Source organism: Ectobacillus ponti (genome assembly GCF_024294785.1).
In the GTDB taxonomy this organism is placed as follows: Bacteria; Bacillota; Bacilli; order Bacillales; family Bacillaceae_G; genus Ectobacillus; species Ectobacillus ponti.
Genome location: NZ_JANCLT010000009.1, coordinates 113370 through 166262 on the forward strand (window position 1 = coordinate 113370; position 52893 = coordinate 166262).

56 protein-coding genes, 1 tRNA gene and 4 pseudogenes are annotated in these 52893 nt (G+C 50.0%); 42 read left to right on the top strand and 19 right to left on the bottom strand.

What is annotated here, in order from left to right; genetic code table 11:
- The first annotated feature begins 573 nt into the window (after positions 1-573).
- The 9 genes and pseudogenes from NK662_RS16360 to NK662_RS16400 form a co-directional block, all read left to right on the top strand.
- Entirely contained in the window at positions 574-2070 is a 1497-nt protein-coding gene (locus NK662_RS16360) for a DASH family cryptochrome (RefSeq protein WP_254760017.1), read from the top strand.
- Positions 2071-2624: 554 nt separating this feature from the next.
- Positions 2625-3062 (top strand): GNAT family N-acetyltransferase, encoded by a 438-nt coding sequence (locus NK662_RS16365; RefSeq protein ID WP_254760018.1) that lies wholly within the window; start codon positions 2625-2627, stop codon positions 3060-3062.
- A 272-nt stretch (positions 3063-3334) separates the two neighbouring features.
- Positions 3335-4246: a 1,4-dihydroxy-2-naphthoate polyprenyltransferase gene (locus NK662_RS16370; protein ID WP_254760071.1), complete on the top strand. Its 912-nt coding sequence runs from the start codon at positions 3335-3337 to the stop codon at positions 4244-4246.
- A 199-nt stretch (positions 4247-4445) separates the two neighbouring features.
- Positions 4446-5222 (top strand): Cof-type HAD-IIB family hydrolase, encoded by a 777-nt coding sequence (locus NK662_RS16375; protein WP_254760019.1) that lies wholly within the window; start codon positions 4446-4448, stop codon positions 5220-5222.
- Between the two features lie 72 nt (positions 5223-5294).
- The gene (locus NK662_RS16380; RefSeq protein WP_254760020.1) at positions 5295-6161 is read left to right on the top strand and encodes a YitT family protein; all 867 of its coding nucleotides are present in this window, start codon (positions 5295-5297) and stop codon (positions 6159-6161) included.
- 52 nt (positions 6162-6213) lie between these two features.
- Positions 6214-6453 carry a hypothetical protein gene (locus NK662_RS16385; protein ID WP_254760021.1) on the top strand — a complete coding sequence of 80 codons (240 nt, stop codon included), beginning with the start codon at positions 6214-6216 and terminating at the stop codon, positions 6451-6453.
- 117 nt (positions 6454-6570) lie between these two features.
- Entirely contained in the window at positions 6571-6744 is a 174-nt protein-coding gene (locus NK662_RS16390; RefSeq protein ID WP_438503633.1) for a glycine zipper domain-containing protein, read from the top strand.
- Between the two features lie 87 nt (positions 6745-6831).
- A complete protein-coding gene (locus NK662_RS16395) occupies positions 6832-7221 on the top strand; it encodes a GNAT family N-acetyltransferase (RefSeq protein ID WP_438503636.1) in 390 nt (129 codons plus the stop codon).
- 21 nt (positions 7222-7242) lie between these two features.
- Positions 7243-7767 (top strand): annotated as a pseudogene (locus NK662_RS16400) (SDR family NAD(P)-dependent oxidoreductase); the annotation flags it as partial.
- A gap of 203 nt (positions 7768-7970) precedes the next feature.
- Here the strand turns inward: NK662_RS16400 and NK662_RS16405 are convergent.
- The 5 genes from NK662_RS16405 to NK662_RS16425 all read right to left on the bottom strand — a co-directional run bounded on the left by NK662_RS16405 (position 7971) and on the right by NK662_RS16425 (position 10608).
- Complete coding sequence (locus NK662_RS16405; RefSeq protein WP_254760023.1) at positions 7971-8594, bottom strand: LysE family translocator; 624 nt, start codon at positions 8592-8594, stop codon at positions 7971-7973.
- An 18-nt stretch (positions 8595-8612) separates the two neighbouring features.
- Entirely contained in the window at positions 8613-9023 is a 411-nt protein-coding gene (gene hepT / locus NK662_RS16410) for a type VII toxin-antitoxin system HepT family RNase toxin (protein ID WP_254760024.1), read from the bottom strand.
- Entirely contained in the window at positions 9013-9420 is a 408-nt protein-coding gene (gene mntA / locus NK662_RS16415; protein WP_254760025.1) for a type VII toxin-antitoxin system MntA family adenylyltransferase antitoxin, read from the bottom strand. Before mntA ends, hepT begins: the two co-directional genes overlap by 11 nt.
- 128 nt (positions 9421-9548) lie before the next feature.
- On the bottom strand, positions 9549-10166 hold the full coding sequence (locus NK662_RS16420; RefSeq protein WP_438503637.1) for a YczE/YyaS/YitT family protein: 618 nt from the start codon (positions 10164-10166) through the stop codon (positions 9549-9551).
- A gap of 1 nt (position 10167) precedes the next feature.
- On the bottom strand, positions 10168-10608 hold the full coding sequence (locus NK662_RS16425) for a GNAT family N-acetyltransferase (RefSeq protein ID WP_254760027.1): 441 nt from the start codon (positions 10606-10608) through the stop codon (positions 10168-10170).
- A 150-nt stretch (positions 10609-10758) separates the two neighbouring features.
- Between NK662_RS16425 and NK662_RS16430 the strand changes: the two are divergent.
- A pseudogene (locus tag NK662_RS16430) lies at positions 10759-11328 on the top strand (TetR/AcrR family transcriptional regulator).
- Positions 11325-11717 carry a DUF5367 family protein gene (locus tag NK662_RS16435; protein ID WP_254760028.1) on the top strand — a complete coding sequence of 131 codons (393 nt, stop codon included), beginning with the start codon at positions 11325-11327 and terminating at the stop codon, positions 11715-11717. The pseudogene NK662_RS16430 and the gene NK662_RS16435 overlap by 4 nt, the downstream one beginning before the upstream one ends.
- A gap of 32 nt (positions 11718-11749) precedes the next feature.
- Here NK662_RS16435 and NK662_RS16440 read toward each other — a convergent pair whose 3' ends face one another.
- On the bottom strand, positions 11750-12625 hold the full coding sequence (locus NK662_RS16440; RefSeq protein ID WP_254760029.1) for a DMT family transporter: 876 nt from the start codon (positions 12623-12625) through the stop codon (positions 11750-11752).
- Positions 12626-12855: 230 nt separating this feature from the next.
- Here NK662_RS16440 and NK662_RS16445 point away from each other — a divergent pair, with 230 nt between their 5' ends.
- From NK662_RS16445 to NK662_RS16475, 7 genes are all read left to right on the top strand, one after another.
- Entirely contained in the window at positions 12856-13308 is a 453-nt protein-coding gene (locus NK662_RS16445) for a MarR family winged helix-turn-helix transcriptional regulator (protein WP_254760030.1), read from the top strand.
- Positions 13309-13326: 18 nt separating this feature from the next.
- Positions 13327-13842 (top strand): spermidine/spermine N(1)-acetyltransferase, encoded by a 516-nt coding sequence (paiA, locus tag NK662_RS16450; RefSeq protein ID WP_254760031.1) that lies wholly within the window; start codon positions 13327-13329, stop codon positions 13840-13842.
- 23 nt (positions 13843-13865) lie between these two features.
- A complete protein-coding gene (locus NK662_RS16455; RefSeq protein ID WP_254760032.1) occupies positions 13866-14465 on the top strand; it encodes an FMN-binding negative transcriptional regulator in 600 nt (199 codons plus the stop codon).
- 151 nt (positions 14466-14616) lie between these two features.
- Complete coding sequence (locus NK662_RS16460; RefSeq protein WP_254760033.1) at positions 14617-14949, top strand: hypothetical protein; 333 nt, start codon at positions 14617-14619, stop codon at positions 14947-14949.
- Between the two features lie 106 nt (positions 14950-15055).
- Complete coding sequence (locus NK662_RS16465) at positions 15056-15205, top strand: hypothetical protein (protein ID WP_254760034.1); 150 nt, start codon at positions 15056-15058, stop codon at positions 15203-15205.
- A 57-nt stretch (positions 15206-15262) separates the two neighbouring features.
- On the top strand, positions 15263-15544 hold the full coding sequence (locus tag NK662_RS16470) for a DUF3267 domain-containing protein (protein ID WP_254760035.1): 282 nt from the start codon (positions 15263-15265) through the stop codon (positions 15542-15544).
- A gap of 98 nt (positions 15545-15642) precedes the next feature.
- Complete coding sequence (locus NK662_RS16475; RefSeq protein WP_254760036.1) at positions 15643-16308, top strand: class I SAM-dependent methyltransferase; 666 nt, start codon at positions 15643-15645, stop codon at positions 16306-16308.
- Positions 16309-16554: 246 nt separating this feature from the next.
- Here NK662_RS16475 and NK662_RS16480 read toward each other — a convergent pair.
- Positions 16555-16794 (bottom strand): annotated as a pseudogene (locus tag NK662_RS16480) (MBL fold metallo-hydrolase); the annotation flags it as partial.
- Between the two features lie 141 nt (positions 16795-16935).
- Here NK662_RS16480 and NK662_RS16485 point away from each other — a divergent pair.
- Entirely contained in the window at positions 16936-17058 is a 123-nt protein-coding gene (locus NK662_RS16485; protein ID WP_438503634.1) for an alpha/beta hydrolase fold domain-containing protein, read from the top strand.
- Between the two features lie 72 nt (positions 17059-17130).
- Here NK662_RS16485 and NK662_RS16490 read toward each other — a convergent pair whose 3' ends face one another.
- On the bottom strand, positions 17131-17988 hold the full coding sequence (locus tag NK662_RS16490; RefSeq protein WP_254760038.1) for an ATP-grasp fold amidoligase family protein: 858 nt from the start codon (positions 17986-17988) through the stop codon (positions 17131-17133).
- 654 nt (positions 17989-18642) lie between these two features.
- Here NK662_RS16490 and NK662_RS16495 point away from each other — a divergent pair.
- Positions 18643-19350 (top strand): glycosyltransferase family 2 protein, encoded by a 708-nt coding sequence (locus NK662_RS16495; RefSeq protein WP_254760039.1) that lies wholly within the window; start codon positions 18643-18645, stop codon positions 19348-19350.
- Between the two features lie 268 nt (positions 19351-19618).
- Positions 19619-20578: an alpha/beta hydrolase gene (locus tag NK662_RS16500; protein WP_254760040.1), complete on the top strand. Its 960-nt coding sequence runs from the start codon at positions 19619-19621 to the stop codon at positions 20576-20578.
- Positions 20579-20607: 29 nt separating this feature from the next.
- On the opposite strand, the gene NK662_RS16505 is transcribed toward NK662_RS16500, so the two are convergent.
- A complete protein-coding gene (locus NK662_RS16505) occupies positions 20608-21543 on the bottom strand; it encodes an AraC family transcriptional regulator (protein ID WP_254760041.1) in 936 nt (311 codons plus the stop codon).
- 221 nt (positions 21544-21764) lie between these two features.
- On the opposite strand from NK662_RS16505, the gene NK662_RS16510 reads away from it, so the two are divergent.
- Both NK662_RS16510 and NK662_RS16515 read left to right on the top strand, forming a co-directional pair.
- Positions 21765-22748: an aldo/keto reductase gene (locus tag NK662_RS16510; RefSeq protein WP_254760042.1), complete on the top strand. Its 984-nt coding sequence runs from the start codon at positions 21765-21767 to the stop codon at positions 22746-22748.
- Positions 22749-22762: 14 nt separating this feature from the next.
- Positions 22763-23614, top strand: a complete 852-nt coding sequence (locus NK662_RS16515; RefSeq protein ID WP_254760043.1) for an aldo/keto reductase — start codon at positions 22763-22765, stop codon at positions 23612-23614.
- Positions 23615-23733: 119 nt separating this feature from the next.
- On the opposite strand, the gene NK662_RS16520 is transcribed toward NK662_RS16515, so the two are convergent.
- Positions 23734-24780: a DUF6920 family protein gene (locus NK662_RS16520; RefSeq protein WP_254760044.1), complete on the bottom strand. Its 1047-nt coding sequence runs from the start codon at positions 24778-24780 to the stop codon at positions 23734-23736.
- Positions 24781-24912: 132 nt separating this feature from the next.
- Between NK662_RS16520 and NK662_RS16525 the strand changes: the two genes are divergently transcribed.
- The 8 genes from NK662_RS16525 to NK662_RS16555 all read left to right on the top strand — a co-directional run bounded on the left by NK662_RS16525 (position 24913) and on the right by NK662_RS16555 (position 32837).
- Complete coding sequence (locus tag NK662_RS16525) at positions 24913-25446, top strand: hypothetical protein (protein ID WP_254760045.1); 534 nt, start codon at positions 24913-24915, stop codon at positions 25444-25446.
- Between the two features lie 337 nt (positions 25447-25783).
- Positions 25784-27118: a cytochrome ubiquinol oxidase subunit I gene (locus tag NK662_RS16530; RefSeq protein WP_254760046.1), complete on the top strand. Its 1335-nt coding sequence runs from the start codon at positions 25784-25786 to the stop codon at positions 27116-27118.
- The gene (locus NK662_RS16535; RefSeq protein WP_254760047.1) at positions 27115-28140 is read left to right on the top strand and encodes a cytochrome d ubiquinol oxidase subunit II; all 1026 of its coding nucleotides are present in this window, start codon (positions 27115-27117) and stop codon (positions 28138-28140) included. Before NK662_RS16530 ends, NK662_RS16535 begins: the two co-directional genes overlap by 4 nt.
- 12 nt (positions 28141-28152) lie before the next feature.
- Entirely contained in the window at positions 28153-28254 is a 102-nt protein-coding gene (cydS, locus tag NK662_RS24370; protein ID WP_438503635.1) for a cytochrome bd oxidase small subunit CydS family protein, read from the top strand.
- 674 nt (positions 28255-28928) lie between these two features.
- The gene (locus tag NK662_RS16540) at positions 28929-30842 is read left to right on the top strand and encodes a S53 family peptidase (protein WP_254760048.1); all 1914 of its coding nucleotides are present in this window, start codon (positions 28929-28931) and stop codon (positions 30840-30842) included.
- A gap of 402 nt (positions 30843-31244) precedes the next feature.
- On the top strand, positions 31245-31703 hold the full coding sequence (locus NK662_RS16545) for a hypothetical protein (protein WP_254760049.1): 459 nt from the start codon (positions 31245-31247) through the stop codon (positions 31701-31703).
- Between the two features lie 237 nt (positions 31704-31940).
- Complete coding sequence (locus NK662_RS16550; RefSeq protein WP_254760050.1) at positions 31941-32123, top strand: hypothetical protein; 183 nt, start codon at positions 31941-31943, stop codon at positions 32121-32123.
- Positions 32124-32453: 330 nt separating this feature from the next.
- The gene (locus NK662_RS16555; protein ID WP_254760051.1) at positions 32454-32837 is read left to right on the top strand and encodes a hypothetical protein; all 384 of its coding nucleotides are present in this window, start codon (positions 32454-32456) and stop codon (positions 32835-32837) included.
- A 556-nt stretch (positions 32838-33393) separates the two neighbouring features.
- On the opposite strand, the gene NK662_RS16560 is transcribed toward NK662_RS16555, so the two are convergent.
- On the bottom strand, positions 33394-34227 hold the full coding sequence (locus tag NK662_RS16560; RefSeq protein WP_254760052.1) for an SDR family oxidoreductase: 834 nt from the start codon (positions 34225-34227) through the stop codon (positions 33394-33396).
- 285 nt (positions 34228-34512) lie between these two features.
- Between NK662_RS16560 and NK662_RS16565 the strand changes: the two genes are divergently transcribed.
- The 4 genes from NK662_RS16565 to NK662_RS16580 all read left to right on the top strand — a co-directional run bounded on the left by NK662_RS16565 (position 34513) and on the right by NK662_RS16580 (position 38011).
- On the top strand, positions 34513-35058 hold the full coding sequence (locus NK662_RS16565; protein ID WP_254760053.1) for a TetR/AcrR family transcriptional regulator: 546 nt from the start codon (positions 34513-34515) through the stop codon (positions 35056-35058).
- A 342-nt stretch (positions 35059-35400) separates the two neighbouring features.
- Positions 35401-36564, top strand: coding sequence for an MFS transporter (locus tag NK662_RS16570; RefSeq protein ID WP_254760054.1), 1164 nt, complete (start codon positions 35401-35403; stop codon positions 36562-36564).
- A 15-nt stretch (positions 36565-36579) separates the two neighbouring features.
- Positions 36580-37446, top strand: a complete 867-nt coding sequence (locus NK662_RS16575; protein WP_254760055.1) for a Cof-type HAD-IIB family hydrolase — start codon at positions 36580-36582, stop codon at positions 37444-37446.
- 22 nt (positions 37447-37468) lie between these two features.
- Positions 37469-38011: an MFS transporter gene (locus tag NK662_RS16580; protein WP_254760056.1), complete on the top strand. Its 543-nt coding sequence runs from the start codon at positions 37469-37471 to the stop codon at positions 38009-38011.
- 42 nt (positions 38012-38053) lie between these two features.
- Here the strand turns inward: NK662_RS16580 and NK662_RS16585 are convergent, their stop codons facing one another.
- Positions 38054-38779, bottom strand: a complete 726-nt coding sequence (locus tag NK662_RS16585) for a polysaccharide deacetylase family protein (RefSeq protein WP_254760057.1) — start codon at positions 38777-38779, stop codon at positions 38054-38056.
- Between the two features lie 66 nt (positions 38780-38845).
- The gene (locus tag NK662_RS16590; RefSeq protein ID WP_254760058.1) at positions 38846-39439 is read right to left on the bottom strand and encodes a hypothetical protein; all 594 of its coding nucleotides are present in this window, start codon (positions 39437-39439) and stop codon (positions 38846-38848) included.
- Between the two features lie 235 nt (positions 39440-39674).
- Here NK662_RS16590 and NK662_RS16595 point away from each other — a divergent pair, with 235 nt between their 5' ends.
- Complete coding sequence (locus tag NK662_RS16595) at positions 39675-40718, top strand: hypothetical protein (RefSeq protein WP_254760059.1); 1044 nt, start codon at positions 39675-39677, stop codon at positions 40716-40718.
- A gap of 67 nt (positions 40719-40785) precedes the next feature.
- Here the strand turns inward: NK662_RS16595 and NK662_RS16600 are convergent, their stop codons facing one another.
- Entirely contained in the window at positions 40786-42075 is a 1290-nt protein-coding gene (locus tag NK662_RS16600) for a hypothetical protein (RefSeq protein WP_254760060.1), read from the bottom strand.
- Between the two features lie 233 nt (positions 42076-42308).
- Between NK662_RS16600 and NK662_RS16605 the strand changes: the two genes are divergently transcribed.
- On the top strand, positions 42309-42521 hold the full coding sequence (locus NK662_RS16605; RefSeq protein ID WP_254760073.1) for a helix-turn-helix domain-containing protein: 213 nt from the start codon (positions 42309-42311) through the stop codon (positions 42519-42521).
- Positions 42522-42552: 31 nt separating this feature from the next.
- Here the strand turns inward: NK662_RS16605 and NK662_RS16610 are convergent, their stop codons facing one another.
- Complete coding sequence (locus NK662_RS16610) at positions 42553-43233, bottom strand: YetF domain-containing protein (protein WP_254760061.1); 681 nt, start codon at positions 43231-43233, stop codon at positions 42553-42555.
- Positions 43234-43371: 138 nt separating this feature from the next.
- On the opposite strand from NK662_RS16610, the gene NK662_RS16615 reads away from it, so the two are divergent.
- From NK662_RS16615 to dnaB, 3 genes are all read left to right on the top strand, one after another.
- Positions 43372-43950 (top strand): HAD hydrolase-like protein, encoded by a 579-nt coding sequence (locus NK662_RS16615; protein ID WP_254760074.1) that lies wholly within the window; start codon positions 43372-43374, stop codon positions 43948-43950.
- A gap of 209 nt (positions 43951-44159) precedes the next feature.
- On the top strand, positions 44160-44993 hold the full coding sequence (locus tag NK662_RS16620; RefSeq protein ID WP_254760062.1) for a DnaD domain-containing protein: 834 nt from the start codon (positions 44160-44162) through the stop codon (positions 44991-44993).
- Positions 44990-46267, top strand: coding sequence for a replicative DNA helicase (gene dnaB / locus NK662_RS16625; protein ID WP_254760063.1), 1278 nt, complete (start codon positions 44990-44992; stop codon positions 46265-46267). The genes NK662_RS16620 and dnaB overlap by 4 nt, the downstream gene beginning before the upstream one ends.
- Before the next feature lie 191 nt (positions 46268-46458).
- Here dnaB and NK662_RS16630 read toward each other — a convergent pair whose 3' ends face one another.
- On the bottom strand, positions 46459-47121 hold the full coding sequence (locus NK662_RS16630; protein ID WP_254760064.1) for a TVP38/TMEM64 family protein: 663 nt from the start codon (positions 47119-47121) through the stop codon (positions 46459-46461).
- Positions 47122-47145: 24 nt separating this feature from the next.
- Positions 47146-47706 carry a class I SAM-dependent methyltransferase gene (locus NK662_RS16635; protein ID WP_254760065.1) on the bottom strand — a complete coding sequence of 187 codons (561 nt, stop codon included), beginning with the start codon at positions 47704-47706 and terminating at the stop codon, positions 47146-47148.
- A 157-nt stretch (positions 47707-47863) separates the two neighbouring features.
- Between NK662_RS16635 and NK662_RS16640 the strand changes: the two are divergent.
- Positions 47864-48176, top strand: a pseudogene (locus tag NK662_RS16640) (cardiolipin synthase); the annotation flags it as partial.
- Positions 48177-48803: 627 nt separating this feature from the next.
- Here the strand turns inward: NK662_RS16640 and NK662_RS16645 are convergent.
- Both NK662_RS16645 and NK662_RS16650 read right to left on the bottom strand, forming a co-directional pair.
- Positions 48804-50396, bottom strand: a complete 1593-nt coding sequence (locus NK662_RS16645) for a hypothetical protein (RefSeq protein ID WP_254760066.1) — start codon at positions 50394-50396, stop codon at positions 48804-48806.
- 671 nt (positions 50397-51067) lie between these two features.
- Positions 51068-52504, bottom strand: coding sequence for a hypothetical protein (locus NK662_RS16650; protein WP_254760067.1), 1437 nt, complete (start codon positions 52502-52504; stop codon positions 51068-51070).
- Between the two features lie 313 nt (positions 52505-52817).
- Between NK662_RS16650 and NK662_RS16655 the strand changes: the two genes are divergently transcribed.
- Positions 52818-52892, top strand: a tRNA-Glu gene (locus NK662_RS16655).
- Position 52893 lies beyond the last annotated feature (1 nt).

A 52893-nucleotide genomic window follows, 5' to 3' on the forward strand; every position in this document is an offset into this window, starting at 1 on the left:
TTTTCTCATGAAAAATCCCCCTGTAACTCGTTACTCTAAGTACAAGAAATCCTGCCTTAGAGTGTCTAAGTTCATTTGGGGGCTAAAAAGAGGAAACTGCCATCGTGAAGAGATTAGAATGGAGAGGGATCCGAAGAAACACCCTTTCTGTCTCAGACAGTGTATGAGAGTACTACATTTCGTCAATATGCAGGACCTCTTGCATTCCGGTCCCTGGCATAAGCCCCGCCTGCGCTATATGCCGTTGATGGCCACACATGCCATCCAACCCATTTCTTATTATAATTGAAAGCGTTTACAATGAATAGCTTATTCATTCGTCAAATCCTGGCAACAGGTTGTCGAATGCTGATGAGCCCTGTTTCTTCTCATTTTCCACCCGCTTTTGGACTGAACACCGCCAGGACTGCGAAGTGATAGACAGGCTGCTGCCGCAGTTTGTTTCGCAGGGGGGATTTTTGTATGATAAGAAAGTATACATAGGCAATTGGGGGCGTTTCCCTCATTCTGCGGCTGCTGAAGGAATTCCGCCGCAAGAGCATCAGCCGGACATTTTAGCGAGGAGAGGATTTCATGGATTGTACGATCGTCTGGTTCCGCCGTGATTTGCGCGTTCACGATCATGAGCCGCTGCTTCAGGCTGCCGCATCCGGCCTGCCTGTGTTAGGGCTGTACTGCTTTGACACGCGTGATGATGAGACAACTTCATTCGGCTTTTCAAAAACAGGGCCGCACCGCGCCCGCTTTATTCGGGAAAGTGTCGCAGATCTGCGGGGCAAATTAAAAGAGCTTGGAACCAAGCTGCTCATCCGCAGCGGCAAGCCGGAGGACGTGCTGGCAGAGCTGGCACGGAATCTATCTGTTCATGCCGTGTATTATCACCGTGAGCTCGGCAGCGAGGAAGAGGAAGTGGAGCGCCGCATGCAAAAGGCTTGTCCCGGCATTTCCTTTCACGCCTATACCGGCCACAATCTCATTCATCCAGATGACCTGCCGTTCCCGATAGCTGAACTTCCGGATGTCTTCTCGCAGTTTCGCAAACGTGTGGAACAGCAGCTGTCCGTCCGTCCGCTTCAGCCTGCCCCGGCACAGTTGAACACGCTGGATGTGGAAGAAGGAGAGCTGCCTCCAGCACCGGCTGTACCCGGCAAAACTGCTTTTTTGGGCGGAGAATCCGAAGGGATGCACCGGCTCCAGCACTATTTCTTTGACATCGATGGTCTGCGCACCTACAAGGATACCCGTGATGGCATGCTCGAGCGCGACCATTCCTCCAAGTTTTCACCGTATCTTGCGCTGGGCTGCCTGTCCCCCCGCTATATTTATTGGAACATTAAGCGCTGCGAACAGGAACGGGTTGCGAATGAATCGACATACTGGCTCTTCTTTGAGCTCTTATGGCGCGACTATTTTTGGCTCGTGCATGCCAAATTTGGCAATCGCCTGTTTCTTCCGGGTGGGCTCTTTGGCCTTTCCATTGCCTGGTCCCGTGACCCTGGGCCCGTGCAGACATGGGTGAACGGGGAAACCGGCTACCCGCTTGTCGACGCCAATATGAAGGAGCTGCAGCAAACTGGCTGGATGTCCAACCGCGGCCGGCAAAATGTCGCCAGCTTCCTCGTGAAAAATCTTGGTGTTGACTGGCGCATCGGGGCAGAGTGGTTTGAGTCCAGCCTGCTTGACTACGATGTATCGAGCAACTATGCGAACTGGTGCTACAGCGCGGGTGTCGGAAACGATTCGCGGGTATTCCGCGTGTTCAACGTTACGAAGCAGGGGAAGGACTACGACCCGAGCGGCCGGTATGCAAAGAAGTGGCTGCCGGTGCTGGAGCACGTCCCGGGACGTCTCGTGTATGAGGTGCCTTCCTTTTCAGAGGCGGAGCGGGTGGAGCATGGTATTGAGACATACCCAAGACCAATGGTGAATCTCTTCTCGTCGGCAGAAACGCAGAAGCAGAAGTATGAGATGGCTGTGCGGCAGGCGAAAAGTGGTGAGCAGAAGCGCCGGGAGACCGCCAGGAAGAAGCCGAAACGCGAGAAGCGCGGGTCCTGGGAGGATGATTACTGAAGAGTGGGCATCGCAAAAGTCAAGAAGGCCGCGCATCGTGATTACACAATGCGCGGCCTTTTATATGCGTGCATACACGCGATTATACAGGACAGGACAATATCATATACAAGAATAGTCTCCGCTCCGGATTTCCACTCGGCAGATTCTAAAACTAATTACATACATTTTTATGCAAAATATATACACAATAAATAAAATCCTATCCTCTTGGTATCAGCCCCACCTACGCTCTATACCTTTGATGGCCACACATGCCATCCGACCCACTATCTATTATAACAGAGTTTTCTTGCGAAATAATTAATAAATATTCTAAAGCGGAAGTTTTTCATGCAAAGAAGAACAAAATGCTGGAACTGGTAAAAGTCTTCAAAGGAGAGAGCTGTACCCCATTCAGAGACAAGCATAGAAAAAAGTGGGGAGAACTCATAAAGTAGGATAATAGGCTGATTCCTCTTGTTGAAAATCGACGCCGAAGCTCATGGTCCAATCATTTGCCAAATGGTATAATAAGGGGATACTTGTACGATGCAAAGAGGGGAACTTAGTGTATGGAAATCAGAAAACCGAACGAGCTGGAATATGAAAAGATTGTATCGTTTTCGCCACAAGCCATATTTGATGGGACATTGGGTGAGGTAAAACCATCAGACGAAAAAGTAAAACAGCTGATCGAACCGCTGTTGCAGAAAGGAAGCTATTATCTGATCGCTTCTGAAAACGGCCAGCTGCTGGGTTGGATTCTGATGGGAAGAAGCAAGGACTCATTTACTGAAAAGAAGTGCGGGTTTATATATGAATTGTTTGTGTTGGAGGAATGGAGGGGAAATGGAATTGCAAAACGTTTGATGGAGAGCGGCATGGAACATCTGAAGCAGGATGGATATTCGGAGGTTCGTTTAAGCGTATATGCAGGAAATCAAGCGATTAAGCTGTATGAGAAATTAGGATTCACAGATAGAACCATTACGATGAGTATGCTTATTTAAATGAGGAACGGGGGGAGAAGCAAAGGAGCTTCTCCCTTGCTTTGTGTTATACAGATATTGTAAGTGGCGGAGGTCCGGAGCACAGAGAAGTCGTCTGTGAAGCAGAGGGAGACGTCAAAAGTGCAGGAGTGTTTGCTATTTAAGGATGTTTTTTTGGTCTCCCGAATGTTAAATTATATAAGGGCAAGGATTTACTTGCTATAATGTATCATGTAAAAGAAGCAGACAGAGAGAATGCTTCTGGAGATTAATACGGGGAGATGAAACGGTTGATGGGGAATACACAAAAAATCAGTTCCGCGAAATTGATGTGGAAAATGACGCGGCCTCATACATTAACGGCGACGTTCGCGCCTGTCATATTAGGGACAGTTGCCGCGCTTTATGAAACCAAGATTCATTGGCTTCTTTTTGCTGCGATGATGCTTGCATGCTTAGCATTGCAAATCGCAACGAATTTATTCAATGAGTATTATGATTTTAAACGCGGGCTGGATACGGCTGATTCTGTCGGCATCGGCGGCGGCATCGTCCGCCATGGCCTGAAGCCTCAAAATGTGCTGGCTGTTGCGGTCTTATTGTACGTCCTGGCAGCGTGCATCGGCGTGTATATTTGCATGAACAGCAGCTGGTGGCTGGTGGTTATCGGTTTGGCCGGAATGGCAATCGGTTATTTGTACACAGGCGGCCCGCTCCCGATTGCGTATACGCCGCTTGGGGAGCTGTTCTCCGGATTGTCCATGGGCACAGGCTTTGTCCTGATTGCGTTCTTTATTCAAACGCATACGCTGACGGTTCAAAGCATCCTGATTTCCATTCCGATCGGGATTTTGGTCGGGGCCATTAATATGTCCAATAACATCCGGGATATTGAGGAGGACACAAAGGGCGGCAGAAAAACGCTGGCGATTCTCCTTGGAAGAGAGAAGGCAGTGACAGCCCTGGCAATTTTCTTTGTCATTTCCTACTTGTGGATTGTGGCGATTGTCTTGATGGGATACATCACGCCTTGGTCTCTAGTGATGTTCCTTGGCTTGAAAAAGCCGATTTCCGCGATTCAGGGCTTTCGAAAAGGGGCAAAGGAACCTCAATATATGCGCATTGCCATGAAATCCACCGCCATCACCAATACACTGTTTGCTTTCCTGTTATCAGCAGGATTGCTGATCAATTACCTGTTTTAAACAGGCAGGCATCCCCGAACGCACAGGGGATGCTTTTTTTGTGCAGCAGACATGCGTGGACTTTCTGGACAAATATGGTTTATCATAGAGGGAAGACTGCATCTTGGCGGGGCTTGTGAAGCCAGGGTGTTCATCAGGAAGCTGTTCCGCCCGCAAAGGGAGGAGCTGTGCAAAATCTAAAGAGAAGGTTGGATGCAGAATGGAACGAAGTGTTATCTTTTTCGATATAGACGGGACGCTGCTGACCCATGAGAAAACGCTGCCCGCTTCCACGAAGGAAGCCATTTTTCAGCTGAAGGAGCTTGGCCATGAGGTCGCGATTGCGACAGGCCGTGCGCCGTTCATGTTCAAGGAGCTGCGCGAGGAATTGGGCATCCGCACGTTCGTCAGCTATAATGGCCAGTATGTGGTGCTGGACGGAGAGGTTTTATATACAAATCCGCTGGACATTCCGGCGTTGGAGGAGCTGACAGAACGGGCACTCGGCAACGAGCATCCGGTTGTGTTCATGGACCATGAGGACATGAAGGCGAATGTGCCGGAGCATGACTATATTAAGGAGAGCATTGCGACGTTAAAAATCAAGCAGTTCCCGCTGCACGACCCGCACTATTACAAGGGGCGCGAGCTGTATCAGTCGCTTCTGTTCTGTCCGGAGGGCGAGGAAAAGCAGTATGAGCAGGACTTCCTTGCATTCGACTTTATCCGGTGGCATCCGGTATCGGTGGATGTGCTGCCAAAGGGCGGCTCGAAGGCAAAAGGTGTCGAGAAAATCGCGGCGGCGCTCGGCTTTCCGCCGGAGCGGCAGTATGCCTTTGGCGACGGGCTGAACGATATTGAAATGCTGATGAGCGTGCAAAACAGCGTGGCCATGGGCAATGCCGAGGAAACCGTGAAGGCTGTGGCCAAGTATGTGACGAAGTCGGTGGAAGAGGACGGCATCGTGCACGGCTTGAAGCTGGCAGGGCTGTTGTAAGCCGAAAAGGGAGAGGGCAAAGTCAGCATGTGCAGAATTGTACAAATGACGTAGCTGAAAGTGAGGAGTAAAATGGGCAAAAAACATAAAACCAGTAAGCTCAGATTGCTTGTACGGGGATTAATGGTCATTCTGGGGGGCGTGATTGCGGCATACGGACTGGAAACCGTATTGATTCCAAATCATGTATCCGACGGGGGTGTCACAGGTCTCAGTATCGTGGGATCCAAGCTCTTTGATCTGCCGCTGGGAGCTCTCATTGCCGTGCTGAATATTCCGTTTATCTGGCTGGGCTATCAGCAAATCGGCAGAAGCTTTGCGATTTATTCCGTAATCGGGATTGCTTCGTTGTCGGTGAGCACCATCCTCTTTCATCACACGCCGGCCATTATTAAAGGGGATACGCTGTTAATTACCGTGGTTGGCGGCATTATTCTCGGCCTGGGGATGGGGCTGGCGCTGCGCAACGGCGGCGCGCTGGATGGAATTGATATGCTGGCGGTGCTGCTGGCCCGCAAGCTGCCGTTTGGGACAAGTGACTTCATCCTGTTCCTGAATGCCTTTGTCTTTATCGTTGTTTCTTTTGTTTTCGGTCTGCAGGGAGCCATTCTGTCGGCGATTGCCTACTTTATCGCTTCCAAGGTCATTCACATTGTGGAAGAGGGCTTGAGCGGGGCGAAAACCTTTAAGATCATCACCACGCAGCCGGAAACGATGCTGGAAACCATACGTGACCGCTTGGGCAGAAGCGCGACCTACAAGGATGCATATGGCGGATATTCCAATGAAAAGTTTACGGAAATTACGTGCGTCATCAACCGGCTGGAGGAAAGCAAGCTGAAGGAAATCATCAATGAGATTGATGAATATGCTTTCGTCACCATCACTGACATCGTGGAAGTAAAGGGCGGCAATTTTAGAAAGCATAATATTCATTAATGCTGCAAATGAAATGGCCGACAATAACCTGTATGAGGAAAATAAGAGGTGTATGGATGACGGTCTTCTGATCGTCGGTTCGGGTTTGAACGGGGATGCCATTGTAGTGGATGTGAACAATGAAGAGGTCGGTTATGTATTCCACGATGAGCTGTGGGAGGATGAAGCGGTTCGTCCAAGGGAGATTTTTATCAGCTTGGCGTGCAGCATCGCAGAGTTCTATTATCATTCACTGACAATGGATGGCTATCCAGTTGACGGCCGTGATGCAGAGGAGTTTCTGGGAATCTGATTGCGGCAGGAGAGACAGCTTCAAGCGGCTGTCTTTTTTTGTTTGTCTGTGCTCCTTCCTTATAATAATTGCGTGCGGATAATATGGTATAATTAGGAAGTTGGGGGAGGGGTTTGTGTGAGCGAAAACAAGAATGCAGGGTCTGCAAACAGAAAAAAACGCATGACAACCGGCATGGCAATAGGAGTTGCGCTGGGAGCAGCCCTAGGTGCACTTTCCGACCATATGGCAGTGGGGATGGCAATCGGCATCGCCATCGGGGCTGCGCTTGGCGGAATGCGGACGAAATAATACTGAAGGCAGGGGGGGCTTGCATTGGAGAGGCGCAAATTCACTGTCGCTCCGTATCATCCGGCATATGCCGAACAGACTGTGAAGATGTGGCGGGACAGCAAGGAACGGGCCATTGGCCAGAAGGAAATCCACAGCTTTGAAAATCATGTTCAGTTTTTGAAGCATATATTGCCGGAGCAGCATCAAATAGACCTGGCATTACTTGATGGTAAAGTCGTTGGGATGATTGCCTATAATGAGAAGGAAGTCAGCCAGCTGTATATTCATGTTGACTGCCAAGGAATGGGGATCGGCCAGGCCTTGCTCGACAAGGCGAAGGAGCAGTCGAGCGGCAGACTGACATTATACACGTTTGAAGTAAATCAAAATGCACAACGATTCTATGAGAAGCATGGTTTTAGGGTCATTGGCAGAGGCTATGAAAATGAGGAGAATCTGCCTGATCTGCTGTATGAGTGGCGAAGGCAGCCATGAAGTGAGACACGGGGGATGTGTATGAAACGGGTTGCGCTTGTCACCGGAGGAAACCGGGGCATTGGCTATGAGCTGGTGAAGCAGTTGGCGGAAGGTGGGTTCCAGGTGATTCTAACCAGCCGGGATGCAAAAAAGGGGTACGAAGCTGCGCAAAAGCTGAGGGAATCCGGTTTGGATGTTTCCTTTGAAGAGCTGGATGTGGCCAATCAGGAAAGTGTCCGTCAGGCTGCGGCTGCAGTACAGGAGCAGTATGGCAGGCTGGATGTGCTGATCAATAATGCCGGCGTGTATTTGGATGAGCATGAGGGGCTGCTGGCAATGGACCCTGCCATTCTGGAGGAAACGATGGCCGTGAATTTCTTCGGCGCCTGCTATGTAACCCGTTTCTTCATGCCGCTCATGGAAAAGCGCGGCTATGGGAGAGTCATCCATATTTCCTCGGAGTACGGGGCGATGCGGGAGATGGCTGAGCCGGGAGCGGGCGCCTACAAGCTGTCCAAGCTTGTCTTGAATGGCTTCACCCAATTGGCGGCGGCAGAGGCAAAAGGAGATATCAAAATCAACGCGGCGGATCCGGGCTGGGTCAGCACCGATATGGGCGGGCCGTCTGCGCCGAGAACGCCGCGGCGTCCATCCTTTGGCTGGCGACGATTGGACCGGATGGACCGAATGGCGGGTTCTTCAGGGATGGGAAGCGAATTGATTACATGTAAGCAACCCGAATGTGGATTCGGGCTGCAAACCGATCGTCATTTCTGGCTGAAGGCAATTTTTAATCCTATGAGTGTGAAGAGAGATCCTTGCATGACATTAATTTTTCTTGATAGTGATGGACTCTTCCGCAGGAAATCCCCTACTTTTCCTGCAAACATGCTGATTAGGCTGAAAATGATAAAGGTTTGGATGAGGAACAGGATGCCAAAGACAAGCATTTGTACGGATACATTGCCATTCCCGTAATGGACAAATTGCGGGAAGAAGGCCAGGAAAAACAGGGAGACCTTTGGGTTCAGGAGATTCATAATGATTCCTTTTTTGTATAGTGCTCTGTAGTCCAAAGAGTCCCCGCTGCTTAGGTCAAAGCCGGCTCCTTTTTCTCTAAAAGACTTATAGGCTAAGAATAATAGGTATACAGCTCCCGCGTATTTGACCGCTGTGAAGGCCAAAGATGACTGATAGATGATGGCTGTGATCCCGACGGTCGCAGCAGTAATATGGACGAGCAGTCCGGTGCAAAGCCCAAGTGTTGTAAAGACTCCGGCTTTTGTTCCTTTGGCGATGCTTTGTGCCAGTGTGAACAGGTTATCAGGTCCGGGCATAAGCGTGAGCGCGATTGCCGCACCTAAAAAAGACAGAATGGTGAGGACATCCACAGAAATTCCCTCCTTTCCTCAAGCTTCGTAGGCTAATATGTGGTCCAAGAACGATGTATAGTCCCCCAAATGATTCTCAATAATTTTTTGTACAATTTCTAAATTGATCGACTGGTAGTCATGCACGACGATGTTGCGAAATCCAATCATTGCTTTCATTTTAAAGGATACATCTGCAGGGATGATACGATGATTTGCCAAAAACTCAAACGCATCCCGGCTCGTCTGGGGAATTCCAAGCTTTTGCAGGGAAACAATATGCATGGCAATATCAATACTGGCCTCACATGCTCTTTGAATGTTCAAAATGATAGAATCCTGCTTCGTGTAATTCTCCAGGTTTGCCGGATTGCCTGCATATTCCTCGTGTATACGCTTGATGCAGCGTTCAATTGTTGCCATCTTATTCAGAATAACATCATTTCTCATACTTGATTGCCCTCCTCACCAGATTCTCCAGAACGTCTGCCCGCTCCTCATTCAGTCTCGCATATTTTTTCAGTGTGTACATCTCGAATGTAGCTCGTTTCAACTCGTCAGAGCAATATAATACTACTCCTGAGGCAATCACTTGTGTTTGAAACACGGTTGAAGCCATCTGTAAATCAATTAAATCTACGTCAGCATTTAAGGAAGCGGCTAGTTCCTGGGAAATGATAAAGCGCCCATATGTATCGAATTTCTTTTCACTGATATACGCAATATCAAAGTCGCTCCCGGGATGTGTCTGCCCGCCTGCCCGTGATCCGAACAAGTAGATGACATAGGGGGACAGCTTTGGAGTTAAGTACTCTATTATAAGTCTTGCTTGTTCATCTGCGGCCATGCCGGTCACCTCAAATTCGCGCCTGTAAATAAGGAACTGTTTTCATCATAGTATCATGTTTCCAGTGGCTAGGAAACAGCCTCGCGGCGGAAGGCTTCCTCCATGCTTCCGCTGCGAAGACGGGGCGTTTACAGAGCGTGGTTTTTTGAAGGAACAGCGGGTTGACCAAGCTTCCTGTCAACAGCTCCCATGAAATAGCTGAGAATGAGTCCGCCAAAGGCAACCGTTGCGACAGTGCCGGCTCCAATCGGCCCATGAAACAGGAATGCCAGCGCCAGAAACAGCACATAGACGAAGGTTCTGGCAAGAAGCACGTTCCCCTTCATCCAATTGCGCACGATCAGGGTGAAGTGGTCAATTGGAATGGGGGCGAAGTTTGTATGTAAGTACAACGCCGTCCCCAATCCGGTAATGAGCAAGCCTGCCCCCAAGCAGAGGATTCTGCTGATGAGCTGTTCCGGAAGCAGGACATGCTCCAGCAGAAGCAGCCACATGTCAATGCAGAAGCCGGTGATGGCCGCTGTCAGCAATCCCAAGAACTGTGGCCGCTTCTTTGTGAAAAGGGCATTGCAGAGAATGAGAAGGAGAGCCAGAAGGAATTCCCAGCTTCCCACGGTCAGGCCTATTTCCCGGGACAAACCGACGAGCAGGGCATCAAACGGAGACGTCCCGAGGTGGGAGCGTATGCTTAGAGACACGCCCAGCGCCAACAGCAGAATGCCAAAGGTATACAGGGAGAAGTTGATGCTACGCATGAGCCAGCGCTTTTGTCATCACAACGTGAAGGATGCCATCCTCCAGAAATGGCTGTGATGCCGTCTCATAGCCCAGCTTTTTGTAAAAGCCTTCCGCCTGTGTCTGCCCGTGCAGCTTCACCTTTGCCACTTCTTGCTCCGCGGCGATTTCCTCCAATGCCGCGACAATTACCTTTCCTAACCCAAGCTGACGGTATGGCGGCAGGATGCAAATTCGCTCCAGCTTGCCGAAGCCGTCCACCCAACGGATGCGGGCGGTGCCGGCAGGAGCGTTCTCGTGATATACCAAGATGTGCTGCGCCGCTCCGTCCAGCGTGTCAAACTCATCAAATTCATCCTCCAGCGGCACTCCCTGTTCTTTTACAAAGACTTCCTTTCGAATCTGAAAGGCTTGTTCTAATTCGTTTTCTTGATTAATTCTTGCTACAGTCAATGGGCTCACTCTTTCTTCGGTTTAATAAGATTACCATAAGATATTTTTGTTGCAAATACAACATTTAATTTCCCTCTTGAGTTACACGGCATTAAATGGTAAATTATTACATGAGTTAGTCGGTTGAATAACTAATAAGGGGGAGAACGTATGGCGAAGCCCAATGTCATCAGTAAAAGGGAGCTTCTTCAGCACGCAAAGGAATGCCTGGCCGAAAACGGCATGGACAAATTCACTTTGCGGGCTGTTGCGGATGCATCCGGTGTTACCCAGGGAACGGTGTATTATCACTTTAAGACGAAGGAGCAGCTGCTGTTGGATATTGTGGAAGATACGTGTGAAAGCTCTTGGAGCGGGCTCCCGCAGTAGGACAATATGCTGCGGGAGGCGCTGTTATCCGCCAAAAGCCGCTGCTCGTACGACTCCTTGTTCCATAAGCTGTTTTTCACGCTGGTTGCCGCAGGCTTTCATCATACGAAAATCAGGGAGCAGCTGGGGGAGATTCTTCTGAGGGAAAATCAGGCGCTGCAGCAAAGCATAGCGGGCATGGAATCTCCCATAGAGGGTGTGTCGGCGGAAACGTGGGCCATTGTGTGGAATGCGCTTATAGACGGATTGGCGCTGCAGGCGTTGTTGCATAAGGACTTTCCTGTAGAGAAGACCTACAGTGAGCTGGAGCATATGCTGCAGGCTGTCTTTCACAAGGGGGGAGAAGCGTGAAAAGCTATTTCTTTGCCATTCTAGCAGGTGTCATTGTATGGGCTTTTGCCACTTTGTTTTTTGTATGGTTTGGCGGACGGGTTCTAATCAGCCCTGATGGGGACGGCTATGTGCTGCGTATGATTTTGCTGTTGGCCGGCACGGGACTCCTACTGGCGGTCGCTGCGTACCTCTATCAGCTGTTGGACCGAACACCCCATGCATCCCTCAGGTTTGGATTCATAGGAACCATCGTCGGCCTGCTGTTGGATACATGGTCTTTATCCAACTATGCAAGCATGTTTCCGGGTTTGGATGAAAAGCAGGTGATTGCGTTTACGGCATGGATGTCGTTTGCGTATGCTCTGTATCTCATCATTCCGGCCTTGCTCAACACCGTAAAAAAATGAGCCCCTCCGGCCTCAGGCCGAAGGGGGACATCTTATGCTTCCTCGCGTATGACAAATAAAACACCGCTGAGGATGAAAAGGGAGCCGATCCAAAACATGATCCCGATGCGTTCGCCCAGCATGAGCCATCCGAGCAGCGTCCCGACGACGGGCTGAAAGAAGAAGAACAGCCCGCCGCTTGAGGCGTGCAGCAGTTGCAGCCCGCGGTTCCAAAGCAGAAAGCCGCCAGCGGTGGAAACAATGCCCAAATACAGGACGCCGCCCCAGATGGCCGGGTGGGCGATTTGCGCGGCGTCGAGCGCCGGCAGCCGCCCCAGGACAAAAGGAGTCAGGGCAATCAGGGCAATCAGGATGGAGTAGGTGGTGACGACAATTTGCGAATACTCGCCCGGCACGCGCTTCACCAACACGGACATAAGCGCCCAAGTCAGCGCCGCCGCCAGCAGCGAAATCCCGCCGAGCTTGCTGGACATATCCACATGATTCACCCCGACAATCAGCAGCACCCCGATGGTTGCCAGGCAAACAGAGAGCCCTTTTCGCATGGTCAGCCGCTCCTTCAGCAGCAGCCGGGCAAAAATGACCATAAATGCCGGCGTAGAGGAGGTAATAATGGCCCCCATTTGCGCCGAAGACAGCATGGTTCCGGTTTCCTGCGTCACAATGGAAATGGCGTTGCCGATGATTCCGATGGCGATAATGAGCGGGAAGTCGCGCTTTTTCACTTTCCAGCTCTGCCGTGTGGCAAGACCAATGGTGAGAAGGGCGGCAAGAGCCACCGCATAACGCAGCCATACAAGCTCCAGCGGTGGAATCACCGCCACGACAACCTTCACAACAACATACATACCGCCCCAAATGCTGGCAGCCAGCGCTAAATACATTGAACCTAGTAAGCTATGCTTCACTTTGTACCCTCCGTTTTGTAGTTTGTTTCTGAATGTCCTAACGGAGAGCGGCAGTCACTCCCTTAAGGACGGAGGAGTGCTGCTGGTACATCGTTTTCAAATAATGGGGCTACGTACATCTTGCTTCACCTCTGCATACTTTTTGTGCCATTATATCAGATGTGGAGTGGATTTATTGTTGCACTTACAACAAAATAGAGTTAAATTTTATTCTAAGGGAGGAGCTGATTATGAAGGAAATTCTTCGTGAAATCGGGATGATTGCAAGGGCGCTGGATTCCATCAGCAACATAGAATTTAAAGAATATGACCTGACGAAAGGGCAATATTTGTACCTGGTGCGGGTTTGCGAAAACCCGGGAATCATCCAGGAGAAGCTGGCCGAAATGATCAAGGTGGACCGGACCACCGCGGCCCGTGCCGTCCAAAAGCTTGAGGCGAACGGCTTTCTGGAAAAGAAAGAGGATGAGCACAACAAAAAAATCAAGAAGCTCTTTCCGACCGAAAAGGGAGAGCGGGTGTATCCCTTTATTAAGAGGGAAAACGACCATTCCAATCTCGTGGCATTGCAGGGGTTTTCCGAGGAAGAGGCAGAGGCCATCCTTCAGCTGCTGCTGCGGGTGCGGCAAAATGTGGAGAAGGATTGGGAGTATGTGAAGAAAGGAAATAAGAGAGAGTACTGAGAATAGAGGAGGAGCAGCATGACGATCAGCATTACCAAGTGTACGCTTGCGGATGTGCATACACTGCAGGCATTGAGCTATGAAACCTTTGGCGAAACCTTCCGGGAGCAAAATTCGCCTGAAAATATGGCGGCCTATCTGGAGCGCGCCTTCAATCTCCAGCAGCTGGAGAAGGAGCTGTCGGACAGCTCTTCGCAATTCTTCCTTGCTTATGTGGACGGGGAAGCTGCCGGGTATTTGAAGGTCAACATCGGTGACGCGCAGTCGGAGAAAATGGGGGAGGAATCGCTGGAAGTTGAGCGAATTTATGTAAAGCGAAGCTTCCAAAAGCACGGGCTTGGAAAAGAGCTGCTGCATCAGGCGTTGGAAGTTGCCCGGGCGTGCGGGAAAACAAAAATTTGGCTGGGTGTATGGGAGAAAAATGAGAATGCCATCGCGTTTTACAAAAGAATGGGATTTGTCCAAACCGGAGCGCATTCCTTCTATATGGGAGATGAGGAGCAAACCGATTATATTATGGTGAAGGACTTGTAAGGTATCAGAAAAGGGGGAGCTGTATGTATATACCAAAGCATTTTCAGCTGACAGACCAAGAGGAGATGTACAAGGTGATGGAGGAAAACAGCTTTGCGATCATTTTCTCCATGCACAACGGCAAGCCGTTTGCCACCCACCTGCCGCTTTTGCTGGACCGGGAACAGCAATGCCTGCTTGGGCATTTTGCCCGTCCGAATCCGCAATGGCGGGACATGGAAGGCCAGGAGATTTTGGTGACATTCCAGGGTCCGCATTGCTATATTTCGCCTTCCTGGTACGAGATTCAGGAGGCTGTGCCGACGTGGAACTATGTGGCGGTGCATGTATACGGCACGGTCGAGTTTGTGGAGGATGCTGATTTGGGCACCTTGGTCCGCAAGTACGAAAAAGCCGGCAGCCCCTACCGTTTGGAGGATCTGAATGAGAGCTATATGGATGGCATGAAAAAGGGGATTGTTCCGTTCAAAATTCAGATTACGAGCATGGAGGGAAAAGCGAAGCTCAGCCAAAACCATCCCGCCGAGCGGCAGGAGCTGGTTATTACACAGCTTGGGCAAAGCGAGGGTGAAAACGAGAAGGGGATTGCTGGGCTGATGAAAAAGAATCTGCCAATAAAATAAATCCCAGGGCAGCTTCCGGCTGTCCTTTTTGCCGGGATAGAATGAAAATTCCACTATTTCCCTTCCTTCAGCAGGTATAATCAGGAAAAGAAGAATTGTATGGAAGGTATAGATATGCTGCGACATTCTGAAAGTGTAAGGAAGGTTAGAGATGAAGAGGCTACTGATTGTTTTTGCAATATTGGCAGTTGGGCTGCTCGGGTATTATGTCACGGTTCTGGCGCCCTACAATTTAATTGGAGTGTGGAAGGCCCGCAGTCTGGGAATGCTGAACGGCGACAGCTTCAAGGATATAGAGGAATTGGCCACCTATTTTAAAGGGCATGACATTCAGAAAGTGAAGTATCTGGGAAATGATTCCTATGAGGTATTTACGGACAAAGGCGAGTTTGTGATTATCGCAGACTACTCAGATTCTATGTATTGGAGATATAAAATCTTTAAGTTTGATAAAAAAGCGGAGTATTTCACCAATCCTATGTAGGGTGGTTTGGGTGCGAAGCGGGCCTTAACTGCATATTATATTTGCTTTATTTTCATACATGCCCCTCTTGGCCACATGGCCAAATCAAGTCGGGGGTGGCAGCCAGATGGCAAACATGATAGAAGTCTTGCTGCTGTTAAGTGCCGTTGCGATTGTCGTGGTGTCTGTATGGGGATTTGTCACAGGGGAGTTTTACAATCGGATTACGCAGGCTTGCTTTGCCGTCTTCATGCTGGTTTTGCTGGTCAGGATGTGACCCTGCATCCGCATTCGGTTTTCTGGTGCTAAAAACGCCTGTGGGGGAGATGGGAACATGATTGCAATACCGATCGGGCTGAATCTATTCATCAGCATGCTTCTCATTTGGATTACGCTTGCTCCTTTTCTCATTCTCTCCATCCTGGCACCGCTCTTGCTCGGCGCTTTTGGCATGTTATCAGCAGCCTTAAAGGTTCTCATCCTGCTGAATGCCATGGCATCCTCGGTAGATCTGTTGACAGCTTTGCTTGTGCTGCGGCAGGTTCCCTCCGGCGGTGTTCTCAGAAGCAACGGGCCGAGCACGTATTGGAAGGCTCGGCAGGCCGTTGAGCTGTAACATTTGCGTGATAGCCGGGCTGACAGGTTTAGTCCTTCATTTTCCTTTTGTAATTTTTCTGAAAATTGAATATAATGATAGGAAAAAGGAGTCAGAGCATGAGCCACGATCTGAAATTAAAATCCTATTGGAATAACCGTTACGAAACCGGAGCCATCTGGGGAGAGGATGCCTGTCCATCGGCAGTTTTGGCGCAGGAATGCTTTCGGGAGCATGCCGTCCGGAGCGTTCTTGTGCCGGGCTGCGGATATGGCCGCAATAGCTTGTACCTGGCGCAGCAAGGCTTCGATGTGGTGGCGTATGATATCTCGGACATTGCCATTGCATATGCCGCGGAGCAAGCCGGCCGGCAATCGCTGCCTCTAAACTATGAGACAGGCAGTCTGTTTGACCCTGCATTTTTGGGAGAGAAGCAATTTGACGCTATTTACCTGTCAAATATCATCCATCTCTTTATGAAGGAGCAAAGAGAGCAGGTACTGGATATCATGACCTCCTTGCTGAAGCCCGGTGGCATCCTGGCCTTTTCTGTTGTATCCATCTATGATACGGGCAACTACGGCAAAGGGGAAGAGGTGGAGCCGAACACGTTCATGAAGCATAAGGACAAGCTGCTGCACTGCTATGATGAGCAGGAGCTGGATGATATGCTGAAGCCTCATTATGAATTCCTGAAAAAATGCCTCCACACGCAAGTTGAGCCGGATCCAAGCGGCGAGCTGGAGGAGCTCAAGCTGTGGTTTGTGGCTGCGAGGAGAAAATGAAAACCCATCTTCCTGTCTATGCTCAATTGTAGGAAAGTCGCGGTGAATTGTAGAAAAGCTGCGCTGAATTGCAGGAAAAGCTAAATGAATTGTAGGAAAAGCCAAATGAATTGTAGGAAAAGCCAAATGAATTGTAGGAAATGCCGCCTGACTGTCGGGAATCCAGGAGTAAGGAGACTAATTCGAGATACTCATCCCTCATTTCATCGAGGTTTGCATGAGCGGAATCATGATAGATTTTCATGTTCATAGCAACTCAACAAGCGACGCAAGCTGTCCCTTGATATCTCCTGTGCTCATTCCCCCGTGGAAGCAGATGGCGGCTTCCATCTCATAGGGCAGATATGCTTCCAGTGATTTGCGGGCTGCCGGCAAATCCGGTGTGGTTTGGGCAACCGGTCCCCTTAGCTTTCCGTTCGCACTGTGCATCGCGTCTCCGGCAATCAGTGTTTTGTACTGTGCCGCATACACACTGATATGTCCCGGTGTATGGCCGGGAGAATCTCATTGTACACAGAATGATTCAATCCTTAAAATATAGAATAAATGTATTTTTTTTCAAGTTTTTCGTTGGATGATAGAGCAAACACAGCCTTGCGTAAATTTTGCCGGAGCTGCTGTGGATTCATGGCGGCGGGGGATGTCAATGGGGATGATGAGCTTTGCATCCGCTTTGTAAAAGAAGCGAATTGTGTGATTGCTTCGGTCAACTATCGCCTGGCTCCTAGCATCCTTGAACATGGACAGTGACCGGATTGGAGTGTCAGCGCCGGCGGCGGACTCACTGCGTCCTGACATTGCTGGCCTGCGGCCGGAATTGTTTCATACATAGCGACTCAGGCTAAGAAGCTGACCAAACACCTCATCGTAAGAACCAGGGCTGAAGGCTTCGAGACCACTGCCGGGTGTAAATGTTAATTCACCAAAGAATATTTGCTCGTTCGTATAATAAAGGTCCACTCGTACAAAAGCAAAATCAGCAGACAGTTGTCGGGCTATATCTAATAATTCATTCAAACGTTGAGGCTTAGAAACTGGTTCCTTAAGGTTCGGATAACGCCATTGAACGGGTATCCTATCCCAATTCAAATCATATAAATCGCGTTTATGACTTGTGAATCTATTTCCATCCACCTGTATAAATTTGGGTTCACCATGGAAGCAAAAGATTTTATAATCCTTTAAGTCTCCTGTAGGATCTTTTATGAATTCTTCAATAATAATCTTCGGCTGGATGTTGTTATAGTTTGGTTCTCCAGTTTTTTTCCCGAAGTCTGTTTGCAGCCAACTTCTTACTCTCTTCTTCTTCGCCTCCCAGTTAAAATTCCGTTTTTCTTTTACAAGTATGTTCCAACTTGAACCGTGATTGGCCTTTAAAACAAATGAATCGGGCAAAGAGTCCATACGAATTTGATTTACATCATCAAACACTCCAATGAGCGGTATGAGGTAATGCCCCCCAATTCGCTCTTCCACAAATTGACGTACCAAGTATTTATCTACATAGACAGAGAATCTATCTGCTGTTCCGTATAGTTTAATCCATTGAATTTTCTCATTTAGACTTTTTGGATTTTTCAAATCTAAATCATAACCATGAATTCGTTTAAATTTCTTTTTTAATGCAGTGATTGTACTTGCTTCTGTCTGTTTTATCTTCTTTCTCTTTCTTTTTTTCACAGTAAGGCTCCATTTCAACTGTATTTTGTTATGCCTGGTCGAACAGAAGGTAATCATGTTCCCTTAGTAGGATGTAAGACTTTCCAGTTATATGCTATTCAAGTCTATTAGGAAGGCTATAGGTGATTCGTGTATTTTTCTCTATATTTGGGGACAATTTCTAACTACGATTGGTTGAGAATAATCTCTTCTAACGGGGGGAGAGATGTTACTTAAGAGACTAAAATCCTCTGAATTCCTGGGCCAGTGTCTTTGTCAGAGAATAAAAGGGTGCATATTATGTTACTACATGCATTGCGAAGCTATAATAGCCAAACAGTATGCTTAAATAAGACAAGCTGAACGTGAACATGATGCTGATTGTACTCAACCATGCGGGATTCTCCATCCCATCGTTTTTTAGAGTATGAGACATCCAACTCATTTTGTAATTTAGAGAGTGCTCTAAGCATTTGGATTTCAAGAGACTCTGCCGCTCACGGCTGTTATAAGGCGTTGGGAAGGAGGCTTTCTATGCACATTTTTTGGCTGGGAGTTCGTTTTGTGATACATCCTTGATGTATGAATTTCTATTCTATATTTTTAGTTCACATACGAATGCCAATTATTGTTTCTTTTCAGTATCCACAATTTCAATTTGAGAGGTGCAGTCAGGTGGTTTCTGTAATCACATGTACTATAAGAGACGAAATGATAGAAAATGTTTTTAGTAATTATGCAAATCAGTTATGGGAGGAAAAGGAATTAATCATCATTTTAAATAACGATACAATGAATATGGAAACGTGGATAGAGAAGTCAGCTGATTATGATAACGTTTCGATTTTTAGATTGCCAGAGATGGACACTCTTGGCGATTGTTTGAACTATGGAATTGAAAAAGCAAGATATGATATTGTTGCCAAATTTGATGATGATGATTATTACTCACCATATTATTTAACTGAAGCAATGGATGCTTTCAAGAAGTATAACCCTCAGTTAGTGGGTAAAGGAAGCTCCTATATGTATTTTGAGGAAGAAAATCTATTGGTCATTCGTAAAATAGGAAATGAAAATAAATTAGGCAGCAGCACAGTGAAAGGGGGGACCTTAGTTTTCAAGAAAAGTCTTTATCCTGGCATTCAATTTCCTTCTATAAAAGGAAATGGCACAGATACTGGTTTTTTAAAAGAATGCAAGAAACAAGGGGTTAAGATGTACGCTTCTAGCAGATATAATTACGTTTATATAAGGAGAGGAAACCCGGAGTCCCATACCTTTAAAAAAGAAACTGATTTTTTCAAAAAGAAGAGCCAAGTCATTGGAACGATTAAGGATTTTGAACATATTGCTACAAAGAGGATGGAAGATATTCAGTAAATTTTCTCAGGTACCCGATAGACTCGAATACTAGATACTCTGGATCAACCATGTTACATTGCCTGGCTTGCTGTGCAGATTCAAATGCCTCTCCGATGTAATCAAGACGGGCATGACCGGATGCAAATTTTGCCGGAGCTGCCCGAAAAATATTTTGAATATTCCGTCTATCAAACGGGTGCTTCTAGTAAATTTACCTTATAATGAAAGATAAGTGCAACTCTGCTTCTGGGAATACACTTCAAAAACAAGGATAAGGAGTGTTGTCATGAAGAACCGAGTGAATCCGGAGCTGCTGCCGGGCTTGGAGCTGTTTCCAGACCTGGATCTCCGCCCGGAATATATGCCGGCGATCAGAGAGGGCATGGCGCAAATGAAGCCGGCCGAGGCGATTGCGGATGAGGCTGTCTCCATGAATGATGAAATCATTGCCGGGCCTGACGGCAATCCACTGCAGGTGCGGTTGTACCGGCCAAAGGCTGTCACGGAAGCCCTGCCGGCTCTGCTGTGGATCCACGGCGGCGGGTATGTGCTGGGGGATGTCGATGGGGATGATGAGCTTTGCATCCGGTTTGTAAAAGAAGCGAATTGCGTGGTTGCTTCGGTCAACTACCGTCTCGCTCCCGAGCATCCGTATCCGGCGCCGATTGAGGATTGCTATGCGGCGCTGAAGTGGATTGCGGATGAGGCAGCATCCTTGAACATTGACAGTGACCGGATTGGCGTGGCGGGTGCAAGTGCCGGCGGCGGACTTACTGCCGCACTGACACTGCTGGCCCGCGACCGGAATTATCCATCTCTTTGCTTCCAGATGCCGCTGTACCCGATGATTGATGACCGCAATAATGCTCCTTCCACAGATGAAGTCCGCGAAGGATTTGTGTGGAACAAAAAAACAAACGAGGCCGGCTGGCGCATGTATTTGGGCGAGCTCTACGGAACGGATGAGATTCCAGCTTATGCAGCTCCCGCCCGGGCCGAGGATTACAGCAATTTGCCGTACACCTACACATGTGTCGGCCAACTGGACCCGTTCCGCGATGAAACATTGACGTATGTAACGAAGCTTGCGCAGGCCGGTGTGGATGTGGAATTCCATCTGTATCCCGGCACCTATCACGGCTTTGAGGGCATCAATCCGGATGCCGACATTTCTGTCCGTACAAAAAATGAATACATCCAAGCCGTTAAGAATGGCTTCCAAAGGGTTGTAAGAGAAAAGGTGTAGACCTGTTACGGGAAAAACACTCACAATGGCTATATGCCTGTGAGTGTTTTTCCTTTTTGGCTTTCAGCCAGTTTTGCTTTTAAGCGCTTGATATCCTCTCTGGGCGGAAAGCCGAACATGCGTGAGTATTCCCGGCTGAACTGCGTGGGACTTTCATAGCCCACCTGGAATGCGACGTTGGCCGCATCTGTTGCTTCAGATAATAACAGGCGCCGTGCCTCCTGAAGCCTGAGCTGCTTTTGGAACTGAATGGGACTCATGGCTGTTACCTCTTTAAAATGCCTGTGAAGCGAAGAAGCGCTCATCCTTGCGATTTCTGCAAGCTCCTCAATCCGAATCGGCCGGTCATAGTGTTTCTTGATTTGTTCAATCACCTCTCTGATCCGGTAGATGGAGCTTCCCTCTGTTGCGATTTGTTTCAACGTATTCCCATGCGGCCCCTGCAGAAGCCGGTATAGAATTTCCTTCGTAAACAGAGGGGCGAATACCGGGATATCCTCAGGCGTATCCAGCAGACGGGCTAACCGGATTACTGCATCAAGCATCGGCAATTCGATCCGGCTGACAAACATGGCCCGCTTGGCAGGCTCTTTCAGGGAAGCTTTGGCTTCAAAGTCCTGTAACACCTCAAAGATTTGACCGGGCGTAAATTCAAGCTTGAGAGCCAAATAGGGATTGCTTGCAGTAGCCTCCACGATTTGGCTGGTAGCCGGCAGGTCGACGGACGCAACAAGGTAATGGGCAGGGTCATATGTAAAGCGCTCTTGCGCCAGCAGCACCTCTTTCCTTCCTTGCACGATGACACACAGGGAAGGGGTATAGACGCCGTGAGAGGGACCTGTGAGATCAGACCGGCGGATTAAGGATAAGGATGGAACAGCGGTCGTGTGAACACCATCCCGGCTTGTATAGCTCTCAATGAGTCTAGTGAGTACCTTCTGCTGTATATATAGTTGCTCAGACATGGGAACCCTCCTTGTACCTTCATTATGAATCCTATTGTACTGTTTGTTCATCCGCTGCGTAAACAGCTGTGCGAGAATTAGGCAAACATTTGGCAGAAATGGGCTAACAATCGTCTTCCTGCTTGTTCCATAATAAGGATGCAGGTATCAGCAGCATGAAAAGACATGCTTCAGAGGTTGAAGCAGATCGGCGAATGATGGGGAAGAAGGGAAGAGAAACGATGAAAAAGCGTACATTAGGCAAAAGCGGGTTGGAGGTTTCCTCAATAGGGCTCGGCTGCATGGGAATGAGCAGCGGCTTTGGTCCGGCTTCGGACAAGAAGGAGATGACGGCTCTCATTCATGAGGCAGTTGACCGCGGCGTTACATTTTTTGATACGGCAGAAGTGTACGGCCCGTATCTGAATGAGGAATTGGTAGGCGAAGCGCTTGCTCCGTTCAAGGGGAAAGTAGTGATTGCCACAAAATTCGGAATCCAAAATGTGAACGGCAAGCAGGTGCTTGACAGTAAGCCTGAGACCATTCGCCAGTCTGTTGAGGGCTCGCTCAAACGCCTGCATATTGAGGCCATTGATTTATACTATCAGCATCGGGTGGATCCCGATGTACCGGTGGAAGAAGTAGCCGGCACGGTGCAGGATCTGATCCGGGAAGGAAAGGTGAAGCATTGGGGTCTTTCTGAAGCAGGCGTGCAAACGATTCGCCGCGCACACGCCGTTCATCCGGTCACTGCCATCCAAAGTGAATACTCCATGATGTGGCGAAGTCCTGAAGAAGAATTGCTGCCGGCACTCGAAGAGCTTGGGATTGGCTTCGTTCCGTTCGCTCCCCTGGGCAAGGGTTTTCTGACAGGAACCATTGATAAGCATGCAGCCTTTGCCAGCTCTGATTTCCGCAGCATAGTTCCCCGCTTCCAACCGGAGAACCTGGAAGCCAATCAGACCTTGGTTGAGCTAGTAAAAAGGATTGCAGCAGAGAAACAGGCAGCGCCGGCACAAATCGCACTTGCATGGGTGCTTGCCCAGAAGCCATGGATTGTCCCGATTCCCGGCACGCGCAAATTGGAGCGGCTGGAGGAAAACCTTGGCGCAGCGGACATGGAACTGACTGCGGGAGAACTGAAAAATTTAAATGATGCACTCTCGAAAATTGAGATTGTCGGAGAACGATATCCTGCAGAATATGCAGGCAGAGTAGGCAAATAACAGGAGGATTTCATATGCAGAACGTAATGTTGAACAATGGCGTTGAGATGCCGATACTCGGCTTTGGCGTGTTTCAGATTCAGGATGAACAGGAATGCGAGCAGTGTGTATATGACGCGATTATGGCAGGCTATCGCCTGATTGACACAGCAGCCTCTTATTTGAATGAAAAAGCGGTCGGCAGAGCCATTCAGCGCAGCGGCGTGCCGCGCGAAGAATTGTTCATTACGACAAAGCTTTGGGTGCAGGATACCGGCTATGAAAATACAAAGAAAGCATTTTCCAATTCATTGGAGCGGCTGCAGCTGGACTATTTGGACCTGTATTTGATTCATCAGCCGTACGGTGATATATACGGTTCTTGGCGCGCGATGGAGGAATTATACCGGGAAGGGAAAATCAGGGCAATTGGAGTCAGCAACTTCTACCCTGACCGTCTGACGGACCTGATCCTCCATAATGAGGTGGTTCCTGCCGTAAACCAGGTTGAAACGCATCCTTTCTGCCAGCAAATAGAAAGCGCTGAGTTGATGAAGGAGCACCATGTCCAGATTGAGTCCTGGGGGCCATTTGCCGAAGGTAGAAATAACATGTTCCAAAACGAGGTTTTAGTATCGATAGCTGAACAGCATCATAAATCCGTCGCGCAAGTGGTTTTACGATGGCTGGTGCAAAGAGGAGTCGTTGTGATTCCGAAATCGGTCCATAAAGAAAGAATCATTGAAAACTTTAACATCTTTGACTTTGAGTTAAAGCAAGAGGATATGGAGGCCATCGCTGCATTGGATACAAAGGAGAGCCTGTTCTTTTCACATCGGGATCCTGAGATGGTGAAATGGATTGGCACTCGTAAACTTGATATTTAACCCCCTTCAAACAAGAACTGAACACTGCCCTAAAGCGATGGTATCGTTTTGGGGCAGTGTTCGCATTCAAGCGAGATTGCGTTCCTATCATGAAAGGTCGGAGCAGCCGTACCGTTCAGCTATTTGTAGGCAAGGCCCGATATCTCCAGCCGATACCAAGTAAATGGACCTTGCGGCAGCAGCCAGGAGATGTCCAGCTTCGTCGGCACCCGTATGCCGTCCATGACCTTTTGCTCCCTGACTGCTCCAACGCACTCCATCGGAACAGCTTGTTCATCGCTGTCCTTATAGCGCCACGCATGAATCTCCTGCAGCTCGCCGGCTTCACTGAACAAGAAGGTGGCCGACCCGGAAACATCATTATACGTCATAGTTGCTTTGGCAGATGTATGATCGATTCCCTCCCAAGTGATGTATGGCTGCAGCGCTGCTGATGGATACCAGGGCAGCTCCATCAAGTATCTTTGCAGCGAGGACTGGTCCACCTTGGCGTTATGTGACACACGGGCGACAGGAAGCAGGGAAGCGAGCTGAATAATCATGCTGCCGTGCCCTCCTTGAAACAAGTCGCGGCCGCTGACATGGAGAAACGGCAAAAACTTCATCCGTGCCTGCCAGAGGAAAGCAGGGACCGCAGTAGTTGTATACTGTTCTGCAACAGCCTCCGTCCATTTCTTCTGCTCCGGCTTCAGCTTCATCCAGCCATGCTGCCGCAGGTGGACGCTTCGGATGCTCCTGCGGCCGACAAGTCCGATGGCTTGCAGCCATCGCTGTACAGGTGCAGGGAGCTCCTGCAGCATATTCTCCGTAACTATCATTTCAGCCCCTGCGTCAGCTTGCAGCAGAGCCTGAATTTCGCGGTTGGTCTCTTGCTGAAAACGCCACTGGGCCCAATGCAGCAGAGCAGCCAGAGCAATCAGGAGGTTGGCAACCGTGCCAAGCTTCGCGTCCTGCCAGAACAGGATGACCAGCACCTGGGAAACAAGGACAGCTGGGAGACCAAGCGCCCACCAAGCTTTGCGGATGAATACGAGTACAGCTGCTCCTGCAAACAGCAGGGCAGCCATTAGCCATCCAACGCCGGCAGCTGTCGACATATCCTGCGACAGCGCTGCCAGGTGGGCGAGGCTGTGGAGCAGCAGGAGCACTATAATGAGAAATCGCATATATATCCCTCCCTTGGGAATTTATTCCTCGTGCATCCATATCTATTGTACACCTGCAAACACTCGTGTTTTAAAAGCAATGCGCAAAGTTTTGTTACGTGTGGAGAAAATAATTCCGAATGGAGGGATACGATGAAAATCATAACGGCTTCCATCTGCAGCCTGCTTCTTGCCTTATACTGTGCACAACCTGCAATGGCACTGTATTCAGAAAAGCCCATGACAACGGAGGAGGTATACGAAGCGGAGGGATTCACCAGCTTTGCAGCGGCAACAAAGGAATTTGAGAAGAGATTTCACGCAAAAGCAAGCCTTCCGCGCAGCATTCCTTTTTCCGTTCAGCACAGGTACAGCAGGGTTGACGGAAAGGATTCCCGTATCGTATATGAATACCTTGGCGAACAGGCTTCGGGAAATCAGCTTCAAATCATGGTGAGCCTGAAGCATTTGGGGAAGATGGAGGGCGGCTACCGCACTTCTGCAAAAGATGGGACAGCAATATACGTGTATCCGAGCTCCCATCCGGCGCTTCCAACAACCATGTATTTGAAGAAGGATGGTCTTCATTATTACCTCAGTCTGTTTTATCAGGAGAAGAAGGTAGAGGAACAGAAGCTTATGGAGATCATAGATTCCTTTCAAGGGCAGTTGCACAGAGCTGCCTAGGACTTTTTAGCTGTGTCTAACCCCTGCAGCCATCCAGCTCACAGGGGTTTTGGCGTTTCTCCGGCAGAATTGCCTTCTTTTTGCAGCTTTTGCACTATCGAAATGTTGCAAAATTGTCACAGTTCACAGGAAGCAAGGCGGAGAGTTCCTGATATGCTAATAGTGTGAGAAATTACCACAAATATCCTTATTTAATTTTGTGAAATATTGAACAAGGTGGAGTGAGGGATGTACAAGAAACAAGAGCGAATGCTGCTGCTGCTTGTTGCAGTTGTCGCGGGAATTATGGGTTTGGCGTTGTTGGGCCGGTTGATTTCAGGATAAAGGAAGGTGTCATATGGGAGCAGAATCCTCTGTATGGTTCAGCCGTCTGCTGACGGAGCTGACTTTGTCGTTTCATATCATTTACGCTACGATTGGTGTCGGGGTGCCGCTGATGATTATGCTTGCGCAGTGGGTTGGGATTCGAAATGGGGATGAGCACTACATCCTGCTTGCGCGGCGCTGGACCCGCGGCTTCGTCATCACAGTTGCCGTCGGCGTGGTGACGGGCACCGCCATCGGCCTGCAGCTGTCGCTGCTGTGGCCGAACTTCATGGAGCTGGCGGGAAACGTGATTGCCCTGCCGCTGTTTATGGAAACCTTTGCGTTTTTCTTTGAAGCTATTTTTCTGGGCATCTATATGTACACATGGGACAGATTCAAAAATCCGAAGAAGCACTTGCTGCTGTTGGTTCCGGTTGCAATCGGAGCTTCGTTTTCCGCTATTTTCATTACGATCGTGAATGCCTTTATGAACGCGCCGCAAGGCTTTGATGTGGTGGACGGCCAGCTGGTCAATGTGAACCCGCTTGTGGCCATGTTCAACCCGGCGATGCCGACCAAGGTGGCGCATGTGCTCGCCACCGCCTATATGACGTCCGCTTTTGTTCTGGCAGCCATTGCGGCATACCGGCTGCTGAAGGGCTCCCATCATGTGTACCACAAGAAAGCGCTGCTGCTGACGATGAAGCTCGGGCTAATATTCTCCATTGCTTCCGCCATCATCGGAGACTTTTCCGGCAAATATTTGGCACAGTACCAGCCGGAGAAGCTGGCGGCGGCCGAGTGGCATTTTGAAACAGAGAAAAATGCATCGCTCATCATGTACGGTGTACTGGCTGATGGCGAAGTCAAATATGAAATCCGTATTCCCTATGCGCTGAGCATCCTGGCCCACAACAATCCAAAGGCTGAGGTGATCGGGCTCGACCAGTTCGCCAAGGAGGACATTCCGCCGCTGTACATTCATTATTTGTTCGACATCATGGTGACCATCGGAGTGGGGCTGCTCTTCTTATCGCTTCTGTTTGTCATCGGCACATGGCGCGGCTGGCGCTTCGTTGCCGCGGGTTGGTTCCGGCGGCTCATCGTGCTGGGCGGCCCGCTTGCCATCTTTGCAATCGAAGCCGGCTGGTGGATGGCCGAGGTGGGGCGGCAGCCGTGGATTTTGCGCGGAATCATGCGGACAGAGGATGCCGCGACCACGAGCACCCATGTGGACACGATGCTCCTGCTGTTTGCGGCATTGTATCTCATCTTGGCGATCGGCAGCATAACGGTGCTGACGCGGATGTTCCGGCATAACCCGGTGGAACGGGAACTGGCGGACAGAGGAGGTGAGCACCGATGACGCTGGAGGTAATCGGCATTTCGGTGCTGTGGGTATTTCTGTTCGGCTATATTATGGTCGCATCCATCGATTTCGGTGCCGGCTTTTTTAACGCATACAGCACACTGACCGGGCGGGCGCATGTGCTGGCCAAGGTGATTCAGCGCTACCTGTCGCCGGTGTGGGAGGTGACGAATGTCTTTCTCGTCTTCTTTTTCGTCGGCATCGTCGGCTTTTTCCCGAAGGTGGCCTCCTACTATGGAACGGTGCTGCTTGTTCCGGCCAGTCTGGCTCTGATCCTGCTGGCCATCCGCGGCTCATATTACGCCTTCGTCACGTATGGGGGATTGCGGGGGAAGCGCTATACGCTTCTGTACGGCTTATCGGGCCTGCTCATTCCCGCCTCGTTGTCCATTGTGCTGACCATCTCGGAAGGCGGCTTTGTCAGCCGGCAGAACGGCGCGCTTGTGCTCGACTATGCGGCCTTGTTCACCAGCCCGCTGACCTGGAGCATCGTCGTGCTGAGCCTGACCGCCGTGCTGTATATTTCAGCCGTGTTTTTGACGTGGTACGCGCGTGAAGCGCGGGACAGCAGGGCCGAAGCGCTGCTGCGGCGGTACGCGCTGCTTTGGGCCGGGCCGGCCATTCTGACGGCAGCGGGCATTATGGTCGAGCTGCGGGCGCACAATCCGGGGCACTATGCCCGGATGCTGGAGGTGTGGTGGCTGTTCGCGCTGTCGCTCCTGCTGTTTGGCCGGTCCGTGTACCTCATTTGGAAAAAACGGCAGTACGGCACAGCCTTTCTGCTGCTGGCGGGGCAATTCTTTCTGGCATTTTTCGGATACGGCCTGTCGCATTATCCCTATTTGCTCTACCCATATCTGACCATCTATGACAGCTTCACAAGCGAGACCATGGGAATTGCCCTGATCATCGCGTTCATCGCGGGTTTGTGCCTGCTTATTCCATCGCTGTACCTGCTGTTTCGGCTCTTCTTGTTCGACCCGGACTATTTACAGGGGAAGCGTGACAACCATGCCTGAGGAGGGAGCAAGGTGACAGAGTTTCTCATTTTCTATGCGCCGTTTCTTGTCGTTGCCGGGGCAATTGCCGCCGCCTTCTGGCTTGCGCCGCGCGATTCCATGCTGAAAAAGTGAGCGGGGATATTCTCAGCAGAGGAGATATAAAGATATTGCAGAAATATATCAGTAGGGACAGCCGACCAAAAGGGTAAGAGGGACAAAAAGTAATGGTATTGCCAGTTTCCTTTTTCAGCTCAATTGCCTAACAACCGGGTAGGGATGTCCCTGCCCGGTTGCACAGTATCAATATGGAAACTCCACCGATAGTGCCGCGAAATTACATACTAACTTTACTGAAAGTTCCTGTGAGGAAATGAAAACAATACAGGAGGTACGACATGAGAGCTTGCGAGCTACAGGAAGCATTTCATCTGTTATGGGGAGCTGAAATTCTGACTACTTCTCTGGACCTATTGAAGGACACGCTTACTTTTAAACGGTGAGGAAAATGAATTCCCGCAGCTAACTTTCTTGCGGCAGCTCAATTTTCGGATTGGAAGACAGGAAGGTCTTATACAAAGTCAAGACATTGCCAGCTGGCCGTGTCTTCAAATGATGACCAAAAAAGAACGGAAAGACCGGATTTAACATTTATTTTTTCTGTCTATATTTATAAAATAATGTGTCCTTCTTTCTCTAAATCTATAACAAAATGGAATTTTTATGGAAATATAGACCGTTGATAGCGGTAAAATAAGCCTGTATAATCAGAATTGTCAGAACCATTTTATGGAAAATGAGGGAAGAGGATGAAGCCATTCTGGAAGAAGGTAACGGCGTTTTCTGTCATGAGTACGATGGCATGCTTTGTGGCGCTTCCGGCTGTGACAAGTACAGCTGCAACGGAAGTCACCGTACAGCAGGCGGGCAATCCGCAAGGGGCAAGTGTAATGGGCAATTTGCCAGGGGATACACCGGTCACCGTGGATGTTGTCATGAAGGTGAAAAATAAGGACAAACTGGCAGCATTCATTCAAGACACAACAACGCCAGGCAGCAGAAATTATCGCAAATATCTGTCCGTCGATGCCTTCCGCAAGGCATATGGAGCTGATGCAGAGAGTGTAAGGCAGGTCGTGGAATACTTGCGCGCATTCGGCATTCAAACAACTGTAGCCCCGAATAACCTCATTGTCACAGCAAACGGAACAGCCGCCCAGTTCAACAAAGCGTTCTCTGTTACCTTAAAAAAGGAAGAGTATAAAGGAGAACACTTCCATGGCTCCAAGGAAAATCCAAAGGTGCCGGCCCATCTTGGCAATAACATCCTCTGTATCTTAGGGTTAAGTAACTATTCCAGCTATACCTCCCACGCAGTGAAACAGACACCGCTGCTGGAAAACGGCGCTGTGCCGCAGGGGCCGCTGAGCCTGACTCCTCAGGATCTCATTCAGCATTATAATGTGCAGCCGTTATATGACAAAGGAGCAGCAGGCGCCGGCCAGACAATCGGCATTGTCACACTTGCCGATTTCAATCAGGAGGATGCCTATGCCTTTTGGAAGCAGGCCGGCATTTCCGTGAAGCCGAACCGCATCACGAAGGTTAACGTTGATGGAGGCTCCGGCTGGGACGGCTATGATGAAACAACACTTGATGTAGAGCAGTCCGGCGCACTTGCTCCGCAGGCAGATATCCGTGTCTTTGTCGGGCCGAATTCTGACACCGGTTTTGTAGATACATTTTCCACGGCCATTAATGAAAACAAGTCCCAGCAAATCTCCGTCAGCTGGGGCGAAAGTGAAACAGCGGTCAATTACCTCGTACAGCTTCAGCAGGAAACACCAAAATATGCGGAGGTCTTCAATCAGCTGTTTATGCAGGCTGCCTCCCAGGGAATCAGCATGTTTGCCGCCTCAGGAGATGAAGGCGCGTATGATGCGGCAAGAGAGTTCGGCCTATCCTCCGGTATTGCAGGCGCCACCTCGTTGTCTGTGGATACACCTGCCGACAGCCCGTATATTACTGCGGCCGGTGGAACGACTCTGCCATTCTCGCTGCACTCTGATAAGTACCAGATTGATATTACAAACAGTGCTGAACGTGCGTGGGGCTGGGATTATCTATATCCTTACTTCGATGCGCGCGGCCTGAATAACCCGGACGGCTGGGGAAGCCGGTATCTGGCCGGCGGCGGCGGCGGCTTCAGCCAGCTGTTTGCGACACCGGAATACCAGCGGAATGTGCCTGGGGTCAACCAGTACACAGCTGTGAAGCAATGGACAGAAAACGCGGATCAGTCCTCTTTGACAAGAGACACGGCTCCGACGATCGTCACGGGTAAAGGAAAGGGCCGCAACCTGCCGGACCTCAGCATGAACGCGGACCCGTACACAGGGTATAAGGTTTGGGTCAGCGATCCGGGTGCACCGGGGACAAATGCAGGCTATGCCACGTATGGCGGCACCAGCTTTGTTTCACCGCAGCTCTGCGGCCTGTCCGCCTTAATGAATAGCGCGAATGGCACACAGGCCGGTTTTTGGAACACGCAGCTGTACCGCTTCGCCCTCCAAAAGGATTCACCGCTTCATCCGCTGAATACAACAGGCCCACAAAATGACAACGGCTTCTATACTGGCACGCCGGGCACAGTTTACAACCAGGCTACCGGCCTTGGCACACCGGATATTGCGGCGCTTGCAAGGAAGTTTAATAGAAGATAGATCGAGACAGGCGCCAAATCTTTTTGGCGCCTGTTTTGGGAGCTCAAAGGAACGATGCCCTCTGTATAAAAAACATCCGGCTTTTTTTTACAGGTATAGGAGGAGGGGCATTGTGTGACCCGAAGAGCTATTAAATTGATGCAGGATTTTATACATAAAATATACTGTCCAAAAAGAGACGGTATGCCGCAGAGTCCTTGGCCTGTCTACATTGTATAAAATCCTGCATAGAGAGGGAGCCGCGCATGGAAGACAGGGACTTGCTGTGACTGGGTTTCCTCTATATCGCAACTTCCTATAGTGTGACATTACGTAAACTAATGGTGAATGGTATATACAGTCAAAAAGAGAAATACCTAACTTCCTTAAAATGGTATAATTAGAGAAATGGGAGGTGGACTAGTGAAAGGACTAATTAGTATTGGAGCAATATGTCTGGGCATTTTGGGTATCGCTGGCTGTTCAGATGCTAATGAAACAAAACAGGAAAAGGTGACTTCTGTTGCAACCATAACCAAAGTTGTACAGTTTCAAGGAAAAGAAGTGGTTTCTCTTGAAATTGGAAGTAAGAAAACAAATATTGTCAAGCAATTTAGCGATGAGTCCACTGTGCAAAAGGTTGTGGATGGTTTAGAGCATGCAAAGAAACGGGACAAAGTGCTTCTTGATAAGGAGGCATTGGACGCTTTAAACGCCGTACTGAAGGTCAAGTATAGAGGTGGAGAGCAGCAGGAGTATTTTGTTTGGTTAGAAGGCAATGGTGAGCAGATTATGGTTGTAGACAGTACAACGGACCAGCAGAGTGCAGGCTATGAAGTAAACGGTACTTACGCCAAAAATATCATGAGTCTGTTCCAGTGATGTGAATGTCCAAGGACGGATAGTGTGCCTCTCCAAACAGGAGGGGTTTGCTGTTCATTTTGAAGGGGGATGAAGGGATGCTCAATATCAATCCGATTGGCATTGTGATTCTAATTATATTTGTTCTTCTGCTGTTCCTCGCTTTTAAACGCATCATGAAGTGGTTTTCCAGATAAGCAACGCTTCCCCTCTGTTTGGGAGGGGTTTGCTGGTGATTGAAAAAAGGGGGCTGTTACTGTGGGGAGCGTCTTCGCATCGCTTGCATTACTCGTTTTAACATTGGCTGATTATGCTGTGTTCCATGAGGACAGTCAGCGGTGGCAGTGGTTTAAACAGCGAAGCAAAGCATCTCGTATGGGCATCTTAGGAGGCGTGCTGGTCAGCTTGTTTGTGGTCAATTTGCTGATTTATTGGTTTTAAGCAGGCATTCCTCTTGGGAGGGGTTTGCTGTTCGTAAGTAGGGTTGATATGCAAATGGGGAGATGTGTTGTGGAAAAATATAGGTTGGAAAAACACAGGAAAGTAATAGAGTCAACACGTGGAGTGGGTATATTCATTCTTGGCTTTTTAGCGAGTTCTCATTTCTTATTAGCATTAATATTGGCACTTGTACTTGGCTCAATGGACCAAATATTTATCAAGCCAAAATTAAAGCTCAAAAAGTGATAGTCAAAAATGACTTTCGAGAACGGGTGCAGTGCCTCTCCAGACAGGAGGGGGTTGCTGTGAAAGATGAAAGGGGAAATGTTCATGAGCGTTTCTGTAAAGTATCAAGACCGAATTCAGCAAGATTTAGAAAGTGGCGAGGAAATCCTTGATGTAGTTGCTGGAAAAACAGCACCCACTACTTGGGTTATGAAGTTATTTCCTGAAATTTCTTGGCTAACAAAAGAAAACATGCCGATGGTGTTGGCAATTACAAACCGCAGACTTCTTGTGTACAAGCAACAAATCAACTTAGACATCCAACTTGCAGTGGGAATTCACCGCTCTGATGTGGTGGATTACAAGGAGGTAAGTGGAGTTCTGAATGGAGCAGTTCAGATTACGCTAAAAGATAGCCAGTCCTTCAAGTTTGTCTTCAAAACAGAACGTGTAGAAGAAATTCTGGCGGAATTACGCACACAGGCATAAAGCATGTAAGGGTTGTACCTTATCAGATGCAACCCTTTTCAACTGCCAATAACGGATGTTACGTTAACTAGCCAGCCACATATCGTGCGGAGAGAAAGCGGAGTTTATTGCTGGTTATTCATAAGGGATGCTTGTTAAATAAAACTATGATGTACTAAGTCTAGCCCAATAATAGAAAAAGGCTGATCCAGATGTGAACTGGCCCCCAAAAGTTAGACACGGGCGTGTCAGGCAGCCTTTTTCTATTATTCAAATTCAGGGTATATCATTCGGAACGGTGGAAGTTTTTCGCAAGCTCGGGGCCGTCAACCGATTTAAAATTCCTTTGTAGCTGCAACTCATACACCATTCTGTTTGCTTGTCCCTTCAGCACATATGCACCATGGTATGCTTGGTACATGCCCCATTCAATGCCGTTTATGGTAAAGGAATTTAAATCAGGACTTGTTTCAAATAATGCCATAGATTTAGATGAAGCATATGCAGCTGAAACAAGGCCCCATGCATTAATGGCCCCTTCACTTCTAATTGAGGCAGCATTTTAGGATTCCTTTCATTATTTTGCTGCTGGTTTTAGTGGTCCGTAAAAGTAAGAAGCTGTGGCTCCGCCATCTATTAGGAAATCGGCCCCGGTGATGAAAGCTCCCTGCGGCATCATCAGTAATTCAGCCACATTTGCAACCTCATCAGCTGTCCCTGGACGTCCGGCAGGGCAATTGGCAAACATATTCTTATAAAATTCTCCTCTTGGACCATTGAACTCATCTATAGCTAATGGCGTTACGATAATCCCTGGAGAAATAGAATTGATACGAGCGCCCTTTTCTCCCCAACGTATAGATTCAAACATAACGCGCTTCACATTGCACCGTTTCGCCATTTGATAGGCGTGCAACGTATCCTTGATATTTTCAGGTCGAAGGACTTCCAGGCTAAGGAGTTCTTCAGTTGGCGTCATTGCCAGCTGCTCATCAATTTCGGTTCCTAATTGAGGCATTCTGTGTCCAGACTGACTGGAAATTGTCACCCCAACGCCTCCAGGAGCTATGACCTTACCTACTTCTTCCAGTAATACCGCCGTTCCGTACAAATCCACCTTCAAAATCACTTCAATAGGTGCTTGACTGGGTGACACACCGGCTGCATTGATAAGAGTAGTAATTTCTCCATACTTCTGACCTTCTGCAATCAAACGTAAAATAGATTCTCTGGAAGAAATGTCCGTTTCAACAGGCACCACATCAAATCCGGATTCTTGCATAATTTTAGCAATAGCGTTGGCATGATCCAGGTTCTTATCGCCAACAATAATTTTCTTGCCGAAACCGATTCTTCTGGCTATTGCCATGCCAATCTGTCCGGCACCGGTCCAAAGTACAACTTCTTTCATTTTATATCCTCCTTACTTTTATCTAGCCAAATGCCCTATATAAACACTAGCACCTTAATGTACAACTGTTTATTATAAAACTATTCATCATGCTTACAAGGATTAAAACAATGCAATTTGTTAATTAATGAACAGATTAGATGAAATTGTCCATAAACTTTTGTGAATCAAATCGTTCCAGAAATAAATATTGATTCGTTAATGAACAGATGTATATAATTACAAACAGATATGGAATGCTTACCATTGTTCATGATCTTATAAGAGAGTTTGGTGCATCTTATAATGCCTAAAATAGATAGAAGAATAGTCAAAAGCCAAGAAGCTATAAAAAAAGCCTTAGTCGATTTGATGGCTGAAAAACATTTTCATGACATTACAATACAGGATATTTCTGACAGGGCAAATGTAAGCCGAGGAACTGTCTATCTTCACTATGTGGATAAGTTTGATTTGCTTGATAGACTGATTGCGGAACATATTAATAAAATGGGAGAGATCTGCGAAGCGGCCTCCGCAGCAGAATATACAGAAGCGAATCTGCCTTGGTTTGAATACTTGAAAAATCATCACGTATTCTTTTCAACGATGCTGGCAAGTAAAGGTGCTCCTTCCTTTCGCAGACAATTTCATGAGTTTCTCATTGAAGAGTTTAAGGATGAAATAGATACAACAACAGGCAAAAACCAAGGATTACATGAAGATGTGATTCTTCAATTTATTGTAACTTCATATGTCGGGATCGTGGAATGGTGGATTATGAATGGAATGCCTTATCCACCTCAAGCTATGGCAGAACAAGTGGGAATACTACTCGAGAGAAATTTGTAAATGGGTCCTGACGGCAAAAGGCAGATCTTATACGTGAATACAAAAAGTCGAGTCCTGTACGCGAAGGATTCGACTTTTTTAGATTCGCCTGTTGCCCTAAAGGCCCGTTTGTTTAAGTACAATGTTTCACAACCTCATTCTTTTTGGAGACATACCACATTCGTTAGTCTCATACAAGTTTTGAAGCTTGGCATTCATTGTACGTTTTCCTGAAAAATAATAGACAGTTTCCATGTACTTGTTCATTAATGAACAAATCCTTCTTTTTTAGCACTGGCGAGGCTTTGCCAGATATCTATAATGAGAGTTAGGTGCTTCTACGCATCAGGGGAGGAATGAACAATGGAACGCTTATGGACGGGGGCATTTATCCGGATGACCGTCGGCATGCTTTTTCTTTTTACCAGCTTTTATGTGCTGCTTCCGACGCTGCCATTGTTTGTCAAGCAACTCGGCGGCAGCACCGCGCAGGTCGGCCTGACAACAGGAACCTTCATGCTGGCGGCTGTGGCGCTGCGCCCGGTGACCGGCGGGCTGCTGGATCGCTTCGGCAGGCGGCCGTTCCTCATGTGGGGGCTGGCGCTGTTTGTGCTGGCGATGTGCCTGTATAACTGGGCCGGCGCCATTCTTGTCTTGCTTGGGCTCCGCATCCTGCATGGGATGAGCTGGGCTGTATCCACAACTGCCATTTTTACGGCTATTACAGATATCATCCCGCCGGCACGCCGCGGCGAAGGTATGGGCTGGTTCAGCACCGCCATGACGCTCGCGATGGCGGTCGGGCCGCTGCTTGGCATCTGGCTGAAGGACAGCTTGTCCTATCACGCTTTGTTTCTCTGTGCGGCATGCCTCTCAGCTGCAGCGCTTCTGCTTATGCTTGGCGTCAGGATGCCGTTTGCACCGCAGGTACGCACAGGGAAAATGGAGCTGTTTGAACCATCAGTGCTGCCCATTGCCGCAGCTGTCTTTCTCATCAATATTGCCTATGGCAGCATCACTGCCTTTGTTCCGCTGTTTGCGGGCTCCATCAAGGTCAATTCCGGCACCTTCTTTCTTGTCTATGCAGCGACGCTTCTCCTGAGCCGCCCCGTGGCGGGCAAGCTTTCGGACAAGCGCGGCGAAGCATTCGTGATTGTGCCGTCTCTGGTCATTACGGCTTCAGCCTTGGTGCTGCTTGGCTTTTCCACCGGACTCTTCGGCATGCTGTCAGCAGCTGTGCTGTACGGAATCGGCTTTGGCGCCGCGCAGCCGGCGCTGCAGGCAGCAGCCATCCGTTTGGCCCGTCCGGAGCGGAAAGGAGTCGCCAATGCCTCTTTTTTAACGGCGACCGACCTTGGCATCGGCATGGGGGCCATTCTGCTGGGAGGCGTGTCACAGTATGCAGGCTACCCGACGTTGTTTATCATCAGCGCCGTGCTGGTCGCATGCTCCCTGCTTGTGTTTATATTATTGGGAAAGCGCTCGCTTGGGCGCAAGGAAACGCAGCCGTTGGTTCAATACAAATGAGTGGGGGAGAGCGTCATGAAGCTGATCGCGTTGGATTTAGATGGAACTGTTTTAAATTCGAAAAAGGAAATGAGTGCAGAAACACTCCGTGCCATTCAAAAGGCGCAGGAGCAGGGGCATATCGTAATGGCCCTGTCCGGACGTTCGGCAAAATCCATTCATGCTTTGCTGGATACATATAATTTGCGCTGCCCGGTTGGCAGCAATAACGGCACGTCCGTATTTGTGGATGGAGCGCTGATTGCCCAGACCTCCTTAACCCGGGCGCAGGCGCAGCAAATCGCCCTGGAGGTGGAGGAGGAATTCGTTCCGTATAACATGGCGACCAACAAAGGCATGTACGCGCCGCGGAACTGGAGCGAGCGGCTGGAGCTTGTGCTGTCATCAGGGCGCGTGCCGGAGGAGTATTACGGAAACAGCCATTATCAAATGTTCACGACGCCGCCGACGGTATACGGCCATACGCTGTTTGACCGCCAGGAGGAAATTGTACATAACGACGAGTTTACCATTCAAAAGTTTTTAATTCTAGGGCTGGACCCGGCGCAGAAGCAGCGGCTGCAGGGGAAGCTGTCAGCGATTGCGGAAACGCAGCTGGCGTCTTCGTCCCCGTTCAATTTGGAAATCACGCATATCAGCGGAAACAAAGGAAGCGCGCTGCAGGCCATGGCCCGCCATTTCGGGATTCCGCTGGCGCATACAGTGGCAATCGGCGATGAGCGGAATGACATTCCGATGCTGAACGTTGCCGGCCTCTCCATCGCGATGGAAAATGCGGAGGAGGAGGTAAAGCAGTGCAGCGACGTGGTGACGCTAAGCAATGATGAGCATGGGGTTGCCTATGCAATTGAGAAATATATTTTACAAGATTCATATGTGTGAAATAGGCTGGGAGGAACCGCACTTGTATACACGGCTGAAGCAACTATTTGCCATGCAGGGGTATGGCGTGCTGATGATTTGCATGCTGCTGGTCGGCATCGGCTTTTCTATTACATCGCCATATATTGCCCTGTATTGTACAGAGAAAATCGGCATGAACGCGGGCGCATTCGGTGCTTTTACTGCAGCGAGATCAGTCAGCGGCGTTGCATTTCTCTACTACATCATTTTGAGCGCAGCGGCCCATTCCTGGCAGCTGATCGCCGCGCAGCTCCTGCAAGCGACGTTTGTGGCGATTGTCATGGGCAACGGCCTCAGCTATTTTACCGAGCTGCTGCCGGAATCGCCGGGGCTTGCAACCACAATCTACTCCAATGGAAGCACCATTGGCAGATTGGCCGGCAACCTGGGCGGCGGCATGCTGGCCCAGGCAGCCGGGCTGCGCCATGTCTATGAGATCTGTCTCGTTGTGGTGCTGCTTTCCTTTTTGATTTTGTGGAGCTCCCGTCCTGCTGCCAGGGCAGAAGAAAAAAACAGGAACATGGCTGAATCTTCTTCTGGGTAAGGGGAACCGCTGTTAGCTGCAAAAATGAAGGAGCCCTGTCCTTCATTTTTGCAGTGCCTTCGCAAACTCCTCCAGCGTCATATCATACGTCACAAACACGCGCGGCAGCCGGTACAGCTCGTCTGCTTGCCCTTTCGCGACAAACACACCCTGCCGAATGGTGACTGCAAACTGATAGTATTTCTTCGTTTCCGCCACAACCTTGTCATCCACAAAACCGTACGGGTAGGAGAGGGCGATAACGGGCTTTCCGGTGATGGCCTCAAACTTCTCCTTCGAGCCCTTCAGCTCATACTCGTAGTTCGTAATATTCCGTAAATCGGGATGGGTGGCCGTGTGCGATTGAATTGAGAACATGCCTGAGTCCGACATTTCGAGGAGCTCCAGCCGCGACAAGCGGTTTGGCCGGTTGATGAAGTCGGCAATCGCAAAAATCGTCCCCGCCGGCTGAAACCGGTCATCCTTCAGCTTCGCAAACACCTTATAAGCATTCCACAAATTCTCGTAGCCGTCATCAAAGGTGACGAGAACGGGCTTTTCTACTTTGTCCGCTTCGCTCCACCGTTCAAAGGTCAGCAGTGTGTAGCCGTTGTCCTTCAAATATTGCATCTGCTTTTCAAAGCTTGCCGGCGACACGTACAAATCCCGGATGCCGCTGCCTTTGAACTCCGCAATGGAGTGATACATCAAAATGGGGATGGGCTTGGGGGCTGCGTGGGCAGAGAGGCCGTACGTCCACAGCAGCAGCGCCATAATGAAAATCCTCATAGAGTTCCCAGCTTTCCTTTTTCCCCTAGTATCCCCGATTATAACAAAAATAGCAGGGGTTTCCTGCTATTCGAAGGCGGTGGTTTGGTCCAGGAATTCCTGCAGCTCCTCTTCGCTTATATGCCCCTCCATATAATTCATCAAGGCCACGATGCTGCCGTGAATGAGATACAGCAGCTGATCCAGCGGCGTCTGCAGGGCCGGATAATGCTGCTCCGGCGCGAGCACGTATGCTTCGATGGCTTCCGCGCCGCGCTCGGCATATTGCAGAATCCGGCGGCCGCCGCTGATGAGGATATGCTGCGCTTCTTCCGCCAAGAAGGGGTGATGCACCAGAATGACGGGTCCTTCCTCGAGGCAGGCCTCTGCATCCAACACACCGAGGAGCGCCGGGACTGACAGAGAGAGGGGCGTCTGCCGGATGCTTTCCAGGGTGCGTTCCACGCTCCAGCGGAGAACATAATAGTCGCCTGAGGAAAACTCAATCGTCCGCTCATAGGTGCTTCCGGCGGCCGGCGCATCATGCCATTGTGCCAGCAGCCTCCGGTATTTCGCAAGCAGGCGCCCCAACTGCGGATAGTCCTGAAGCCTTTCGCTGCAGGCTCCCTCTATATATCTCTTTGAAAGCACGGTATCCAATTGATAGATGGGTGAGGTCATCGCAAGCCGCCTTTCCATTTGAATGGTACAGGGTATGAGCGGAAACGGCGGTTTAGTACGGGCGAAGCGCAAATTTCCAGGGGCGGGCCGGCGCAAACGTCTTCAAGCTTCCACTTTGTATTGCAATATGCAAACTCTATGTAAGTATGCCACTTTTCCGCCATTCAGTGTTAAAATGGTGGAAGACCAAGCATGCATCGATGTACATAGACCAAAAGGGAAGGATAGACGCACCATGAAAAATCGAAAGAAAACCATTCTCATTGCCGGACTCGCCGTACTCTCTCTTGCCGGAGGAGGCTTTGCCATGTACAACAGCGGGCAGGGCAAGGCACAGCAGGGAGCGAAGCTGGCTGTCGCGGAAGCAAAGCAGCTGCAGACAGACGAAACGGCTGAGCAGCAGAAGGTGGCAGAGCAGAAGAAGCAGGAAGAATTGAAGCAGCAGGAAGCGCAGGCGGCAGAGCAGAAGAAGCAGGAGGAACTGAAGCAGCAGGAAGCGCAGGCGGCGGAACAGAAAAAGCAGGAGGAACTGAAGCAGCAGGAAGCACAGGCGGCAGAACAGAAAAAGCAAGAAGAGCTGAAGGCCCAGACATCACAGGCCCGTACTCAGCCAGCCCCAAGCCCAGCGGCGGCAACACCGGCAGCTCCAGCACCGGCAGCAGCGCCGGCCCGCGCGGCAACAGTGGCGGATACGCTGAAGACAGTCAGCAGCAACAGCCAGCTTATTCTCGTGACCTCCAACGGCTATGGGACAAGCCAGGCAACCATCCAGACCTTTGAGCGCGACGGCCAGGGCCAATGGCGCGCGGTCCACCATGTCAGCGGCTATATCGGCAAATATGGCTTTGCCCAAGTCATGTCAGAAGGCGGCATGAAGTCGCCGCGCGGCAAGTACTCGATTGGAACCGCGTTCGGGCGCAGCGGCAATCCGGGCACGAAGCTGCCATTCCGGGCGATTACTCCGGATGACGTGTGGGTGGATGATTCCAATTCGCCGCTGTATAACACCTGGCAAAAGGCCTCCCAAAACAACGGACGCTGGAACAGTGCCGAAAAGATGGACATCCCGCAGTACACCTACGGCTTTGTCATCAATTACAACACCGACGCGCGCACGCCTGGAAAAGGCAGCGCCATCTTCTTCCATGTCAGCTCAGGCTACACGGCGGGCTGCACCGGCACATCACAGGGAAATGTCGTATCCATCCTGAAATGGCTCGACCCGGCCAAGAACCCGGTGATTATCCAGAGCCCGACCGGGGAGCTCGGCAGCTATTAAAAAGCAGTTCCGCGGAAATCAAACATAAGAATAACAAAGGAGCCCGGTCCCAGACCAGGCTCCTTTGTTATTTCACCGCAACCGGATGGTACGGGCTGCTGAAGTCGTATGGGTACAGCTGGGAATAGGTCATCTGGCCCGTTGCCGGGTTGTAGGCGAGAATTTGCACATAGCCTTTGCCGGACGGAATCCAATCCTTCACATAGGTGCGGTTGCTTGTGTTGACGCTCTTGATGCCGTATTCGATGCTGGTGACGCCGCTGCGGGTATTGGAAAGATCTGTGTGGCCGCCGTTATAGGCCATCGCATTTTCATCGCCCATGCGGACCGCATATTCCATGCCGCTGCCAAGATTGGTGAAGCTGACCCGCAGCACCCGTTCGGTGAAGTACGGATACTTCGGGCTGACCGGCTTGTCGTACGCGGAGATGCCGGTCAGCGAAGATGCCGGCATGGCGCTCTTGCTGCTGATGGTGACGCCTGACAGCTTCTTCCAGTAGGCGGCAACCGCCGGAAGTGTCTCAATCGGCGGCAGAGCCTGATTTTCCACGCTGTCAAGGTACGTAAAATCATAGCCGGACGTGCCGGTTCGGTTCAGCCGCGCCCGGAAGGCCGGGGGAGCAGCCATCTGCATGTAATCATCCGCCATAATTTCCGCAGGCGTCCACGCGTGGCTGGAGCCCAGGCCTGAGCCGCTCCAGCGCACCGGCATGCTGCTTGTGAAGCCGCGCAGCTTTGCCCAGCCCGTCGCAGGGTCATCTGTATGCTTTCCTTCCTTCTCCGCCAGCCAGTAGTTCGTGAACAAGTGGCCATACTCATGGGCCAGCGTTCCTCCGTAATCCAGGGGATTCTGGATGGTGTGCGCGTTAAACAAATAAATGACGCTTCCGTTTTCCACATGCATGCCATTGGATTGGCTTACAGTCCGGTACTTGAACAAACCAGCCCAATCGGAGCTCTCCGGCGTCACCCGGACCGCAGCGAGGCGTTCATACTCCGCTCCTTTCGGAAACTGCTGCAGGTAGGAATCCAGCACCTTCAGCTTATCGGCGGTCCACCCCGCATCATAGGACTCATACACCAGGCCCTGCGGGTTCGTATAGGTGGCGGCAATTGCATATTTCTTATACGCTTCGGGCGTGCCCCGGCCCATCGGCGCTCGGGAGACTGCCTGTTTGCTGCTTCCGCTGACCTCATAGGTCACCCGCTCGTTGCCCTCGATGACGGTATCTGTCGGCGGCTTGGCAAAGGAAGACTGCAGAAGAGCTTGCGTGAAAGCGGCTGGGAGCATCCCCTTGACTGACAGCCCATATAACACAAGGATGCCGGCAGCGATTGTGAAAAAAAGCTTTCTCATCCGTATACTCCTTCCTTCCATGGCTGTGGACGCATGATATTTGATAGGAGTATACAACAAGCTTCGGAATCTCTCAATCTATATAATCTGCCAGCTTGCTGTGCGGAAAGACCTTTCATGAAAATATTACAATTCAGCATGCGCAAGAGGGAATAGATGTAGGTATTTTGGCATAATTTTTAGCATACGGGGCGTTCTGTCCCCTGGGAGTGGAGGGAAAGGCTGTGCAGCTCATGTTTCGTATAAAAATCAGAGAGCTTCTGGCGAGAAGAGGCATGAACCAGAAGGATCTGGCCCTGGTTACCGGCCTTCGGGAGGCAACCATCTCGGAAATGGTCAATGATACCCGCACGAGCTACAACAAAAAGAATTTGCTGCGTATCATGGAGGCGCTGAAGGTGACCGATATCTCCGAGATTCTGGAGGTCATTGTTATCAAAGAATAAGGCAAAGAAGCCGCTTGTCCGGTTTCTTTGCCTACTCGTAGGTCTGGATAAACAGATCCTGCCCCTTCGTCCACTCCGCGTAGCACACTTCCTTCGCATCACGGATGTTCTGCAGCCGCAGCTGCTCCTGCAGCCAGGCTTTGTCCAGCTGATAATGCTGCAGATTCTCCTCCAGCACTTCACCGTCGCTGATGAGCAGAACGGGCAGACACTCATCTTGCTCCGGGATTTGCAGGTCAGTCCGGCTCGGTGCTTCCTGCAGAAATTTTTTCTTCACGCTGACTGTCCCGTCGCTTTCAAGCCAAGCGTACTGCACATCCCGCATCGAGAAGACATCCTTGGCCCGCAGGAGCTGCCGCAGCTGGTCGACATCAAGACGATTTTTCTTCAGCTCCGACCAGGCCAGCTTACCTTCCTTAATGAGCAGTGAAGCTGTTCCCTCCAGCACGCCCCGCGCTTTGCGGAACTTCTGCGTCAGGCGCTCGGTTATATAAATGAGCCCGCCCCAAATGGTGATGGCAAACAGAATTTTGCCGACATGCGTTTCGTGGTCATACACCGCATCGCCGACCAGGTTGCCGAGCACCAGCGCTGATACAAAGTCGAAGGGAGTAATCTGGCTGATTTGTGTTTTGCCAAGAAACTTTATTACGATAAATAAATAAATGTAGCCTACGATTAGCTCCACGGACAGATGCAGCCAGCTGCTCATGTGTTCTCCGCTCCTTCACATCCTGCTATATATTCCCTTATCTCCCTCTAGTATGAGCAAGTTTTTAAGCCGCATGCGTGTTTCTGATTCAAATTCCGAAGACCGTATGTCAAAATAGAGAGAGAAAGGGTGATTCAATTGCATATCTTATGGGATTTTGATGGAACACTGTTTGATACATATCCTGCCTACACCAGCGTGCTCTCCCAGGTGCTGGGGGAAGCGGTGGACAAGCAGGAAATTTATGAGAAGCTGAAGGTTTCCTATTCGCACGCCATTGCGTATTACGGCATTTCAGACAGCCAAAGAGCCGAAATCAAGAGGCTGACAAGCGCGTTGTCACCGGGCGATATGCGGCCGTTCGACGGTGTGGAGGAGATTCTGAAGCATGCCGGGAAAAACGTGATTATGACGCACAAGCACAGAGCCGGCGTATTGGCGATTTTACAGCACTACGGCTGGGAGAACTATTTTGCGGAAATCGTCACGATTGACGACGGCTTCCCGCGCAAGCCGCACGCGGCCTCCTATGCGTACCTGCACAACAGGCACGGCATTGACCTGGCAATCGGCGACCGGGAGCTGGACTTGCTGCCGGCCAGGGAGCTTGGCATTGCCACGTGTATGTTCCAGGGCCGGAGCGAGGCGGCTGATTATCACCTGCAATGCTATTCGGATTTTTTTACGGTTGTCGGGCAAGGCGCTTCCTCTGTGTGAAGCGTCTTTTTTCTGCCCTTCCATAGGAGTCCAGGTCCCCTTACAAGCCCCTTGCAAGAAAGAAACAAAAGCATTACAAAAGCATAAAAAAATCATCTTCTTCTCAAATACAGGGAGAGGAAGAAGAAGAAAAATTTTTTTCCGCGCCAGTCCCACTTTTGCCGATTTCGCTTTATATATAGGACGAAAGCAAAGAAGGAGGGATTGGGATGGCTGTATACAGGCCTTTTCGAGTTGGATTTTGGCAGGAGGATTTCACTCTGGAGCTGACACCGGAGGAGCGCTATTTCTACTTCTACCTGCTGACGGGGACGAAGACGACGCAGTGCGGCATTTACACGCTGCCAAAGCGTCTCGCGGAGCTGGAGACAGGCTATCAGATTGAAACCGTGGAGAAGCTGCTTGTCCGCTTTATGGAGTACGGCAAAATTTTGTATGACGCGCAGACGAAGGAAGTGTACATTTGCGACTGGATTTTCAACAATGCGATTACGAACGTGAATGTGGAAAAATGCGTGCTGCGTGAGCTGAAAACAGTGAAAAGCGAGCTGTTCCGCCAGCTGTATTTGCAGGATTGTACCCGCCTTGGCCTGGATGTACCTCTGCTGCGTGAGCATTTCGGCCAGCTGCAGGTCGTGCCGGCGCCTGTACCGGCGGAGAACGAGGAAGCGGAGGAGACAGAGGCGGCAGAACAAAACGACAGCAGCGGGGTGTTCCAATTTTACCAGGAGCACTTTGGCACCCTTTCCTCCTACGCGGCGCAGGAGCTGGGAGCCTGGATTGACGATTTGTCAGCCGAGCTTGTGCTTCGCGCCATGCAGGTCGCTTATGAGCGGAATGGGCGGAATATGGCATACATAAAAGCCATCCTGAGGGATTGGCACAGCAAGGGCTATACCACCCTGGCCGAGGTGGAGCAGGCCCTCGCACGGCATCAGAAGAAGGAGCAGCCGGTGGCGGAATGGCAGGAGGAAGCGTATGAAAATGTCCCATCTGAGGGAGAGCTGCAGCAGCTGCTTGGGGAAAAGGGGTGGCGTCCATGACCTTGCAGAATATGGATGCGGAACGCGCGGTCCTTGGCTGCATCCTCCTTGATGACGGGCTGCTGCAGGAGTGCCGGCTGGTGGCAAAGCAATTCTCCCAGCCCATTCATCGCGTCATTTTTCAGCTCATGCGCGAGTTGTCCGAAAAGGGGGAACCGGTGGACCTTCCGTCGCTGACAGCGCGCCTGCATCCAAGGGTGCTGGCACAGTTCGGTGGCATTCGCTATTTTACTGAACTGGCGCAAAGCGTGCCGAATGTGGCTAATTTCTCCCACTATGAAGGGCTCGTCCGCACCGCCTGGAAGATGGCGGCGGGGCGCAGCATTGCCGGGGAGCTGGGACAGCGGCTGGAACAGGAACGGAAGGGGGAAGCCATCGGGGAGGCCATTACGGCTCTCAGTGAACTGGAAGAGGCCGACACTCCTTTTTCCGGCAGTGTGAGGGAGGACCTTGCGGAAATCTATGAGGAGCTCCAGCAGGATACCGGTGATTTACAGGGTGTGGATACAGGCTTTGCGAAGCTGAATGCAATGACGGGCGGTTTGCGGGAAGGGGATTTCATCGTAATTGGGGCCCGTCCTTCTGTCGGAAAAACCGCCTTTGCGCTCAATCTGGCGCTGCAGGCCGCCGCCTCCAACGCCGCCGTCGGCCTGTTCTCGCTGGAAATGGGGCGAAAGCCGATTCTGAAGCGCTGCATCTCGTATTTGGCCGGCATTTCAAGCCAGAAGCTGAATCATGCCAAAAGCCGATTCACCTGCGAGGATTGGGAGAAAACCTCCGAGACGATGGCCAAGCTGCACAATCTCCCGTTTGAAGTTTACGATAAGGCAGGAATCACGATGCAGGATATTTGGACGCAGACGCGCCGGCTGAAGCGGCAGCATCCTGATCAAAAAATCCTGATTCTCGTGGATTACCTCCAGCTCATCGGCGGCATGGCGGTGACAAGCGAAGACCGGCGCCAAGAAATCAGCAGCATCTCCCGGCGTCTGAAGCAAATGGCCCGTGACCTGAAGGTATGCGTGGCCGCACTCTCCCAGCTGTCCCGCGCAGTGGAATCGCGCAACAACAAGCGGCCGATGCTGTCGGACCTCCGGGAGACGGGGCAGATTGAGCAGGATGCCGATGTGATCCTGCTGATGTACCGAGAGGACTACTACGACAGGGAGGCAAAAAGCGGGGATGAGGTGGAAATCAATGTGGCGAAGCAGCGGAACGGGCCGGTCGGAACCATCAAGCTCCGGTTTGTGAAGGAGTGCGGGCAATTCCTCTGATAATACGGAGGGGAGAAATTACAAATATCACGTACCGTAAGAAAAAAAAACGAAGACAAACAATAGTAACAAAGGGGGGTCTGCTGGGAGGAAAGGGGCGCTGACGGTCTTTTTCCGGGTAAGCAATCATTTCATGTTCACCCGTGTGATGCGCAGGGTACCCGGTAAGAAGAAGGCAAGAGAGTTTCTCATCACATGTGAACCCGCAGTACCTCTTCTTCTCTGACGCGGCCCCATTTATTCCAAGCAAATATAGCAATGATGCCAATGAGCAGAAGGACGATCAGCACCACAAGAAGAAGCGGGCTTGGCTGGAGGAGAGCATTTCCTGCTACTGTATATAGAATCACCATCGGGATGGCCCCAGTTATGACAGACAGCAGAAATGTCCGATATTTCATTCCTGTAGCTGCTGCAGTAAAGCATGCTGCGTCTGTCGGCATACATGGACAAGCTACGGCAAACGTTAGGAATTTTGCCCGGTGCTGCTCTAACAGTTCATAGATACGTGGGTATTTCTTCATCATTCTCTCATACATTGCAGAATCAGCAAGCCATTTTCCACCCAAGTAGACCACTGTTTCTGCTAACACAATCCCTGCTAAGGATAATAGAACCGCCTGCACCGGCGAAAATAAAAGGCTGCCGATGAAGATGCAAACAGACCCGGGAATGAACAAAACCATTCTTGCAAGGAATAATCCAACAAAGATATACGGTGTCCATGTCCCATACACTTGTATTCGCTCCACAATTCCTTTCATGCCCATACCCGTCAAGCCTGCTTGGTGTGCCCACAAAAATAAGGAAGCCCAGATCAACAGAGCGGCAGCTGGCATCAAGAGCTTTTTCATTCTATAGCATCTCCCTTTTTCTCATCATTGTTTAGAACAAGTAAACACAAACGCCGGCGGAACATTCCAATACACCCGTTTTGTATGGATACACGGGAAGTAGGAGTGAAAGAATTTTTGCTTTACCTTTGTATATTGAAAGGTAATGAACTTTCCTTCCTCACCTAACACCTGGATTGTTTGTTGCAAAATTTGGCGCGATACGCCAGCAGGCAAACTGGTAAAGGGTAAGCCTGATATAATGTAGTCGGCTTTTGAATAGCCATATTTCGCAAGGTATTGAGAAACCTCGGCCGCGGAGTCATGAATGACATACATGTTTGGCACATGATGGTATTTCTTCTCTAATTCCTTACAGAAATCAGCATTTCGTTCCAACAGGAGCAAGGTTGTTCCGGGACGCTTGTTTCGTACAAGTTCATCTGTAAACACGCCAGTTCCCGGTCCGTACTCTACCATGCAGGAGGCTGTCTGAAAATCAACGGCTTCTATCATTTGTCGTGCCAGCTGTCGTGAGCTGGGCATCACAGCTCCCACCTCGCTTGGGTTCTTCATATACTCTTGAATAAAACGAAGTGCGTTCATCTTACATTCCCTCCTGTATCGTTGATAAGACCTAGTATAAGCAGAGAAGCTTAACATACAGTGGGGAAAATCCTTAAGAATTCTTAAGAAGGATATAGCATGCACTTATCTAAATACTTGTATAGTCTTTATTTGTAAGCACATCCTAGAAGCAAACCGCAACCACCGTAAAATCGTCGTTGTAGATGGAAGCATTGGCTTTACCGGCGGACTGAATGTCGGCGATGAATACATGGGAAGGTCACGGAAAATGGGATTTTGGCGGGATACACACCTTCGCCTGGAAGGCGTTTCGGTGCAGTGCAGCAATTGCCACTTCTGTACCAGAAGTTGGGGCTGTGCAAATTGCCATAAGCGGACCGGACACAAAAGAGAACACCATTCGTAATGCGTTACTTACAACCATTGCCCATGCGAAAGAGTCTGTTTGGCTGAGTACACCATATTTTGTGCCGGACCAAGAAATCTTGGTTTTCTACTTAGAGCGCATGAATCAATGTCTTAATTTCCAAAAAATGTATCAGTGTATAAAACCCGCATTTTACTGTCAGAATTCCTACTATAAAAAATAGAAAAGAAGAAGCCTATTATAAATGAATGAACCTATTATAGGAGCGCAGATTCCTTGCAGCTCTAAGGCTGGCCGGTCTTTTTTCTTGAAGGAACCAAATGAAAACAAGGATATACTGAAAAAACCAAATGTAAACAAAGGCGAAGGCGGCCCCAGTCTGAAGCAATCAATCAAATGCTGATGCAAATCGCAGCTGTCGTCCGCCAGGTGCTGCAGTCTCCCAACAGGTAGCCATCCCCTTTGCAAAGAAGGGGATTTTTTGTGCACATATCATCTTTTCTTCTATCTATATACATGTTCATGTCTGCTTTTATCAGCAAAGCTGTCCACATCTTCCAGGTTGTTCATGATATTCAGGTTGCTGTATCTGTTTTTATCAGAGAAGAGGCAGGAGACCCCGGCTTTCGGCTGTATCTTCATGCTGCGGCATGCGGCGGGAGCTGGGGGCAGGAGGCGGTACATCTTTTTTTTCCAACGGCAAATAGCCTTTTGAAGGGTTCATTTTTCAAAAGGCTGGGAGGCAGACTTACAGAAGCTCTGCCATGTCGGTAATAAGGTTTTCCAGCGGCCGCTGATGGAAGTCCACCGGAGACGGGCGCACGATGGACTCTACCTGTCCGAGCAGGAGCGGGCTGATCGTGTCGGCATTATGCCCTGTCTGCAGCAGGCGAAGCGCTTCGAGCTCCAGCTCCCGGTACAGGACAGGATCCACCTGCTTCACATAGGCGTGATTGCGCAGATTTTTGATAAAAGAGTCCATGCCAAACTTCACATACTGAAGCACGTCGCAAGGCGCGTACTGCTTGCGGAGGAAGTAGAGCATCTGCTTCTCATCACGCAGGAAGCGGGCCGTGCGGAACAGTGCCCTGCGCAGCTTCGTCATGTTTGGGAACAGCGATACCACCTTGGCGGTAAAGGCTTTCCAGCGCTGGTGGTAGGCCGCTGCAGACGGACGCAGGCCTGTAGTGACATAGAGCTGCAGGCCTGCTTCGCGGCAAATGTCCGCCGCCTTTGCCCGTTTCCGCTGCAGCACAGCAGCGTCCGCAAAGGCAGCCAGCTGTTCCGGAATACGCTTGTATTCGCGGATATATTCTGCCAGCGCGTATACAACATGGCGGATGACATCCTTGCCGTGCTGGCGCAGCACCTGCAGCAGCACGGAGAATGCATCGGTTGCTTTTCCGGCAAAGTCCCCGATCTGTTTTTCCTCAATAAACATATGTAAATAAGACGCTTCCCGCGCATAGCGGATTTCCGGCTCGGGGATGTAGTGCTGCTGCAGGCGCTCCTCTTTCGTATGCGGAATCGCAAAAAACGGATTGAGCCTGCAGGTGAATTTCACAGCGCGCCGCCCCGCCCGAACCACATACACCGGATCAGGGAGCAGCAGGTGCTGCTGTTCAAACAGGGGTTCTTCTGTCCATTCCCGGATGACACGTTCCAATTCTGCACCTTGTGTAAGGTGCAAAAGCTGAAACAACGGGCCGTACAGAGCGGACTTGCCGGCAGCAGCCTCCTTGTGCAGGAGACGCTCAAACCAGCCTTGCTTGCTGCCGCCCGTTTGCATCATAACGGCAATCGCCAGCTTCATGGCCGCCACGCTTTTGCTTGTAAAGCGCGCAGAGAAGAAGGCAGGATGGAACACCACAAAGCGGCGCCCTTCTGCTTCAATGTGAAGGAGCTGAACATCGAAACGGCCGCCTTCGCGCTCTGTCAGCGCAATGATGCCGTTCACGTGGAGCTTTTCCAAAGCAATGGCAAACTGCTGGTAGGAAATCGGCCAGCGCGCGCTTCCGCCCTGTCTTGGTTCAAACAACAGCTGAAACTGCCGGTACAGGCTGCGGCGGCTCACATTCGTGAGGTTGTGCGTGCCTGGATAGCAGGAGGCCTGCAGCAGCATCAATAAGAGGATGTCAGCCCGGGTGATATGGTACCGGTGCACCTTGCGCGTTTTGCTGATGGAGGCCGGATAGAAGAAATGCGCTTCGTCTGTTGTGTCCCGGACATACTGTGCCGTCATATTAAAAAAAGCCTGCACAATGCCCTGATACATGACAAAGCCATGCGTCTTCATGCCTGTTTGCCCCAAGCCGTTTGCCAAAATCATTTCGTGCTTCATACCATATCACCCCACTTTCTCACTATTTCCACATTTTGAAGTATACGGGGCGGGGAAATCGTTTGTAAAACGACGAAACGGTACGGAGAAAATGAACAATTTTATGAAAAAGCCTGATACAGCAAGGGTTCCGGGAAATTCGGATCAGCGGCAAAATGGTACGGAGCATAGTCGCAAATGTACATGATGGTACGGAAGAAATGAACAAAAAAGAATGGGATTGCGTGAAGAATGGCTGACAGAGCCACGCTTTGTGCGAGCTGGGAAGGAAGGGGAGAAGAGGCGGAACAGCATGCATTTGGGAGGAGACTGACAAAATAGTACGGACAAACAGGCACACATGTACATAATGGTACGGGTAAACCGGCATACATGTACATGGAAGTACGGATATATGAAAACAAATGTACATAACAGTACGGTGGGAATGAACAAAAAGAGCCAGGGAAATGGCATTTTTGTCACAGAATGTTCACAAATTATTTTTCTATTTCTGGTTCTAGGCCTGCGGGAACAGGGGCGGTGCCGAGAAAAAAGGGAGAATATAGCGAGAAAACACGAAATATGTACATGCCGGTACGGAGAAAAAGAAACCATGTACATAACGGTACGGAGGAAATGAACAATTATACATGCGGTAAGCACAAAAAGACCCCGCTGTTAGAGCGAGGTCATGCTTCCGGAAATGGAGCCGTGGAGAAAGGGAGCTTTTCATACGTGCCGACTCCGCCGGCAAGCAGATTCTGCACTTCCTTTTCCTGTACAGGATGAAACTGAATGTAAAACACATCCCGGATCCGTTCAAAGGCCTTCACGACGATTTGCTGGTCGATCAGCTCCTGCAGGGCGATCTCAATATCGCGCAGGTTGTCGGCCTTTCTCCGCTTGGTAAAGCGCACCTTTGTGGCAAAGTACAGGTAGTCCATACTTGTCTCAAAGGAAAGGTTCATCTGATAGCGCGCCAGACGCTCCTTTTGCAGCGGGAAGATGAGATGGTGGGCATAGCCCGATGACAGGTTGAAAATCTTGTCCTTGTAAATGCGGACGGTTTGATTTTGGATATAGTCCTTATAGACCGCCTCCGACACATAAATCTCCGCCACCCGCGTGCCGTCCTCCTGTACAAGCACCTTGACATCGGAGAAGATGCCGATGGATTCCCAGCCGCCGTCTTCATACTGCCTCACGAGGCTGAAGTGCTGCATTTTTTTCAGGCGGGACTCCAGATTCTCATAGTTCTTCTTGCCGTCCGAGCTGTAGATGCCTTTGACAAGGTCGGTAATTCTGACGGTGATCAGCTTTTGCGTGGCGAACAGCTTGCCGCGGTGGCTCATCACCTCCAGGAAAATCCGGCTGTCGATCATATCCAGGTCCGGGACCTTATAGTCCTTCTGCGCGGCATAATCCTTGTCGATCAGCACCTCCGCCAGCTGGGTCTTGCCGGCCTGGTAGCTCTTCTTATAATATTCCTTGCTGTTTTGCTTCAGCGTTTCCCCGTCCACTTTGATTTTGGACTGCGAGTTGGCAAACAGCGGGTTGTCCGTTGCGGAATACGGGCTTTCAATAATTTCGAGGTCATGCTGGGTCTGCTTCGTGAGCGCGGCGCCAATCAGCATGGCGATGTCCAACAGAATAGCCTTTTCAATTTGCAAATTTGTCTTATGCTGTATGTAAGGATAGTCTGTGATCAGCCGCGCATCGTCATTCGCCCACTCCTGCAGCTCCGCCTGCCTGGCCTCAATGAGCCCCTCCGGCGTGCTGAAGGAAGCCATTTGGCTTGTAAAACGCTCTGCCCCGTATTCCTTATAATAGTGGGTCAGGTGCTGATACTCCCCGGCAAGCTCCTTCCATTTCTTCTTGGACGCAGAATTCGCCACGAAGGCCTGGTAATCCTTGCGCGCGGTCTCCGCCCATCTGCGCTTTGTCCGGAGAAAATCAATGCGCCGCACCGTCTTGAGCACTTCGGCGGCATCCTTTCCCTTATAACGGTCGGAATAGATGTTTTCAATCAACCGCTCCAGCGAGCTCTTTGTATGCGTATGAATCAGATTCAGCAAATTCAGGCGGGAAATTTGGTCAATCATCTCCGCCATGGGCAACGTAATCATAAATCAGGAATTCACCTCTGTTTCTTTCTTCAGATCGACAGTCCTCATTGTACCATTTTTGCGGGGAAGGAGGATATGGTGTGTGAATCCCAATTGCTTCTATATATCAGAATAGGGGAGAACAAATGTACATTTTAGTACGGAGAACATGAACAAATATGCAGGTGCCGCAGGGGTGGGAAAATTCAGAAAAATAGAACTATAAAAAAGGGCTTCACAAGAGGACAAACTTCATGTAATATGTGTAAGTGTCACAAGCGACTGTGATGACTTGGCTTTGAAGGAGATCTTTTCCTCAGTCATAAATAGCAATGGCCCGTTGGTCAAGCGGTTAAGACACCGCCCTTTCACGGCGGTAACACGGGTTCGAATCCCGTACGGGTCACCAT

What these genes read in the sequence shown, in the direction of transcription:
- paiA (WP_254760031.1), top strand. Translation starts at nt 13,327, where the DNA reads ATGACGATCAGCATTACCAAGTGTACGCTTGCGGATGTGCATACACTG.
- NK662_RS16365 (WP_254760018.1), top strand. Translation starts at nt 2,625, where the DNA reads ATGGAAATCAGAAAACCGAACGAGCTGGAATATGAAAAGATTGTATCG.
- dnaB (WP_254760063.1), top strand. Translation starts at nt 44,990, where the DNA reads ATGACCTTGCAGAATATGGATGCGGAACGCGCGGTCCTTGGCTGCATC.
- NK662_RS16475 (WP_254760036.1), top strand. Translation starts at nt 15,643, where the DNA reads ATGAGCCACGATCTGAAATTAAAATCCTATTGGAATAACCGTTACGAA.
- NK662_RS16555 (WP_254760051.1), top strand. Translation starts at nt 32,454, where the DNA reads ATGAGCGTTTCTGTAAAGTATCAAGACCGAATTCAGCAAGATTTAGAA.
- NK662_RS16560 (WP_254760052.1), bottom strand. Translation starts at nt 34,227, where the DNA reads ATGAAAGAAGTTGTACTTTGGACCGGTGCCGGACAGATTGGCATGGCA.
- NK662_RS16445 (WP_254760030.1), top strand. Translation starts at nt 12,856, where the DNA reads ATGAAGGAAATTCTTCGTGAAATCGGGATGATTGCAAGGGCGCTGGAT.
- NK662_RS16380 (WP_254760020.1), top strand. Translation starts at nt 5,295, where the DNA reads ATGGGCAAAAAACATAAAACCAGTAAGCTCAGATTGCTTGTACGGGGA.
- NK662_RS16600 (WP_254760060.1), bottom strand. Translation starts at nt 42,075, where the DNA reads ATGAGAAAGCTTTTTTTCACAATCGCTGCCGGCATCCTTGTGTTATAT.
- NK662_RS16360 (WP_254760017.1), top strand. Translation starts at nt 574, where the DNA reads ATGGATTGTACGATCGTCTGGTTCCGCCGTGATTTGCGCGTTCACGAT.
- NK662_RS16510 (WP_254760042.1), top strand. Translation starts at nt 21,765, where the DNA reads ATGAAAAAGCGTACATTAGGCAAAAGCGGGTTGGAGGTTTCCTCAATA.
- NK662_RS16535 (WP_254760047.1), top strand. Translation starts at nt 27,115, where the DNA reads ATGACGCTGGAGGTAATCGGCATTTCGGTGCTGTGGGTATTTCTGTTC.
- NK662_RS16590 (WP_254760058.1), bottom strand. Translation starts at nt 39,439, where the DNA reads ATGACCTCACCCATCTATCAATTGGATACCGTGCTTTCAAAGAGATAT.
- NK662_RS16460 (WP_254760033.1), top strand. Translation starts at nt 14,617, where the DNA reads ATGAAGAGGCTACTGATTGTTTTTGCAATATTGGCAGTTGGGCTGCTC.
- NK662_RS16500 (WP_254760040.1), top strand. Translation starts at nt 19,619, where the DNA reads ATGAAGAACCGAGTGAATCCGGAGCTGCTGCCGGGCTTGGAGCTGTTT.
- NK662_RS16630 (WP_254760064.1), bottom strand. Translation starts at nt 47,121, where the DNA reads ATGAAAAAGCTCTTGATGCCAGCTGCCGCTCTGTTGATCTGGGCTTCC.
- NK662_RS16375 (WP_254760019.1), top strand. Translation starts at nt 4,446, where the DNA reads ATGGAACGAAGTGTTATCTTTTTCGATATAGACGGGACGCTGCTGACC.
- hepT (WP_254760024.1), bottom strand. Translation starts at nt 9,023, where the DNA reads ATGAGAAATGATGTTATTCTGAATAAGATGGCAACAATTGAACGCTGC.
- NK662_RS16370 (WP_254760071.1), top strand. Translation starts at nt 3,335, where the DNA reads ATGGGGAATACACAAAAAATCAGTTCCGCGAAATTGATGTGGAAAATG.
- NK662_RS16465 (WP_254760034.1), top strand. Translation starts at nt 15,056, where the DNA reads ATGGCAAACATGATAGAAGTCTTGCTGCTGTTAAGTGCCGTTGCGATT.
- NK662_RS16530 (WP_254760046.1), top strand. Translation starts at nt 25,784, where the DNA reads ATGGGAGCAGAATCCTCTGTATGGTTCAGCCGTCTGCTGACGGAGCTG.
- NK662_RS16470 (WP_254760035.1), top strand. Translation starts at nt 15,263, where the DNA reads ATGATTGCAATACCGATCGGGCTGAATCTATTCATCAGCATGCTTCTC.
- NK662_RS16585 (WP_254760057.1), bottom strand. Translation starts at nt 38,779, where the DNA reads ATGAGGATTTTCATTATGGCGCTGCTGCTGTGGACGTACGGCCTCTCT.
- NK662_RS16635 (WP_254760065.1), bottom strand. Translation starts at nt 47,706, where the DNA reads ATGAACGCACTTCGTTTTATTCAAGAGTATATGAAGAACCCAAGCGAG.
- NK662_RS16610 (WP_254760061.1), bottom strand. Translation starts at nt 43,233, where the DNA reads ATGAGCAGCTGGCTGCATCTGTCCGTGGAGCTAATCGTAGGCTACATT.
- NK662_RS16595 (WP_254760059.1), top strand. Translation starts at nt 39,675, where the DNA reads ATGAAAAATCGAAAGAAAACCATTCTCATTGCCGGACTCGCCGTACTC.
- NK662_RS16505 (WP_254760041.1), bottom strand. Translation starts at nt 21,543, where the DNA reads ATGTCTGAGCAACTATATATACAGCAGAAGGTACTCACTAGACTCATT.
- NK662_RS16570 (WP_254760054.1), top strand. Translation starts at nt 35,401, where the DNA reads ATGGAACGCTTATGGACGGGGGCATTTATCCGGATGACCGTCGGCATG.
- NK662_RS16540 (WP_254760048.1), top strand. Translation starts at nt 28,929, where the DNA reads ATGAAGCCATTCTGGAAGAAGGTAACGGCGTTTTCTGTCATGAGTACG.
- NK662_RS16605 (WP_254760073.1), top strand. Translation starts at nt 42,309, where the DNA reads ATGTTTCGTATAAAAATCAGAGAGCTTCTGGCGAGAAGAGGCATGAAC.
- NK662_RS16650 (WP_254760067.1), bottom strand. Translation starts at nt 52,504, where the DNA reads ATGATTACGTTGCCCATGGCGGAGATGATTGACCAAATTTCCCGCCTG.
- NK662_RS16620 (WP_254760062.1), top strand. Translation starts at nt 44,160, where the DNA reads ATGGCTGTATACAGGCCTTTTCGAGTTGGATTTTGGCAGGAGGATTTC.
- NK662_RS16485 (WP_438503634.1), top strand. Translation starts at nt 16,936, where the DNA reads ATGGCGGCGGGGGATGTCAATGGGGATGATGAGCTTTGCATCCGCTTT.
- NK662_RS16455 (WP_254760032.1), top strand. Translation starts at nt 13,866, where the DNA reads ATGTATATACCAAAGCATTTTCAGCTGACAGACCAAGAGGAGATGTAC.
- NK662_RS16525 (WP_254760045.1), top strand. Translation starts at nt 24,913, where the DNA reads ATGAAAATCATAACGGCTTCCATCTGCAGCCTGCTTCTTGCCTTATAC.
- NK662_RS16385 (WP_254760021.1), top strand. Translation starts at nt 6,214, where the DNA reads ATGGATGACGGTCTTCTGATCGTCGGTTCGGGTTTGAACGGGGATGCC.
- NK662_RS16515 (WP_254760043.1), top strand. Translation starts at nt 22,763, where the DNA reads ATGCAGAACGTAATGTTGAACAATGGCGTTGAGATGCCGATACTCGGC.
- NK662_RS16645 (WP_254760066.1), bottom strand. Translation starts at nt 50,396, where the DNA reads ATGAAGCACGAAATGATTTTGGCAAACGGCTTGGGGCAAACAGGCATG.
- mntA (WP_254760025.1), bottom strand. Translation starts at nt 9,420, where the DNA reads ATGGCCGCAGATGAACAAGCAAGACTTATAATAGAGTACTTAACTCCA.
- NK662_RS16565 (WP_254760053.1), top strand. Translation starts at nt 34,513, where the DNA reads ATGCCTAAAATAGATAGAAGAATAGTCAAAAGCCAAGAAGCTATAAAA.
- NK662_RS16575 (WP_254760055.1), top strand. Translation starts at nt 36,580, where the DNA reads ATGAAGCTGATCGCGTTGGATTTAGATGGAACTGTTTTAAATTCGAAA.
- NK662_RS16520 (WP_254760044.1), bottom strand. Translation starts at nt 24,780, where the DNA reads ATGCGATTTCTCATTATAGTGCTCCTGCTGCTCCACAGCCTCGCCCAC.
- NK662_RS16395 (WP_438503636.1), top strand. Translation starts at nt 6,832, where the DNA reads ATGTGGCGGGACAGCAAGGAACGGGCCATTGGCCAGAAGGAAATCCAC.